This window comes from Humidesulfovibrio sp., assembly GCF_031082295.1.
GTDB lineage: Bacteria > Desulfobacterota > Desulfovibrionia > Desulfovibrionales > Desulfovibrionaceae > Humidesulfovibrio.
Genome location: NZ_JAVHLD010000008.1, coordinates 1 through 57,671 on the forward strand (window position 1 = coordinate 1; position 57,671 = coordinate 57,671).

45 protein-coding genes, 1 tRNA gene and 1 pseudogene (1 of these 47 running past the window's edge) are annotated in these 57,671 nt (G+C 63.2%); 26 read left to right on the forward strand and 21 right to left on the reverse strand.

From position 1 onward, the window contains the following. Nucleotides 1-287 precede the first annotated feature (287 nt). From RDU24_RS06310 to RDU24_RS06335, 6 genes are all read right to left on the reverse strand, one after another. Nucleotides 288-1,661: an L-serine ammonia-lyase gene (locus tag RDU24_RS06310; protein WP_308734900.1), complete on the reverse strand. Its 1,374-nt coding sequence runs from the start codon at nucleotides 1,659-1,661 to the stop codon at nucleotides 288-290. A 55-nt stretch (nucleotides 1,662-1,716) separates the two neighbouring features. Next, nucleotides 1,717-2,928 (reverse strand): aromatic amino acid transport family protein, encoded by a 1,212-nt coding sequence (locus RDU24_RS06315; RefSeq protein WP_308734901.1) that lies wholly within the window; start codon nucleotides 2,926-2,928, stop codon nucleotides 1,717-1,719. A gap of 701 nt (nucleotides 2,929-3,629) precedes the next feature. Then, entirely contained in the window at nucleotides 3,630-4,397 is a 768-nt protein-coding gene (locus RDU24_RS06320) for a formylglycine-generating enzyme family protein (protein WP_308734902.1), read from the reverse strand. Nucleotides 4,398-4,454: 57 nt separating this feature from the next. Then, nucleotides 4,455-6,167 (reverse strand): FAD-dependent oxidoreductase, encoded by a 1,713-nt coding sequence (locus RDU24_RS06325; RefSeq protein WP_308734903.1) that lies wholly within the window; start codon nucleotides 6,165-6,167, stop codon nucleotides 4,455-4,457. Between the two features lie 6 nt (nucleotides 6,168-6,173). Continuing rightward, on the reverse strand, nucleotides 6,174-7,073 hold the full coding sequence (locus RDU24_RS06330) for a universal stress protein (RefSeq protein ID WP_308734904.1): 900 nt from the start codon (nucleotides 7,071-7,073) through the stop codon (nucleotides 6,174-6,176). A gap of 28 nt (nucleotides 7,074-7,101) precedes the next feature. Next, the gene (locus RDU24_RS06335; protein ID WP_308734905.1) at nucleotides 7,102-7,302 is read right to left on the reverse strand and encodes a hypothetical protein; all 201 of its coding nucleotides are present in this window, start codon (nucleotides 7,300-7,302) and stop codon (nucleotides 7,102-7,104) included. A 197-nt stretch (nucleotides 7,303-7,499) separates the two neighbouring features. Here RDU24_RS06335 and RDU24_RS06340 point away from each other — a divergent pair, with 197 nt between their 5' ends. The 6 genes from RDU24_RS06340 (at nucleotide 7,500) to RDU24_RS06365 (ending at nucleotide 12,423) form a co-directional block, all read left to right on the forward strand. Continuing rightward, nucleotides 7,500-8,834 (forward strand): sigma-54 interaction domain-containing protein, encoded by a 1,335-nt coding sequence (locus RDU24_RS06340; protein ID WP_308734906.1) that lies wholly within the window; start codon nucleotides 7,500-7,502, stop codon nucleotides 8,832-8,834. Nucleotides 8,835-9,006: 172 nt separating this feature from the next. Beyond that, nucleotides 9,007-9,840 (forward strand): NifB/NifX family molybdenum-iron cluster-binding protein, encoded by an 834-nt coding sequence (locus RDU24_RS06345; protein WP_308734907.1) that lies wholly within the window; start codon nucleotides 9,007-9,009, stop codon nucleotides 9,838-9,840. Beyond that, nucleotides 9,837-10,721, forward strand: a complete 885-nt coding sequence (locus tag RDU24_RS06350; protein ID WP_308734908.1) for an ATP-binding protein — start codon at nucleotides 9,837-9,839, stop codon at nucleotides 10,719-10,721. The genes RDU24_RS06345 and RDU24_RS06350 overlap by 4 nt, the downstream gene beginning before the upstream one ends. Next, on the forward strand, nucleotides 10,714-11,649 hold the full coding sequence (locus tag RDU24_RS06355; RefSeq protein ID WP_308734909.1) for an ATP-binding protein: 936 nt from the start codon (nucleotides 10,714-10,716) through the stop codon (nucleotides 11,647-11,649). Before RDU24_RS06350 ends, RDU24_RS06355 begins: the two co-directional genes overlap by 8 nt. A gap of 10 nt (nucleotides 11,650-11,659) precedes the next feature. Further along, on the forward strand, nucleotides 11,660-12,037 hold the full coding sequence (locus RDU24_RS06360) for a NifB/NifX family molybdenum-iron cluster-binding protein (RefSeq protein ID WP_308734910.1): 378 nt from the start codon (nucleotides 11,660-11,662) through the stop codon (nucleotides 12,035-12,037). Nucleotides 12,038-12,060: 23 nt separating this feature from the next. Beyond that, on the forward strand, nucleotides 12,061-12,423 hold the full coding sequence (locus RDU24_RS06365) for a hypothetical protein (protein ID WP_308734911.1): 363 nt from the start codon (nucleotides 12,061-12,063) through the stop codon (nucleotides 12,421-12,423). Nucleotides 12,424-13,025: 602 nt separating this feature from the next. On the opposite strand, the gene RDU24_RS06370 is transcribed toward RDU24_RS06365, so the two are convergent. The 3 genes from RDU24_RS06370 to RDU24_RS06380 are packed head-to-tail and all read right to left on the reverse strand — an operon-like array spanning nucleotide 13,026 to nucleotide 18,219. Then, nucleotides 13,026-16,220 (reverse strand): molybdopterin-dependent oxidoreductase, encoded by a 3,195-nt coding sequence (locus tag RDU24_RS06370; RefSeq protein WP_308734912.1) that lies wholly within the window; start codon nucleotides 16,218-16,220, stop codon nucleotides 13,026-13,028. Beyond that, a complete protein-coding gene (gene nrfD / locus RDU24_RS06375; RefSeq protein WP_308734913.1) occupies nucleotides 16,213-17,454 on the reverse strand; it encodes an NrfD/PsrC family molybdoenzyme membrane anchor subunit in 1,242 nt (413 codons plus the stop codon). Before nrfD ends, RDU24_RS06370 begins: the two co-directional genes overlap by 8 nt. 9 nt (nucleotides 17,455-17,463) lie before the next feature. Continuing rightward, nucleotides 17,464-18,219 carry a 4Fe-4S dicluster domain-containing protein gene (locus RDU24_RS06380; RefSeq protein WP_308734914.1) on the reverse strand — a complete coding sequence of 252 codons (756 nt, stop codon included), beginning with the start codon at nucleotides 18,217-18,219 and terminating at the stop codon, nucleotides 17,464-17,466. 748 nt (nucleotides 18,220-18,967) lie between these two features. On the opposite strand from RDU24_RS06380, the gene RDU24_RS06385 reads away from it, so the two are divergent. The 7 genes from RDU24_RS06385 (at nucleotide 18,968) to RDU24_RS06415 (ending at nucleotide 27,081) form a co-directional block, all read left to right on the forward strand. Then, a complete protein-coding gene (locus RDU24_RS06385; RefSeq protein WP_308734915.1) occupies nucleotides 18,968-19,402 on the forward strand; it encodes an RrF2 family transcriptional regulator in 435 nt (144 codons plus the stop codon). A gap of 294 nt (nucleotides 19,403-19,696) precedes the next feature. Beyond that, on the forward strand, nucleotides 19,697-20,293 hold the full coding sequence (locus tag RDU24_RS06390; protein ID WP_308734916.1) for an RrF2 family transcriptional regulator: 597 nt from the start codon (nucleotides 19,697-19,699) through the stop codon (nucleotides 20,291-20,293). Between the two features lie 43 nt (nucleotides 20,294-20,336). After that, nucleotides 20,337-21,575, forward strand: coding sequence for a type III sulfide quinone reductase, selenoprotein subtype (sqr, locus tag RDU24_RS06395; protein WP_308734917.1), 1,239 nt, complete (start codon nucleotides 20,337-20,339; stop codon nucleotides 21,573-21,575). Nucleotides 21,576-21,590: 15 nt separating this feature from the next. Continuing rightward, a complete protein-coding gene (locus RDU24_RS06400; protein WP_308734918.1) occupies nucleotides 21,591-22,235 on the forward strand; it encodes a DUF1641 domain-containing protein in 645 nt (214 codons plus the stop codon). Nucleotides 22,236-22,363: 128 nt separating this feature from the next. Then, nucleotides 22,364-22,717 (forward strand): response regulator, encoded by a 354-nt coding sequence (locus RDU24_RS06405; protein ID WP_308734919.1) that lies wholly within the window; start codon nucleotides 22,364-22,366, stop codon nucleotides 22,715-22,717. Nucleotides 22,718-22,801: 84 nt separating this feature from the next. After that, a complete protein-coding gene (locus tag RDU24_RS06410; RefSeq protein WP_308734920.1) occupies nucleotides 22,802-24,781 on the forward strand; it encodes a response regulator in 1,980 nt (659 codons plus the stop codon). Next, on the forward strand, nucleotides 24,781-27,081 hold the full coding sequence (locus tag RDU24_RS06415; RefSeq protein WP_308734921.1) for a PAS domain S-box protein: 2,301 nt from the start codon (nucleotides 24,781-24,783) through the stop codon (nucleotides 27,079-27,081). Before RDU24_RS06410 ends, RDU24_RS06415 begins: the two co-directional genes overlap by 1 nt. Before the next feature lie 423 nt (nucleotides 27,082-27,504). Here RDU24_RS06415 and RDU24_RS06420 read toward each other — a convergent pair whose 3' ends face one another. Both RDU24_RS06420 and RDU24_RS06425 read right to left on the reverse strand, forming a co-directional pair. After that, the gene (locus tag RDU24_RS06420) at nucleotides 27,505-28,905 is read right to left on the reverse strand and encodes a sigma-54-dependent transcriptional regulator (RefSeq protein WP_308734922.1); all 1,401 of its coding nucleotides are present in this window, start codon (nucleotides 28,903-28,905) and stop codon (nucleotides 27,505-27,507) included. Next, nucleotides 28,906-31,317: a c-type heme family protein gene (locus RDU24_RS06425; protein WP_308734923.1), complete on the reverse strand. Its 2,412-nt coding sequence runs from the start codon at nucleotides 31,315-31,317 to the stop codon at nucleotides 28,906-28,908. Nucleotides 31,318-31,578: 261 nt separating this feature from the next. Here RDU24_RS06425 and RDU24_RS06430 point away from each other — a divergent pair, with 261 nt between their 5' ends. From RDU24_RS06430 to RDU24_RS06440, 3 genes are read left to right on the forward strand one after another with little or no spacing between them, the layout of a single operon-like run. Further along, nucleotides 31,579-32,706 carry a YeiH family protein gene (locus RDU24_RS06430; protein ID WP_308734924.1) on the forward strand — a complete coding sequence of 376 codons (1,128 nt, stop codon included), beginning with the start codon at nucleotides 31,579-31,581 and terminating at the stop codon, nucleotides 32,704-32,706. 11 nt (nucleotides 32,707-32,717) lie between these two features. Further along, nucleotides 32,718-33,116, forward strand: coding sequence for a biotin/lipoyl-binding protein (locus tag RDU24_RS06435; protein WP_308734925.1), 399 nt, complete (start codon nucleotides 32,718-32,720; stop codon nucleotides 33,114-33,116). Continuing rightward, nucleotides 33,116-33,556 (forward strand): universal stress protein, encoded by a 441-nt coding sequence (locus RDU24_RS06440; RefSeq protein ID WP_308734926.1) that lies wholly within the window; start codon nucleotides 33,116-33,118, stop codon nucleotides 33,554-33,556. The genes RDU24_RS06435 and RDU24_RS06440 overlap by 1 nt, the downstream gene beginning before the upstream one ends. Nucleotides 33,557-33,727: 171 nt before the next feature. Here RDU24_RS06440 and RDU24_RS06445 read toward each other — a convergent pair whose 3' ends face one another. The 6 genes from RDU24_RS06445 to htpX all read right to left on the reverse strand — a co-directional run bounded on the left by RDU24_RS06445 (nucleotide 33,728) and on the right by htpX (nucleotide 38,825). Then, nucleotides 33,728-34,054: a TFIIB-type zinc ribbon-containing protein gene (locus RDU24_RS06445; RefSeq protein WP_308734927.1), complete on the reverse strand. Its 327-nt coding sequence runs from the start codon at nucleotides 34,052-34,054 to the stop codon at nucleotides 33,728-33,730. Nucleotides 34,055-34,147: 93 nt separating this feature from the next. Continuing rightward, on the reverse strand, nucleotides 34,148-35,143 hold the full coding sequence (locus RDU24_RS06450) for a TerC family protein (RefSeq protein ID WP_308734928.1): 996 nt from the start codon (nucleotides 35,141-35,143) through the stop codon (nucleotides 34,148-34,150). Between the two features lie 118 nt (nucleotides 35,144-35,261). Further along, the gene (locus tag RDU24_RS06455) at nucleotides 35,262-36,332 is read right to left on the reverse strand and encodes an AI-2E family transporter (protein WP_308734929.1); all 1,071 of its coding nucleotides are present in this window, start codon (nucleotides 36,330-36,332) and stop codon (nucleotides 35,262-35,264) included. A 59-nt stretch (nucleotides 36,333-36,391) separates the two neighbouring features. After that, nucleotides 36,392-37,276, reverse strand: a complete 885-nt coding sequence (locus tag RDU24_RS06460; protein ID WP_308734930.1) for a Tim44 domain-containing protein — start codon at nucleotides 37,274-37,276, stop codon at nucleotides 36,392-36,394. A 45-nt stretch (nucleotides 37,277-37,321) separates the two neighbouring features. After that, the gene (locus tag RDU24_RS06465) at nucleotides 37,322-37,909 is read right to left on the reverse strand and encodes a YqaA family protein (protein WP_308734931.1); all 588 of its coding nucleotides are present in this window, start codon (nucleotides 37,907-37,909) and stop codon (nucleotides 37,322-37,324) included. A gap of 37 nt (nucleotides 37,910-37,946) precedes the next feature. Further along, nucleotides 37,947-38,825 carry a protease HtpX gene (gene htpX, locus RDU24_RS06470; RefSeq protein ID WP_308734932.1) on the reverse strand — a complete coding sequence of 293 codons (879 nt, stop codon included), beginning with the start codon at nucleotides 38,823-38,825 and terminating at the stop codon, nucleotides 37,947-37,949. A 232-nt stretch (nucleotides 38,826-39,057) separates the two neighbouring features. Between htpX and nhaR the strand changes: the two genes are divergently transcribed. The 4 genes from nhaR to RDU24_RS06490 all read left to right on the forward strand — a co-directional run bounded on the left by nhaR (nucleotide 39,058) and on the right by RDU24_RS06490 (nucleotide 45,793). Then, entirely contained in the window at nucleotides 39,058-40,002 is a 945-nt protein-coding gene (gene nhaR, locus RDU24_RS06475) for a transcriptional activator NhaR (RefSeq protein WP_308734933.1), read from the forward strand. A gap of 154 nt (nucleotides 40,003-40,156) precedes the next feature. After that, the gene (locus RDU24_RS06480) at nucleotides 40,157-41,473 is read left to right on the forward strand and encodes a hemolysin family protein (RefSeq protein WP_308734934.1); all 1,317 of its coding nucleotides are present in this window, start codon (nucleotides 40,157-40,159) and stop codon (nucleotides 41,471-41,473) included. A 57-nt stretch (nucleotides 41,474-41,530) separates the two neighbouring features. After that, nucleotides 41,531-44,236 carry a cation-transporting P-type ATPase gene (locus RDU24_RS06485; RefSeq protein ID WP_308734935.1) on the forward strand — a complete coding sequence of 902 codons (2,706 nt, stop codon included), beginning with the start codon at nucleotides 41,531-41,533 and terminating at the stop codon, nucleotides 44,234-44,236. 75 nt (nucleotides 44,237-44,311) lie between these two features. Beyond that, entirely contained in the window at nucleotides 44,312-45,793 is a 1,482-nt protein-coding gene (locus RDU24_RS06490) for a protein adenylyltransferase SelO (protein ID WP_308734936.1), read from the forward strand. A 455-nt stretch (nucleotides 45,794-46,248) separates the two neighbouring features. Here the strand turns inward: RDU24_RS06490 and RDU24_RS06495 are convergent. Further along, nucleotides 46,249-46,324, reverse strand: a tRNA-Ala gene (locus RDU24_RS06495). A 192-nt stretch (nucleotides 46,325-46,516) separates the two neighbouring features. On the opposite strand from RDU24_RS06495, the gene RDU24_RS06500 reads away from it, so the two are divergent. After that, on the forward strand, nucleotides 46,517-49,141 hold the full coding sequence (locus tag RDU24_RS06500) for a bacteriohemerythrin (protein ID WP_308734937.1): 2,625 nt from the start codon (nucleotides 46,517-46,519) through the stop codon (nucleotides 49,139-49,141). Between the two features lie 533 nt (nucleotides 49,142-49,674). Next, complete coding sequence (locus tag RDU24_RS06505) at nucleotides 49,675-50,796, forward strand: glycoside hydrolase family 5 protein (protein ID WP_308734938.1); 1,122 nt, start codon at nucleotides 49,675-49,677, stop codon at nucleotides 50,794-50,796. On the opposite strand, the gene RDU24_RS06510 is transcribed toward RDU24_RS06505, so the two are convergent. Further along, nucleotides 50,793-52,562, reverse strand: a complete 1,770-nt coding sequence (locus RDU24_RS06510) for an ABC transporter ATP-binding protein/permease (RefSeq protein WP_308734939.1) — start codon at nucleotides 52,560-52,562, stop codon at nucleotides 50,793-50,795. The two genes, RDU24_RS06505 and RDU24_RS06510, sit on opposite strands and share 4 nt — an antisense overlap. 125 nt (nucleotides 52,563-52,687) lie before the next feature. Next, nucleotides 52,688-52,867 (reverse strand): hypothetical protein, encoded by a 180-nt coding sequence (locus RDU24_RS06515; protein WP_308734940.1) that lies wholly within the window; start codon nucleotides 52,865-52,867, stop codon nucleotides 52,688-52,690. 53 nt (nucleotides 52,868-52,920) lie between these two features. Between RDU24_RS06515 and RDU24_RS15955 the strand changes: the two are divergent. Together RDU24_RS15955 and RDU24_RS06520 are read left to right on the forward strand one after the other, a co-directional pair. After that, nucleotides 52,921-53,295 (forward strand): annotated as a pseudogene (locus RDU24_RS15955) (MFS transporter); the annotation flags it as partial. Between the two features lie 68 nt (nucleotides 53,296-53,363). After that, complete coding sequence (locus tag RDU24_RS06520) at nucleotides 53,364-54,086, forward strand: hypothetical protein (RefSeq protein ID WP_308734941.1); 723 nt, start codon at nucleotides 53,364-53,366, stop codon at nucleotides 54,084-54,086. Here the strand turns inward: RDU24_RS06520 and RDU24_RS06525 are convergent. Further along, nucleotides 54,061-56,151, reverse strand: a complete 2,091-nt coding sequence (locus RDU24_RS06525; protein ID WP_308734942.1) for a molybdopterin-dependent oxidoreductase — start codon at nucleotides 56,149-56,151, stop codon at nucleotides 54,061-54,063. The genes RDU24_RS06520 and RDU24_RS06525 overlap by 26 nt on opposite strands. A gap of 298 nt (nucleotides 56,152-56,449) precedes the next feature. Here RDU24_RS06525 and RDU24_RS06530 point away from each other — a divergent pair, with 298 nt between their 5' ends. Both RDU24_RS06530 and RDU24_RS06535 read left to right on the forward strand, forming a co-directional pair. Continuing rightward, nucleotides 56,450-56,905 carry a 4Fe-4S dicluster domain-containing protein gene (locus RDU24_RS06530; RefSeq protein WP_308734943.1) on the forward strand — a complete coding sequence of 152 codons (456 nt, stop codon included), beginning with the start codon at nucleotides 56,450-56,452 and terminating at the stop codon, nucleotides 56,903-56,905. Nucleotides 56,906-56,977: 72 nt separating this feature from the next. Then, on the forward strand, nucleotides 56,978-57,671 hold the 5' portion of the coding sequence (locus RDU24_RS06535; protein ID WP_308734944.1) for a sulfite exporter TauE/SafE family protein. The gene runs 569 nt beyond the window's last position; only the first 694 of its 1,263 coding nucleotides appear in the window; the start codon lies at nucleotides 56,978-56,980; the stop codon falls past the right edge of the window.

Here is a 57,671-nt window from a genome sequence, read left to right on the forward strand (position 1 = left end):
GAAATCATTCAGAGCACTCCCACAACATGCTGTAATAATTGATACAAAATAGAGACTTAAAATCCCTCAACCTTCGGGTTATGTCGGTTCGATTCCGACCCTGGGCACCAAGGAAATACAAGGCCCCGCTGCGAACGTTGGTTTTCGCGGCGGGGCTTTTGGTCGCAGTCCCTGTTATATGCCCCCGGTCTGCAACCTTTGCCCACAAACGTCCTTACCTGCCGGGACTCTTCCGCCCACTCTATCCATGGGGGCGGCCCAACCAACGGCGTTGGTGCCCCCCAGGGTCAACAGTTCGGCACGCTGACCGCAAGACCTCCCAAGGCCGTCTCCTTGTATTTGCAGTTCATGTCCTGGCCAGTGGCCATCATGGCTGCAATGGCCTGGTCCAGGCCGACTTTGTGTTGCCCCGGCAATTCGTCCGTTGCGATGACAAAGGCCGTGAAGGCCTTGACCACGCTCATGGCGTTGCGCTCGATGCACGGGATCTGGACATATCCGGCGACAGGATCGCAGGTCATCCCCAAATGGTGTTCCAGGGCTGTCTCAGCCGCATTCTCGGTGACATGCACCCCGTAGCCTGTGGCGTGCGCCAGCATGGCTGCCGCCATGGCCGAGGCTACCCCTATCTCGGCCTGACAGCCGCCCTCGGCGCCGGCAATGGTGGCGTTGTGCTTGGCCAGAAAGCCTACAGCCGCCGCGGCAAGAAGCCCCTCTCGGATGGATTGCTCGGAAAGAGCCAAACGGGTGCGCATGATCCTGGCCATGGCCGGAATGATCCCGGCTGAACCGCAGGTCGGGGCGGTTACGATGATGTGCCCGGCGGCGTTCTCCTCCGAAGCGGCAAAGGCAAAGGCGCATAGCTGGCTGATGATGGTCTCCTGCGGATACCGTCTGCCTTGGGATCTCTTCAAAATTTGCTTGGCCTTGCGTGCCAGTCCAATGGAGCCGGGCAAAACGCCTTCTACTGAAAGCCCCGCGCTCACGGCCGTGTCCATGACCTGCAGAATGGTATCGAGCCCAGCGACTATTTCCGTCTCGGCGGCTCCGGTCACGGCCATCTCATTTTCCAGGATGAGCCGGTGCAGGCTTAGGTCGCTTTCTGCGAGCTGCTTTTTGAGCTCTTCCATAGTTCCATATGGATAGGCAGGTGCCCCGCGCGGTTTCTCCGGCTTGCCCTTGATCTGAATGAAGCCGCCACCAACCGAGGCGTACTCGCGCTCAAAGAGCGGGGCTTCTTTGGCGTCCGGGCCTGTCAGCCGGATGATCATGGTGTTGTTGAACGGGAAATTGTGCTCGATGGCGTCGAAGACGACATTGTTCGCGTTGATCATCAGGCTATGCGCGCCCAGGTCCATGGGACGTTGGGCGAGGGGCTCAGCGGCCAGTTCATCGAGGAATTCCGGGAGACAAGACTCTGGCGCATGCCCCAGCAGGCCTGCCAGGACAGCCCTATCTGTGCCGTGCCCCTTTCCCGTAGCTGAGAGGCTTCCGAAGAGATGGACCATAAGCCCAGAAGCCTTGGAAAGCGTTTCGACCGGAAGCATCCTGACGGTTTTGATAAAGTCGTAACCAGCCTTCATTGGCCCGATGGTGTGTGAACTGGACGGGCCTGGGCCGATTTTGAAGAGATCGAAAACGCTTAACTGGATGTCGGACATGGGCAACTCCATACGGCACATTGGAAACGTGTCGGGCAAACGTGTGCCGGGCAGCCTACTTCCAATACTCCGTTTCAGGAGAAATCTTCAGCAGACCGAACTCCTGCCCGGCCTCAAGGCAAAAGAATACCCCAAACAGGAGCAGCATGACGATGCCGAGGCCTTTTTCCAGCGGCGTCCTTGCTTTGCGCAGGGCGATGATGCTGGGCAGGATTCCGAACAGGGTAACGATGCCAAAGCCCCCAGCGAAATCGATCGCCTTCAGGAACACGTCCGGGTACACAAGCGCGATCACAAGCGGCGGAACAAAGGCCAGAACCCTGCTCAAAACGGGATTGACCTTGCCCAGATGCTGATTGGTCAGGTCATCCATGAAGCCGATCAAGCCCATGCCGTTGGACAGATATGCCGTGGTGATGGCCGCTATGGCAAAGCAACTGGCCAACACCAGGAATAACGGGGAGTGCATTGCCTCGGCCAGAGGAATGGTCGCAGGCAGATTCTTCTCAAAGGCGTTCACCAGTCCGATCGAACTGGTGTCGAGAGGCAGCACGCCGATGCCCACAAACAGCCATGTGGCGTTCATCAGAAAGCCCATGGCCATTCCCACAAGCATGGTGCGGCTAATGACCTTCTGGTCCCACCGCAGGCTCGTGCAGATTGCCGGGATGATGTTGTGGAAATGAAAGGCGGTCACAAGAATAGGGATGCCGTAGACAAACAGCGGCCAGTTCATGTGGCTCAGGTTCGCCGCCTGGATGTGGGTGCCAGACATGCCCGCGATGACTACGAACACCACGCACTTCGCCATGACCAGCACTGCCACGTACTTCATGATATTCTCGATGCTGGCCAGCGATATGAGCGAAGTGATCACAAAGAAGCCCAGGATTAGCCACACGGTCGGTATGGCCAAATTCAAAAGACTGTTGATGATTGCTGTAATGCCGGTGAGATAGGCGGTTAAAAGGCCGTACAGGATGATCAGGTTGGCCACAACAGCGATCCATTTGCCAATGCTCCCAAGATGTTCCTGATAGAGGCTGGGATAGTTGAAGGCGTCCTCATGCTTTTGCACAGCTTCTCTGCTGAGGATGATGGCAGAGTAGTACATAGCTCCACTCGTCAGGAACAGGCCGAACATGGACGGAATGAAACCTGCCAGCCCGGTATTGATCGGCAACGCCAAAATACCCGCGCCGATAAGGTTGCCGACAATCAAGAAGCCGATGCTGATCATCTGCACCCAGGACGTTTTTTGGGTCATGCGCCGCTCCGTTTTGGTCTTGAAGAGGATGATCTCAGGGACGGCATTCGCGGGTGCATGCCCTACTGCCCGGCAAAGACCTTCGCAGTGAGAGTATTGTAACAACACTCCTCGATTGGCGCTTATCGACGCTTCGGGCCGGGGCTGGGCCGAGACCTTTAGCGTTGTGAGAGGCAAGCGCTTTTTGCCATGTCCCAGCCTCCAACAGTCAGGAGCGCTGGCACATTAACTGAATTTGGCATGGAAGGGCAGGCCAAGCCTGTTTGCGCAACAACGCAGGGGCTTTCAGTCTTCCCAATTCATGCCTGGAGCCTAACACGCGGGCCAAATTCGGTCAAACTTAATGACATCTTTATGGGGTGATGCCGCCTCAACACTCCAGATCACCATGTGTGGTCAAAAAGCATATAATGTTATCAAGGCTGTTGGATTCGGCATGAAGTTAGCTGTTGAGCAACCCTCTAGTCTCTTTGGCGAAGGCGATCCAAACGCATTTCCAGGGCAAGTCTTGCTCTGCCCGCTAGGTCGGGCTGAGTGAAAGGCGTTGGCTTACGTGCATGTCTCGGCTGGCTGCCTCCCGCCAGTCATTTTGAGTACCCTTGATAAGCACAGCCCCACACCCTTTAAAAGCAGGATTTGTATCCCTTATAGCGTAGAAGGCTATGACTCAACTCTGACTCGCCTCTGATACTACAACGCGATCAGGGCACGCGCACCAGCCGCAGGCCGGTGCTGGCGGCCTTGCAGCGGTCGGACATGTAGCAGCGGAACGAGCAGCGCGCGCAGGACACGCCGCCGCCCCAGTACCCACCCCGCGCGACCCGTCCCCAGCCAGCGGTGTGCAGGGGGTTGTTGCGGGCGTGATGCGCGTAGGCGGTCTTCTCGAACATGTCCTCGGTCCACTGGAACACGTTGCCGCTCATGTCATACAGACCCAGGCCGTTGGGAGCCTTCATGCCCACCGGGTGCGGCCCGCCTCCGCTGTTCTCCGCATACCAGCCCAGGGGGTCCAGCTTGTTGCCGCCCGCGAACATCTCGGCCTTGCCGCCACTGCGGCAGGCGTATTCCCATTCGGCCTCGGTGGGCAGGCGGAATCGCGCATCGCCCTTGGACTGGACGTTCAGCCGGGCCACAAACGCCTTGGATTCCTGCCAGGTCACGGAGTCCACGGGGTAGTCGTCGCCCTTGGGAGTCTTTGACGGGTTGGCGCCCATGACCTGGGTCCACTGCTTCTGCGTGACGGGGAACTTGCCCAGCCAGAAACCGTCCAGGCAGACCTCGTGCACCGGCTTCTCCTCGGACTCCCGGTCGCTGAAGGTGTCGCCCATCTGGTAGCAGCCCTTTTGCACCCACACGAACTCCATGCCGGTGACAGGGTCCTTCCACTCCCTGCCCGGGATGTCGGCCAAAGCGGGGCTGCACAGGGCCAGAAACGCCACGACAAACATGGAAACTGCGATCGGCTTCATGTGAACGCCCTCCTGTTGATGTGTTGCCTGACCACGTTGCTGCAAGCACGCCTGCCGTTAGACCCTCACGCCCGCAGCCAGGACGGCGGTCATGCCGCCCTCCACGCTGACGACATCGCGGAAGCCCGCATGGGCCAACGTGACGAAAGCCTCGTAGGAACGCGCGCCGGTGTTGCAAATGAGCACGACGCCAGTGTCGCGGGGCACTTCGTCCAGCCGCCCACGCAGCTCGCCTTGCGGGATGTTGTGCCAGTGCTCCGGGTGCGCCTTGAGCAGGTCCTCAGCATTTGCGCGCTCCCGACAATCCAGAACGTATGGGCCATGCCCGTTGCGCGCGCCCCAGCGGACCGCGAACTCGTCCACCTGGATGCCCTTGTTTCGACCCTCAAGGATATTCTCCGCCGCGTTGCCCAGCACGTTCAGGATGTCCAGGGCGGCTGCGAAAGGCGGCGAGTAGGCCATCTCCAGACCTCCCAGGTCCTCCACCGTGGGAGCCGAGGGCAAGAGCGACGCCAGCACGTCCACACGCCCCACCAGGGCGTCTCCGCCCACGCCCAGGCCCTGCATGCCGAGCACCCGGCCGGTGCCGAATTCAAATACCAGGTCCAGGCTCATGATCCCCTTGTCCGGGTGGAAGTGGGCACGATCCAGCTGACTTACGTGCACGCTCTGGGCGTCGAAGCCCGCTGCGCGGGCCGCAGTGAGGGTCAGCCCCGTGCCCGCTGCGGAGATGTCGAACAGCTTGACGCACCAGGAGCCGACAGCGCCGGAGAAGCGGGCCGCGCCACCCGCCAGATTGGTGCCGATGACCCGGCCCTGGCGATTGGCCAGGGAGCCCAGCGGCAGGTAGGCCGGACTGCCGGTGATAAGGTGCTTGAGCTCCACGCAGTCTCCCCCGGCGAAGATGTTCGGGTCGCTGGTGCGCAGGTGCTCGTCCACCTGGATGCCGCCGCGTTCGGAGACGGCGAGCCCGGCTGCTCTCGCCAGCCCGGAGTTGGGGCGCACGCCCACGGCCACGATGACCAGATCGGCCTCCAGCACGGCGTCGTCCGTGACCACACGGGCCACCCGGCCACCGGCGCCTGCTTCAAAGGCGCGCACCTGTTCGCCCAGGCGAAAGGCCACGCCCTTGTCCTCCATATGCCGTTGCGCCATGCGCGCCAGATTGCCGCTGATGACGCCGGGCAGTATCTGGTCGCGAAATTCGATGACTGTGGTCTCCACGCCCCACATGTCGGCCAGGGCCACGGTCATTTCCAGGCCGATGAAGCCCGCGCCCACCACCACTGCGCGCGAAACGCCGCCGCCGGAGACCAACGCGCGGATGTGTTGGGCGGCCTCCAGTCCGTTCACGGTGTGGATGCCCCCAAGCGTTGAGCCCGGCACGGACAGCGCGCTTGGCGTGCTGCCTGTCGCCAGCACCAGCTTGTCGTAGGCCAGCACCTCCTCGCGACCCGTGGGCAGGTGGCGTACGGTCACGGTCCTGGCCTCGCGGTCTATGCCGACGGCCTCGGTCTCGGTGCGCACGTCCACGTCCTTGGTGTCGCGGAAGAAGGCCTCGTCGCGCAGCATGTGGAAAGCCGTGGTCTGGAGCTCGGAGGCGTCGCTGACATCTCCGGACACGAAGTAGGGGATGCCGCAGCCGCCGTAGGAGATGAGCTTGCCGCGGTCGATCATGGTGACGCGGCTGTCCGGCTCCAGGCGCTTGAAACGGGCTGCGGCCTTGGGGCCGAGGGCCACTGCTCCGATGATGACGACATGCTGTGGCATCGCGGATTATCCTCTTGCTTCGGCGGCAACCGCAGATTCAGGTTGGGCGGCGAGAAAGGCCGGTGCCTGCGGGCCGACAAGCAACACCGCGCAACGAGCCCCGTCCAACACCCTGCCGGGGATCAAGGAGTCCTGTCCGTAGCGGTCCGCAGCCAGCACGATCAGGTCGGCCTGGCTCTCCCGGGCGTCCTTCAGGATCTCCACCGAGGGGTCGCCCTCGCGCGCGGCCACGTCCATGTGGCTGACCAGCGGCAGGCTGCGGGCCAGGAAGGCCAGGCGGTCCCGCGACCGATCAAGTTCACGTTCGAGTCCATGTCCAGGCTGGTTCGAGGGCTGCGGGAGGGCGTGGAAGGCCCTGAGCGAAGCCCTTTCGCAAGCAGCCAGACGCGCTGCCACGCCAAGCACGGCTTCGGCGCTGAAGGAAAGGTCCGTGGCGGCAAGCACCCGCTGGAACGGGACAGAGGGCATGGGCGCGTTGGAGGGCACCACCAGCACCGGGCATGGCGCCGCGGCGGCGATGACCAGGGCGGCCTTGGTCGCCGATCCAGTGAGCTCGCGCCGGCAGCGCTCGACCTCGTCCAGCCCGCCCAGCACCAGAAGGTCCGGCCCCAGCAGGCGCGCGGTCTTGAGCACCTCCACATGCACAAAGCCTGCGGCCAGCATCACGTCCGAGGTGAGTCCGACGGGCATGGCCACGCGGCACAAGGCCTCGACCTCGGCGCGGCGTGCGGCCAGGTCGGCCTCTCCGGGCAGGCGCAGCACGCAGCCGCCTTCCTGGCTCAACGGACCGCTGACGTGTTGCACGGCAAAACCCGCGCCGTGCCGGGCGGCCAGCGAAGCCGCCAGACGCATCGCCACAACGCCCACTGTCGTATCGGCCAAGGCCAGAAGCACAAGCGTGAACATCGGCACCTCCATTCGTTGCGCGTGATGGCTACATGGCGTCGCCGGGTTTGCCCGGCTGCGCATCCTTGGGCTGCGTGCTTGAGGCTTGGCCCCGGCCCTGCCTGTTGCGGTTGCGCTGGCCTCCCTGGCCTGAGCCCTTGCCCGCGCCCTGGCCGCAAGGGCCTTGCCCGCGCCCCGATCCTTGCCCCTTGCCCTGGCCCCTAGGGCCGGTTCCGTCCTGATTCGGCATGAGAGTTGCCTCCTTCGCCGCGAGTGCGGCTCTCACCAAGTCAAAGCATCTTGCGTGCCGGGAGAAATTGTCCAGCATATCCAGAGGAGTTGACTTCCCAGGCAGTTGGCGTACATGGAAAGGAGGGCGCAAAATACGCCCACGATAATAAGACGGGCGCGTTTTGTGCCCTGTTGGCGCATGACCAGGGGGCGGGCATGAGCTTTCTGCGCGACATTTCCTGTGAACACATCATGGATAGCCTGGCCGACGGCGTCTTCACCGTTGACCTGGACTGGAACATCACCTTCTTCAACCGCTCCGCCAGCTCCATCACCGGGGTGCCGCGCGTGGAGGCTCTGGGTCGCAAGTGCTGGGAGGTGTTCCGCTCCAGCATCTGCGACGGGGCTTGCGCGCTCAAGGCCGCGCTTGAGGCGGGCGAGAGCCGCAGCAACCGTTCGCTTTTCTTCCTCAAGCCGGACGGCTCAAAGGTGCCCATCAGCATCAGCGCCGCGCCCCTGCGCGACCGGCGCGACAAAACCGTGGGCGGCGTGGAGACCTTCCGCGACCTCTCGGCCTTGCGGCTCATGCAGAAGAAGCTCGACGGCCTGTATCGTGTCGAGGACATCCTGAGCAAAAGCCCAGCGTTTCAACGCACTTTGGGCATCCTGCCGCAGATCGCGGCCAGCGGGTCCGCCGTGCTCATCACGGGCGAAAGCGGCACCGGCAAGGAGCTGGTGGCCCGGGCCATCCACAACCTGAGTCCGCGCAGCGGCAAGCCTTTCGTGGCCGTGAACTGCGGGGCGCTGCCGGAGAACCTGCTGGAGAGCGAGTTGTTCGGCCATAAGGCCGGTGCCTTCACCGACGCCAAGAAGGACAAGCCGGGCCGCTTCCAGACCGCCAACGGCGGCACGCTGTTCCTCGATGAGATCGGCGACATGCCGCTTTCGTTGCAGGTGAAGATCCTGCGCGCCGTGCAGGAGCGGATCATCGAACCACTGGGCGCGGTGGCCGGAGTGCCCGTGGACGTGCGGATCATCGCCGCCACCAACCGCGAACTGGAAGAGATGGTGGCCCGGCAGAGTTTCCGTAGCGACCTCTATTACCGGCTCAACGTTGTACGGCTGAAGCTGCCCTCCCTGCGTGAGCGGCCCGAGGACATTCCGCTGTTGGCCAAGCATTTCGTGGCCCGGCAGAACGCGCAGCACGGCAAGGACATTCAGGGCTGCTCGCGCGAGGTGCTGCAACGGCTCATGCGCCACAGCTTTCCCGGCAACGTTCGCGAGCTTGAGAACATCATCGAATACGCTTTCATCCTCTGCCCCGGCGGGTTGATCCAGCCGGAACACCTGCCTGAGAACCTGGCCCCGCGGACGGACGGCACGCAGGCCGCGCCCCTCTTCGGCACTCTGGACGAGATCAAGTGCCGGGCCGCTGCGGAGGCCCTGTCCCGCAACGACGGACGCGTCATGGCGGCCTGCCGCGATCTTGGCGTTTCCAAGGATACCCTGCGCCGCATCCTGAACAAGGGCGGAGCTGGATCGCGCGACTAACCACTCCCCTGTGACCGGGCGCAAAACGCGCCCATCCGCTCTCGGTGCATGCGCTGCACCAACGCAACACGCTGATATAATTGTACGTCAAGTCATGGCACGCTTCCTGCGAATTGCGGCGCAGGGGGCGTGCTGTTGCGTGTCCCTTGGCAACCGTCGGAGGACTGTACCCATGCTCGTCTGTGTTGCCTGCTTTGGCGACCGCGTGGCGGCCCTATTGGAAACCGCCACCGAACTGCGCTTCTACTCGCAGTCGTCGCTTGAGCCGGTTCGTGGCCAAGGCTACGCCGCCCTGCCCGTCGCAGTCCAATGCGGGTCTGTCGCGTTGCCCGCTCCGGTGCAGCGGCTGGGCATGACCGGGCTCATCGGCTTGCTGGAGGCCTCCGGGGCGGCGGTGCTCTTATGCGGCGGGCTGACCTGCTGCGCGCTGGAGGCCCTGCGAAATTCCGGGGTGCATGTGGTGCCGTGGATCGGCGGTACCCCTGGCAAGGTGGCCCATGCATGGTGGACGGACAACATCATCGCCATGAAGATGCCCGGCTGTGTAGGCTGTGGGCAGGCCCGACGTTGGCGCAAGCGCGGCGGGCGTCATAACCTGAAGGAGAAGAATACTATGAATGCAGGCGTCATCGCGGTTACCAGCGAGGGACCGGGCCTTGAGAACATGGTGGACCCGCGTTTTGGCCGGGCCGCAGGGTTCGTGGTGGTGGACCTGGCCAGCATGGCCGTCAGCTACGTCGACAACGGGGGCTCCCAGGTCATGGCCCAGGGCGCGGGCATCCAGGCGGCGGAGAACGTCGCCCGCGCTGGCGCCGGCGTGGTTCTGAGCGGCTTTGTCGGACCGAAGGCTTTTCTGGCGCTCCAGTCCGGGGGCATCCGGGTCGTTCAGAACGTGGAGGGCATGACCGTGGGCCAGGCCGTGGACAAATTCCGGCAGGGCCTGCTCAAAGCTGCCAAGGCTCCCAACGCGCCTGCGGGCGGACACAAGAGCAAGGGGCAGGCGTGATCTACGCCATCGCCAGCGGCAAGGGCGGTACGGGTAAGACCACCGTGACGGCCTCCCTGGCCGCGCTGTGGGACCGGCCTGTCACCGCAGTCGATCTCGACGTGGAGGAGCCGAACCTGCACCTGTTCCTGAACCCGGAGCTGACGGGCGAGGTTCAGGCGCTCATGGAAGTTCCGGTTGTGGACCCCGCGCGCTGCCTCCTTTGTGGCCAGTGCGCGGCCTTTTGCCAGTTCAAGGCGCTCTCGGTCATGGGCAAGACATTGCTCATCTTTCCGGAGATGTGCCACGGCTGCGGCGGTTGCCTCCTCCTGTGCCCGGAAAAGGCCCTCAACCCTGGCGGGCGCGAACTTGGGCAGATCGTCTCCGGCAGTTTCCGAGCGGGACGTGCAGAAACCTCGCCGTTTCTCATGGGACGCCTGCGCGTGGGCGAGGCCATGAGCCCGCCGCTCATGCGCCAAGTCAAGGCCCGGCTGCCCGAGTTCGGCGCGGCCGACATCCTCATCGACTCCCCGCCGGGGGTGAGCTGCCCGGCGGTGAACGCGGTCATGGACGCCGATTGTATCGTGCTCGTCACGGAGCCCACGCCCTTCGGCCTGCACGATTTCAGGCTTGCGGTGGAGGCATTCCGGCCCCTGGGGAAACCTCTCGGGGCAGTGATCAACCGGGCGGGCATGGGGGATGGATGCGTGCAGGACTTCTGCCGCGCCGAGGCCATCCCGGTCTGGGCGGAAATTCCCTTCAGCCGCGCCGCAGCCGAGGCCTATTCGCATGGCGAAGTGGTGGCCCGCGCCGTGCCGCAGGTGCGCGATACGATCCTGGCGCTCATGGAACGCATGCAGGCCGCTGCCGCAGCCGATTCCCGCGAGGCATGTCATGCATGAGGTCGTCGTCATCAGCGGCAAGGGCGGCACCGGAAAGACCAGCATAACCGCCGCGTTCGCGCATCTCGCCAGCATGCGGGGCGGGGCCATGCTCTGCGACCTGGACGTGGACGCCCCGGACCTGCACCTGCTGCTCGGTCCTGATCGTCAGGAGGAGCACGACTTCCACTCCGGTTTCGAGGCCGTCATCGACCGGGAAAAATGCGTGGCCTGCGGAACCTGCGTCGATCTTTGCCGCTTCGGCGCCGTGCGCAAGCCCTCCGGAGAGGACTTTGCGGGCTACTGCATCGATCCCCTGCGCTGCGAGGGCTGCAAGGTTTGCGCGCAGTTCTGCCCGGCGGAAGCCATAGACTTCAAGGAGAAGCACTGCGGGGAATGGTACGCCTCCGGCACGCGCTTCGGCCCCATGATCCACGCCCAGCTCTATCCCGGCCAGGAGAACTCCGGGCGGCTGGTGGCCCTGCTCAAAAAGGAGGCGCGCAACCGGGCCGAGAGACTCGGCCTGTCGCTCATGCTTTGCGACGGCGCGCCGGGCATCGGTTGTCCGGTCATCAGCTCGCTTTCCGGGGCAAGCCAGGCTGTCATCGTCACCGAGCCCACGCCCTCCGGCCTGCACGACCTCTTGCGCGTGGCAGAGTTGTGCGGCCACTTCCGCATCCCCGCCGGCGTCGTCATCAACAAGTTCGACCTGAACCTCCAAAACAGCATGGACATTGAAAACTTCTGCCGCGAGCGGGAACTCGCCGTGCTGGGGCTTCTGCCCCACGACGAGGTTGTGGTGCGGGCCATGGTCCAGGCCAAGTGCGTCACCGAACTGCCTGCCACTCCATTTTCCGAAGCCCTGCGCACCATATGGGGCCAGATCGTCGACTTTGAGCCCAGGGCCGCTGCGCGGCCTGCGCTCTTCCAACCAACACCCAACATTTAGGAGACAGAGAATGGAAAGCCTCATCATCGCCATCCCTTCCGAGAATCCCGGCGGCCTTGACGCGGCCTTGGGCCAGCACTTTGGCCACTGCGACATATACACCATCGTGGAGGCCAGAGACGGCAAGATCCTGGACGTGCGCACCCTGCCCAACGTGCCGCACCAGCAGGGCGGCTGCATGGCGCCGGTGAACCATCTGGCGGGCAACGGCGTCAAGGTGCTCATCGCCGGAGGCATGGGCATGCGCCCGCTCATGGGTTTCCAGCAGGTGGGCGTGCAGGTTTATCATGGCTCGAACGCGCCCAGCGTTGGTCATGCGGTGCGGGCCTTCCTCATGGGCTCGCTACCGGCCTTCAGCACCGAGTTCACCTGTGGCGGCGGGCATTAGCCCCAGTCGGTACGGAGGGCTCGATGCACATTCTCATCGTCACTCGGCGCGCACTTGAGCTTGCACCTTTTGCCGATGCCCTGGCGCAGGACACCGGCTTGGCGCTGCGCTTCACCGACGGCTGGGTCAACGCCCAGGCCACGCTGAAGACGCTGCCCCCGGCCTTCATGGTCCTGGACGAAGGACTTCGGGGCGGTCCACCGCTCAAGCTGGTCAAGGAGCTCATCCAGGTCAATGCCATGGTCAACATCGTCGTGGTTAGCGACCAGACCCCTGAGGCCTTTCACGATGCCAGCGAAGGCCTGGGCATCCTGGCCCAGGTGCCCGTGCAGCCGACGGTGGAAGACGGCGCGGCCCTGGCGGAGTTGTTCAGGCGGTTCATGTAGTTTCTGATCCAACAGCCCGGCCAGATCCCACACTTACGTTTGGTGTACTCAGCGGAGCAGGGTTAGTATGGCAGATCCGCTCAAGATTCCATGAGGGCGGGTTGGGCAGGAATTGAGACATGGATGAACTGGACCGAAGACTTGCTCCAATTTTGCTCCACCGCGAGTGCAAACGAGTGATCATTCGTGAATGCGCATGCGTACGCAACCACCAGAAATCATTCAAGGCATTCCCACAAAATGCTGTAATAATTAGCACAAAATAGAGACCCAAATATCCTCGACCTTCGGGTTATGTCGGTTCGATTCCGACCCTGGGCACCAAGCAAACACAAGGCCCCGCTACGAACGTGGATGTTCGCGGCGGGGCTTTTTCGTTCTGATGTGTATTGTGCAATCCCTGAACAGCCTTTGCCCATGACAGGCCATGAGGCAACGAGAGTGCGCATCATTTCCGCCTCGTTACTCCCAGGAGGGACGCATCGAAATGCAATCGAGTATACCGGCGGGGAAGGAGACGACGTCGAATGACACGTTCCTCCCCACACGCAAAAAGCGGGCGGAAGCATGTGCCTCCGCCCGCGCTGTGAGTGGCTATAGGACTAGACCTTCACCAGCTTGACCTGGCTCTGGTAGAACACGGCGCTGCCGCCCACGGGGTCAACCAGGCCTGTGTTCTTCAGCACCGGGTCCACGCGCATGGCCGCGTTGGCGTGCACACCGCCCGCGCGGCGCTTGTCGCCGGGGATGGTGACGCCGTCGATGGTCTGCGCCCCGGAGCCGTTGGCCCAGTGGCCGAAGCCCAGGGCAAAGGCGATGTGGCCGGGCCGGATGCCCTCCATGACCTTGACCTTGCCCACCATGGGCTTCTTCGAGTTCGGCCCAAGATTCCAGACCCCGTCTGGGTTGCTGGGCGAGGTGACCCTCACCAGGTCGCCGGTCTTGAGGCCCAGGCGCTGGGCGTCCATGGTGTTGATCTCGATGGCGTTCTCCGGCAGCGGTCCCAGGGTCCAATAATTGCCGCTGGTGCGGCTCTTGGTCTGGGTCACGGCCTTGTAAGTCAGCAGGGTCAGGTCATAGCCCTGCTTCTCGTCGTCAAGAGGCTTGCCGGTGCAGTCAAACGGCCCGGGCACGTAGTCCGCGTAATGCAGGTACGGCTTGCCGGTCATGGAGTTCTTGGTCTTGAGCTGGTTTTCCAGGTAGATGCCCAGCAGCTTGCCGTACTTGTTGGCCAGCAGGCCGTCCTTGTAGGCCTTCTCGAAGTCCTGGAAGCGGCCGCCCCGGCCCAGCACCGTGACCACGTGGGGCCACAGCTCCTCGCCCACCACTGCCTTCCAGCGCGCCAGGTCGAAAACCGTGGCGGGCAGGTGGCGGCGGCTTTTGGCAAAGAGTTCCAGTTCCTCCTTGGAGGCCGCAGGCACCTTGTCCGCGCCCTCCTCCTTCTCACCGTAGGCAACGTTGGCCACCATGCGCAGGTACAGGTCCTCCTCGCGCTTCAGGTGAAGGCCTGGGCCGAAGGCGTTCTCGCCAAAGCCCGGCAGTTTCATTTTCTCGGCCAGACCCAGGAACATGCTCTCCATGCTGATGGGCATTTTCTCGCCAAAGACCGTGACAATCTCGGGCAGCGGCTCCACCACGGGTTGGCGGATGGGGAAGACCTTGAACGGCACCGAGGGGTGCGAACCGGAGAACTCCCAGCGCTCCAGGTAGGTCAGGTCCGGGAAGATGTAGTCCGAGTACATGCTTGTTTCGCCAACGGTGATATCCGAGGTGATGAACAGCGGCAGCTTCTTGGTGTCCGAGAGGATGCTGATGAGCTCATGCCCTGCGGGCAGCGAGTAAACCGGGGTGCCCATGTACAGCATGAGCGCCTTGACCGGGTAGGGGTAGGCATCGCCGATGCTGGGGATGACCTCTTGGTAGACGTCGGAGCAGAAGGGATACCAGACGCGCTTGGCGGGGAACTTGTCGAACAGGGTCGTCTTGTCAAAGGCATTGCCGCCCCGGATGATGTTGATGCCGTATGACTTGGTCGCCTTGACCTTGCCCACCTCAAACGGCTGGCCCGGTTTCTTGCCCGAGGCATCGTAGGTGGTGGCCTTGCACAGGCCGCCCATGTGGTCGTGGTTGCCGATGAGAATATTCACCATGAACCAGGCCAGAACGTTGTAGAAGCCTGAGGTGTGTTGCGATACGCCCCGGTGGATGTCGGCCACGGCCTTCTTGCCATGGCTGGTGAACTCGCGCGCCAGGTCCGCAATGTCCGAAGCGTTGAGTCCAGCGATCTCGGCCCACTGGTCCATGGTCTTGACCAAGGCTACTTCCTTGTAGACCTGGAGCACGGTCTTGACCTTCATCCCGTTGACCTCGGTGTCCACCAGCAGGTCGCCCACGGCGGCGGCATCCTCATGATTGGGATCGAAGGCCAGGGGCTTGCCATCGGAGAGGACCACGAAGGAATCATACTCGTATTCCTTGTCCTCCTTGTTCTTTCGGACCTCCTTCTTCATCCCCAGGTCCGACCCGCGCAGGTATGCGCCGGGCTTGCCGTCCTCGCCCACCTTCACCAGCCAGGCGGCCTGGGTCCAGGTTGGTTCGCCCGCGGCCTTGGCAGCGGCCTTGTTGGCGCAAGACAGGTAGCGGGCGTCGAAGCGGTTGTGCTCGATGATCCACTGGATCATGGCCATGGCCACGGCACCCACTCCGCTCGACTTCACCGGCAACCATTTCCAGGCACGCGAGGCGGTCTTGGAGCAGCGGGGGTCGATGACTGCGAAGCGGAAACTGCCATCGGCAATGCCGTCCGTCATCTTGGGGATGCGCCAGGGCGGGCCGTAGTTGGCCTCGTAGGGGTTGGCCCCCACGAAGATGGCGAACTCGGAGTTGGCTAGGTCGGCCTGCCAGTAGAACTTGCTGCCGGCCGTCCACTTGCCGTCCTGGTACTGGTCGCTCATGGCCTTGCAGGTGAAGTACAGCGACCCCTGGCACACGGTGGTGTGCCCGTGGCGGTTGTTGGTGCCGAGCGCTCCGCAGAAGCGCTGCACGAAGTCGCTGCGTCCGCCCTTGAGCCGTCCCCAGTTGAACACGAACTGGTTGTTCTTCGGCCCCAGGTCCGGGTGGTCGGGGTCAATGAGGTACTTGAGGTTGTCCGCGTGCTTGGCCTTGAACTCGTCCAGGGTCATTTTGCCCTTGACCACCGCGTCGGTGTCCTCTGCCAGGGCCTTGGAGACGTCCACGTCCTTGAGCACGCAGATATCCTTGAGACCTTCCACCTTGCCCTCGCCGAACAGGTCGCCGCCGTCCACGATCTCGGCAACGGCCTGCTCGAAGGGGATGGACTTCCACTTGCCCTCGCCACGCTTGCCCGCGCGCTTGAGCACCTTGACGATGCGGTAGGGATCGTACTGAGTCTGGATGCCTGCCTGGCCCTTGGGGCACAGCGCTCCCTCAACAGTTGCGGCCTGGGCCAACGGGGTCTTGTAGGGCAGCTGCGGGGCCATGGTCCAGGGGCTGAAGGGGTTGCCGTCGATCTTGGCGGCCTTGCCATCCACGATCTTGACCTTGATGCCGCAGTTGGTGTTGCACTGCTGGCACACGGAGTAGACTTGGTTTTCCGGGTCCGCGTGGGTGTAAGCCCCGCCCTCGGCGGCCAGGGCGTCTCCGCTGAAGGCCTGGTGCAGGGCCAGGGCGCCGGAGGCGGCCAGCCCCCCCGCCAGGGCCGTGCACTTGATGAACTCGCGACGGTCCATTTCATGGGAGTGAGGGCCGGCGTCGTTGAATTTGGTGCGCTTAGGCATGGAATTCACCTCCGTTGAGCGGTCCGACCACGGGCAGGAAGCGAGTCCCCAGGACAAAGGCCAGCAGGCCGGTGGACACAACCCAGAGGCTCACCAGCCATTCATTGAGGTTGGGAACGTAGTCCGCAGACAGCCGGAAGTGGACGTAGGACGCCTCAAGCCCTTCCAGTCTCGTCACGGCCAGGTCGGCAACGACAAAGTTGAAGCGGAAGGCGACAAAGGTCACCACGATGAGGGCGCAGGCCCAGATCACGGCTTTTGGGCTGGAAGCGCCGCCCCGCAGCAGGACCAGGGGGAGCAGGCTGCCAATGCACAGATGCACGACCCCGAAGAGAAGACCACCCCCGGAGGTGATGATGCGCTCCAGGGCAAAGGCCGCATCGGGCCGGTTAGAAGTCGATGCGATGAATAGCTGGGTTAGTTCCAGAAGCAGAAACGCCAGCAGCAGATAATATACTGCCCTGCCGAGGCCAAGGCCGACCTCGCGGCCTTCGGCGTCGTCGCCGCGCAAGGTCAACATGAGGAAGGCAATGAGCGCCCCGCCAGAGAGCAGGGCCGCCACCACAAACATAACAGGGGTCAAGGCGCTGTTCCACAAAGGTCGCCCCGGCACCACGGCGAAGAATGCGCCGTTGACCCAATAGAAGAGCAAGCCCACGGGCAGGCTCACCCAGGAGAGTTTACGCACAAGGCGTTGGTCCGCCACGCGGATTGACTCGTCGTATGCAGTCTGGCCAAAAGCGAGGAATCGATAGAGGCCCCGGTAGCAGCATGTCCTGTCAGCGGCCAAGGCCACGACGGCACCACGTATGAGGACGCAGGTTTTCGTCAGGTAGAGGCCCAGCATGGCGATGAAAAGAACCATCATCCAGAACATGAGCGAGGAGAAGTTGGGGGACAGGAAGAACTGGTAGAAGGCGCGGTGCATGGTTCCCAAGTCGAGGAGGATGAACTGGACCTCGCAGAGCAGGGCCACCAGCACAGTGAAAGCCGCCAGGGGTGCTGCCGCCTCAAATTTTTTGAGGCCGAAGACATAGGCCAGAATGGTCACCAAAAAAGCACCCGCCGAGAGACCCAGGAAAAACAGGTAAAAGGCCACCCACAGGCCCCAGGGGATGACCGAGCCAAAGGCAACAGGATTGAGACCGTGCAGGAGACGGTCCACAAGGCCCCAGCCTCCCACCACCAGACCCGCCACAGCCAGCACTATGAGCTTATTGGATTTATTGTCCATTGCTTCCCCCTAGACCAGATAGTAGACAGCCGGCTTGGTTCCCATCTCTTCCTTGAGCCGCATGACTCGGGGCGAGCCGATCAACTCCCGCACCAGGGCCTTGGGATCGTTGCGGTCGCCGAAGTAGGTTGCCCTGCCGACACAGGTGGTCACACAGGCGGGCAGCATGCCCACGGCCAGACGGTGCAGGCAGAAATGGCATTTGCGGGCGTTGCCCACGGGCGAGTTGCGGTCGCTGCGCGGGTCCCAGGTCTTGCTGTATTCCGCTGCGGGCTTCTCCTCATATCCGGCAGCGGCCCAGTCGCCGCCAGCGGTGACGCTCCTGAGCGTAGGGACCCCTTTGGCGTGCCACTCGGCAAAGTCCGAGGTGCGCGCCCCGTAGGGACAGGCTGCCAGGCAGTAGCGGCAGCCGATGCAGCGGGCATAGTCGATGACCGTGACGCCCTGGGCGTTCTTATAGGTGGCCGTCACAGGGCAGACAGTGACGCAGGGCGGGTTGTCGCACTGCATGCAGGGCCGTGGCTGGAAGCTGCGCCGGACGTTGGGGAACTGTCCGAACTCATGTTCGGTAACAGGGCGGTAGATGACGCCTGGCGGCAGCTTGTTCTCGGCGGCGCAGGCCACTGTGCAGGCATGGCAGCCTGCGCATTTGGCCTGGTCGATGACCATGATCCAGCGGACCGTCTTCTGGTCTTTCTCCTTGGCCCGTTTCAACTCCTTCTGCATTCGGAGCAGGGAGTCTTCTTTCGCCGGTTGTCTCGCCATGCTGCCCTCCTGAGGTTACGCGACGCGGATGGGGATCGGTCAGGACCATTTTGGACTTGAAAGGTATGAGAATGAACTATTATGATTTGCATATCCGATTGATGTGATTGGGTCAATGGGGGGGGGGAATTTTTTTTGAAGTCGTTATGCGTGCAGACAGCAAGCGCCCAAGAAGGAATCCGCTTGAGGCAGGATCCGGAGAAATCCCAAACTTCAAAGCATAGGGCTATTCGCCGGAAAAGCTGCTCCAATTTTGCTCCACTGCGACGGCAAACCAGTGATCATTTGTGAATGCGCATGCGTACGCAACCACCAGAAACCATTCGAGACATTGCTGCAACATACTGTAATAATGAGAACAAAACAGAGACTAAAATCCCTCGACCTTCGGGTTATGTCGGTTCGATTCCGACCCTGGGCACCAACTGCATCAATTAGCTATGTTTAAAGAGTATGTTACGCTGTTATAGTCATATAGCGTTCGCTCCAATTCTACTCCACTCGCCTCACCAAATGGGACAGGAGAGTGCCAGGCCCATTCTGCGCACCATTGGAATAGCAATCTCCACACGTAAATCAGTTGTTAACAGCAGATCATCTTCGACTCCAGTGGCAGCAGCGCATACGCATGTGAACAGAATCACAATGTGAGATTTTGCGTTGCCAATTCCTCCTCTGTGGTGCATAGGGCAATAAATTCTGCCCGATGATCCACGCCATCGGGAAACGCAAACAACCATCGAGTGCCATGAAACTTTCCGCCAAGGCGCGCTACGCCGTGCGCATCCTACTTGATCTTGCCACCTACCAGGGCCAAGGCCCAGTGCGCACGTCCGACATATCCGAGCATACCGGCGTGTCGGTGCGCTTTATTGAGCAGATCCTTAAACCTCTCAAAAAGGCCAAGCTGGTGGAGAGCACCCGCGGCGCCTCCGGCGGTTACGTGCTTTCGGCCAAGCCAGAGGACATCACCCTGGCGGCCATTATCCGCATCATCGAGGGCAGCCTCTGCCTGACCCACTGTTGTGAGGATCCGAATACCTGCCACCGCTCGCCAACCTGCCGCAGCCACCGGGCTTGGGTGCGCGTCACCCAGGTCATGGAGGCCGAACTTGAGGACATCAGCATCAGGGACCTGCAGGATGACGTGATCCTGGGCACCCCCCACGGCTGCGACTGCTGACCAATTCCCTCCGCACCACGCCCATTCCATAGTCCCTTCGCCTATTCCCCAGTGTCACGGGAGTATCTGCCCATCCCCGCGATTCCGTGGGGGTAAGGTAATGCATTGGTTTAAAAGGCAATAAAATTTAATTGCTCTTTTATTCACAAATCCCCTTGACGCCGTAGGTTTTTTTTATAAAAACACGACTCATTCAATCGAGATTAAGTTTATCGCACTTAGGCTTATCGCGATTGAATGAATACCGTTTGTCTTGATCGAACTCAAGCTGCACCGACAAACAACGGGACAGGCATGAAACCAACCGCAAGAACCTGCCACGCGACCAGAATCCTGCTTGAACTCGCGCATCACGGGGACAGTCCCCCCATGCGCGCCTCGGAACTCTCCGTCATCATCGGCATTTCCGGGAAGCTCCTAGAGAAGATCGTCCGTCCGCTCAAGACCGCAGGCATGCTCAAGAGCCTGCGCGGAGCCACTGGCGGCTACATTCTTGGCCGCACCCCGCAGACAATCACCCTGGCCGATATTCTGACCACCATGGAGGGTGCGGTCTTCAAGCCCCAGTGCTGCGAGGCCGACATCGACTGCCTGCTCATCGATGGCTGCCCCACCGGCAACATCTGGAGCGGTATCGCGCGACAGATGGAGCAGCGCTTCCAGGCCATCACCCTGGCCGACCTCATGGTCGACTCACGCGAAGCCTGCCCGTCCCGGGCGGCCCGTATGGCCCGGGCGGCCCACGCCTCCAGAGCCGCGTGCGAAGCACACAGCCCAAAGCCCTGGCGCGACGTGAGCGTCGCCACGGGCAGAAGCAGACTCTCCCGCAGGAGGAAACCGGGGAGCGGGCAGACAGCCCCGCGCCAGCCAGGGCGCCCCCGCCTTATTTGATGAAGGCCGGCTCAGATTTCATGCACCATTAAAGGAGAAGATCATGAAAAAATTGCTCATTCTCGGTTCTGGAGCAGGCGGCACCATCGTCGCCGCAAAAATGGCCAAATCTCTTGGCGACGACTGGAAGATCACGGTCATCGACCGCGACTGGAAACATCACTATCAGGCCGGCTGGCTCTTTGTCCCCTTCGGCGTCTACTCCCTGGCCGATTGCATGAAGCCCAAGAGTGACTTCATCCCCGAAGGCGTGACCTTTGTTCAGGACACCATCGTCAACATCAATCCTGAAAAGAAACAGGTCAAGACCGAGAAAGGCGAGTATGATTACGACTGGCTGGTCATCGGCACCGGATGCCGCATCATGCCCGACGAGATCGAAGGAATGATGGACGACTGGCACGGCAATATCCACGACTTCTACACTCCCACCGGCGCTCAGGCCCTCTACAAGAAACTCAAGTACTACAAGAAAGGCAAGGTGGTGCTGAACATCGCCGAAATGCCCATCAAATGCCCGGTTGCCCCGCTGGAGTTCGTCTATCTGGCCGACTGGTTCTTCACCATCAACGGAGTTCGCAAGGACATCGAGATCGAGCTCGTGACTCCGCTCACCGGCGCCTTCACCAAGCCCGTGGCCGCTGGCGTTCTGGGCAAGGTCTGCGAAGAGAAGAACATCAAGATCGTCCCCAACTTCGAGATCGCCGGCGTCAACGTGGGCGAGAAGACCATCGAGAGCGTCAAGGGCGAAAAGGTCGACTACGACCTGCTCGTGTCCATTCCGCCCAACTTCGGTTCCCAGATCATCATGGACTCCGGACTGGGCGACGCCATGGGCTACGTGGACACCGACAAGCACACTCTCAAGGCCAAGAACATCCCCAACTGCTACGTCATCGGCGACGCCACCAACTGCCCCACCTCCAAGGCCGGCAGCGTGGCTCACTACCAGGCCGACATCGTCTGCGACAACCTGCTGCGCGAGATCGACGGCGAGGAGCCCCGGCCCGAGTTCGACGGCCACTCCACCTGCTTCATCGTCTCCGGCTACGAGCAGGCCTACCTCATCGACTTCAACTACAAAGTCGAACCCCTGCAGGGCAAATACCCCTTCCCCGGCGTTGGCCCCTTCGCGCTTCTTGGCGAAAGCCACTTCAACTACTGGGGCAAGATGATGTTCAAGTGGGTCTATTTCAACCTGATGCTCAAGGGCCACGAACTGCCGCTGGAATCCCAGATGTTCATGGCCGGCAAGATGCGCCACCACTTGGTCGGCGCCTAGCGCAGGGGGAACGTAATGGAAGAACAGGTTCTCAAACGCATTGAGGGGATGGAGCAGCAGCTCAAGTACCTGGTCGACGCCTCCAAGGGCTGGCAGGAACTGAAGCATGACCTGACTCCCATCATGCACGACGCTTTCAAGACCCTGATGAAGGAGTTCGGCGAGGTAGAGGCGGGCTTCCAGCTCGAGGACATCTTCGCCCTGCTCAAGCGCCTGCTGCGCAGCATCAAGAACCTCACCTACCTGCTGGAGCAGATGGAAAACATCATCGACCTCTGGCAGACCATCGAGCCGCTCCTGCACTCCGCCGTGCCCAAGGGCATCGAGTTCCTCGACGAGATGGACCAGAAGGGCGTGTTCCGCATGTACAAGGCCATGGTCGAGGTCCGCGGCAAGATGGCCCGTGCTTACTCGCCCGAGGACATCGAGGTCATGGGCGATGGCTTTGTCTCCATGCTCGGCCTGATCAAGAAGATCAGCACCCCGCAGGCACGCGAGATGCTGGAGAAGATGGCCGACCTCATGACCACCATGGACCTCAAGGAATGCAAGGAATGCGGTCCGCTGGGCCTGGTGACCGGCATGAGCAGCAAGGAAGCCCGCAAGGGTCTTGGCGTCATGCTTGAACTGACCAAGAATCTGGGCAAGCTGTCCGGCTAAAAGCTAACGACGGGGCGACCGACACCGCCCCGCAGAAAGCGCCCACGCGCGGCCCGGCGGTTAGAGCCAACGCCGACCGGGCCGCGCCACAAAAAATACCCGCCGCAGGCAGCGGCAGGAGGACTCACATGAGCAAGAAAATCCTGATCGTGGACGACGACCCCGCAGTGGTTGACTTTCTGGAAGAGGTCCTGACCGACAACGGCTACCTCACCGCCAGGGCCTATAACGGTATCGAAGGGCTGGAGCAGGTGAAGGCCTTTTCCCCTGACCTCATCACCCTGGACATGGACATGCCCGAGAAGGGCGGCACAATGTTCTACATCGGCCTGCGCAAGGACGAGGCACTGAAGGGGACGCCGATCATCGTCATCAGCGGTGTTGGCCCCCGCCCCGCTGTATTGACCAAGGACATTCCCACGCTGACCAAGCCGGTAGAACCGGCTGTGCTGCTGGACCTGATCGCCAAGACCCTGGCCTAATCGCACAGCGCGCTGGCGCGGCGGGAAATGTGCGCCCGCCCGCCGCGCCGGGGGCGCGCTACCCGAGACCACAGAGGCATTCTGATGCACCCAGCCCACCCAGAGCCAGACCCTACGCCGAGCGCCAGGACCACCGTCCTGCTTGTGGACGACGAGCAGGACATCCGCGAGCTTTTGGCCATGCTTCTCACCGACCTCGGTTTCTCCGTGCTCACCGCGGCGGACGGCGACCACGGTTTGGCCCTGTTCAAGACGGCGCGCCCACCCATCGTGCTCACCGACATCAAGATGCCAGGCCTGGACGGCATCGGCCTGCTCAAAGCCATCAAGGCATTGAGCCCGGACACCGAGGTCATCATGATCTCAGGTCACGGGGACATGGAATTGGCCATAGCAAGCCTCAAGTTCGGCGCGGCCGACTTCATCACCAAGCCCATCGACGACAACCTGTTGGAGCACGGCCTGAAAAAGGCCCAAGAGCGCATCGCCATGCGCGAGCTAGTGCGCGACTACACCGAAAATCTGGAACGCATGGTGGCGGAGAAGAGCGCCCGGCTGGTGGAACTGGAGCGCAGGCTCGCGGCCAAGCAGATCGTAGAGGGCCTGTCCTCGGCCATGCGCTTCGTCAAAAGCGGCGAAGGCGAGGCAGGCACTCTGGGCGAGCTGCCCTGCTTCGTGTCCATCCACAACCGTGAGCAGCGCATCATCTCGGCGAACACCCTGTACTGCGAGCGCCTGGGCGAGCCCGATGGCCGTGAGTCCTGGGCGGTTTACGGCTCGGCCTACCCCGGGGGCCGGGGCTGCCCGGTGGACGAGGCCCTGAAGAGCGGCCTCGCCGGCTCAAGCCACGAGACACTGCAAGGCGTGGACGGCACCTGTTTCCACGCACTGGTTTCGACCACGCCCATTACCGGCGACGGCGGCGATGTCAGCATGGTTCTTGAGATCGCCGTGGACCTGACAGAGGTGGAGCGCCTGCACAGCGAGCTGGTGTCCAGCCAGCGCCGCTTCCGCGACCTCTTCGATGCTGTGCCTTGCGCCATCACCGTGCAGGACCGCTCGCTCCATGTGGTGGAGGCCAACAAGACTTTCCTGCGCGATTTCGGAGCCACCCTCGGCACGGCCTGCTATGCGGCCTACAAGCACCGGGCTGAGCCTTGTCCGGAGTGCCCCATCCTCACAACCTTTGAAGACGGAACCCGCCACCAAGCGGAAACAGTGGTCACTGACCGCTTCGGCGAGCCCCGAAACATCCTCATCTGGACCGCTCCGCTTTTCGATGCAGCGGGCCGCGTGGAAAAAGTCATGGAGGTGTCCACGGACATCACACAGATCCGCCAGTTGCAAGACCACCTCAGCTCTCTCGGCATGATGCTCGGCAGCATGTCCCACGGGGTCAAGGGCCTACTCATGGGCCTGGACGGCGGCATGTACCGGGTTGAATCCGGCCTTAGGAAATGTGACCTGGAAAAGATCCAGAGCGGCTGGGACACTGTGCGCCACCGCATCCAGCACATCCGCAAGATGGTGCTCGACATCCTATACTACGCCAAGAGCCGCGACCTGGAGTATGCAGAACTCGACCTGCAGGCCTTTGCCAAGGACTTGGCCAACCTCGTGGAGAGTAAAGCCGCCCACGCGGGCATCGCCCTCACCTGCGACTTCGACGGCTCACAGGGACATTTCGAGGCCGACTACACGGCACTGTCCTCGGCCATGGTGAACTTTTTGGAAAACGCCATCGACGCTTGCCTCTCCGAAACCACGGGCAGGCCTCGCAAGATGGGTTTTCGCGTGGCTGCAGAGGGCGACAAGGCCGTGTTTACCATCACCGACACCGGTGTTGGAATGGACCGCGAAGCCCGCGAAAAGATGTTCACGCTGTTCTTCTCCTCCAAGGGCAGCAAGGGCACGGGCATCGGCTTGTTCATCTCAAATCGCATCATCGAACAGCACCACGGCGGTATCGAGGTAGACTCCAGCCTGGGCGAGGGAACGCGCATCACCGTCTGGCTACCGCTCACCCAGCCTGAAAGGGGCAAGGGACACACGGAAGGCCAGTGATGATCACACGGCTGTACCGCCTGCGCCCCAGCCTGCCCCTGGCCGCCAAGATCATGGGCTGTCTTGTTGTCCTCGTTCTGGGGTTGGCTGTCTTCCTGTACAAGTTCAACACGCGCAGCTTCAGCGAACTGGCGGAAAAGAACGCCTACCTCATAGCCGACCGCATTTGTGAGACCATCAAGTCCGGCGCCTCCAGCTCCATGATGCGCAACGAACGTGGCGAACTGCAGAAGATTGTGGCCCGCACCGGGCGCATGGAAGGCATTTCCGGGGTGCGCATCCTAAACAAGGAAGGGCTGGTCATGTTTGCCAGCCGAGAGGAGGAGGTTGGCCAGCGCTGGCCAGCGGGTGGCTTTCAGTGCGCCTCCTGCCATGAGCGCAAGCCCGTCCCTGCTTCCCTGGACATGGAGGAGCGCACCCGCATCAAGGATGGCCCGGACGGCGAGCGCCATCTAACCATTTTCAGCCCCATCACCAATGACGAGGGCTGCGCCACGGCCTCCTGCCACTTCCACCGTCTGGAGGAGAAGGTACTGGGGGTGCTTGTCCTCGACATGACCCTGCGCAAGCAACAGGAGACCCTCCAGGCCCTGTTGGAATCCAACACCCTTTCCCTTTGCATCTTCCTCTCCGGGGTCTTTGCCGTTCTCTACGCTGTCATCTACCTCCTCATCCAGCGGCCAATCCGGGCCATGATCAGCGTCACCCGCCGAATCGCCGACGGGGAGATGGACTGTGCGCTCAACATCCCCCAGCGTGACGAATTGGGGGAGTTGGCCGACGCCATCGGGCTGATGTGTCGGGAGATCAGCAGCAAGCATGGGGAAATTATCAAGCAGCGCCAGCTCTATCAGAAACTCTTCGAGGGTGTGCCCTGCATCATCACGGTGCAGGACCGTAATTTTCGTCTGCTGCGCTACAACCAGACCTTTTCCGACCTGTTCCAAGTGAACAAGGGCGGATACTGCTATGAGGCCTACAAAGGCCGCACTGAAAAGTGCCCACAATGCCCCGTTGAAAAGACCTTTCAGGACGGCCAACCGCATTTCACCGAGGAAACGGGCGTCTATAAGGACGGCACCTCCGCCCACTGGATCGTCAAGACCTCACCTCTGTACGACGAGGAGGGGAACATCACCGCAGCCATGGAAATGTGTCTGGACATCACCCCTCGCAAGCGCCTGGAGGAGGAACTGCGCAAAAGCGATCGAAAATACCAGGACATCTTCAACAACATACCCAACGCCTTGTTTGTCCTCGACGCCAACGACATGACCATCCTTGACGTGAACCGCAGCACCGCCATGCTCTATGGGTATCGCCGAGGAGAACTCATTGGGCAGAATGTCCGGCTTATCTTCCATCCTGAGGAGGCCGAGACCGGCGCCACCAACCTAGGGCTAGGGCAGGCCATGTACCGTGTGCGAAATCAAGCCAAGGATGGCAGGTTGTTTTATGTGAATATCATCACCGCCATCTCCGAGTCCGATGACCGCAAGGTCGTATTGGCCACTGCCACGGATGTCACCGAGCGCATCCGTGCCGAGCGCCAGATGGTGCAAGCCTCCAAGATGGCTACGTTAGGCGAGATGGCCACAGGCGTTGCCCACGAGCTGAACCAACCCTTGGCCGTCATGCAAATGGTTGCCAACCTGTTCGTGCGCAAGCTTGAGCTCGGCCAGGCGCCTGACGAGGCCACCCTGCGCGAGATGGCCGACAAGCTCCGCAACAACGTGGAGCGCAGCACGCGCATCATCAACCACATGCGCGAGTTCGGCCGCAAGCCAGCAACGCAGGACGCACAACCCGTGGACCTGAACCATGTGGTGCAGCGTGCGTTCGACTTTTTCAGTCAGCAGCTCAAGGTGCGCGGCATTGAGGTGGTCTTCGACTTGGCCGAGGGGCTACCCCTCATCATGGCAGACCCGAACCGCCTGGAACAGGTGTTCATGAACCTCTTACTCAATGCCCGCGATGCCATTGAGGACAAGTGCGCAGGCGTCACTTGCGGTCCGCGCGACCGGCGCATCACTCTTCGCACACGCGCCCGCAGACGCACGGTCATGGCCGAGGTGGCCGACACCGGCGTGGGCATACCGCGCGACTTAGGCAGCCGTATCTTCGAGCCCTTTTTCACTACCAAGCAGGTGGGCAAAGGGACGGGGCTCGGCCTGTCCATCAGCTACGGCATCGTACAGGATTATGGTGGCACCATTCACGCCCGGCCGCGCTCCGGCCAGGGAGCACGCTTCATCCTGATGTTCCCGCGCATTAGCAACAACAGCAAGAACAACACTTGAGGACGACATTCAGGATCGAAACAGCCACGCCATAACCAATGCACACAGGGGGCACTACCTTGCTCCAATTTTGCTCCACTGCGAGTGCAAACCAGTGATCATTCGTGAATGCGCAAGCGTACGCAAACACCAGAAACTATTCGTGGTCTGCATGCAACACTGTAATAATCAACGCAAAGTAGAGACTTAAAATTCCTCAACATTCGGGTTATGCCGGTTCTGATCCGACCCTGGGCACCAAGCATATCAGCACTGTATAAGGACGCGACCTCTCGCGTCCTTGCTATTTGGCTTTACAACAGTGAGAGGGTCTCGGCTGGGCGCCCTGGCGCAGTCTGGAAACGCATCAAGACACCGCCTGGCGTGGAGGACATAGCTCCCGCATCCGGGCCTCAGGCTTGGCCCCGGGCACCGGACGGACGGCTACTCGCGAGGCCCGCCGGTCGACTTCGTCCCCATGCGCTTCATGATCTTCTGCAGGCTGACGCGCTCAATGCCGGAAATGCGCGCGGCCTCGCTCACGTTGCCGCCTGTCTTCTCCAACACTTGGTTCAGATAGCTCCTGGTGAATTCATCCAACACATGGGCCTTGGCTTGCTTGTAGGGAGCCAGGACCGCTGCCTGCCGCGGCGCGCACTCCTCCATCCGTCCGCCCTCGGCCTGGCGCAGGTGCGCCATCCCCACCTGCTCCACCGGGCAGAACACTGTCAGACGGCGCACAAAGCTCTGAAGCTCGCGCACGTTGCCCGGCCAGGGCCGCGCAGACAGGCAGGCCATGGCCTCCGGGCCGAGGGATTTCGGCGGCAGCCCCATCTCGCGACAGGCCTGCTCCAGGAAATACACCGCCAGCAGGGGGATGTCCTCGCGCCGGTCGCGCAGGGGCGGTGTCGCCACCGTAAGCACGTTCAAGCGATAGAACAGGTCCTCCCGGAACTGGCCCGACTGAATGCGCGCCTCCAAATCCTGATTGGTGGAGGCCAGGATGCGCACGTCGACCTTTACTGTTTCGCTGGAGCCCACCGGCCGGACCTCGCGCTCCTGGAGCACGCGCAAAAGCTTGGTCTGCACACTCATGGGCACATCGCCGATCTCGTCGAGCAGGATGGTGCCGCCCCGGGCCGCCACGAACAGGCCTCGGCGGGCCTTGTCAGCCCCGGTAAAGGCACCCTTGACGTGCCCGAAGAGCTCGCTTTCCAGCAGGTGCTCGGGGATGGCCGGGCAGTTTACGGTGACGAAGGGACGCTGGCCGCGCGAACTCAGGCGGTGGATGCTGGCGGCGACCAGTTCCTTGCCGGTTCCGGACTCCCCTCGAACGAGCACCGTGTAGTCCGAGGCCGCCACCGCGGCGATGGCCTCCTTCATGCGCAGCATGGGCGGGCTTGAGCCCACGAGGCTGCGGTCCAGCTCCGGCCGCCGGGCAAGTTCCCGCAAGGAGCGGTTCTCGCCCAGCAGTTTCGCTCGGTCCAGGCCTTTGGCCACGGCCCGCAGCAGGTCGTCGCGGTTCACGGGCTTGGTCAGGAAGTCGTAGGCCCCGGCCTTGAGCGCAGCCACGGCGGCCTCGACGCTGCCGTGCCCGGTAAGCATGATGACGGTGAGCTGGGGGTCGGCCTCCAGGGTCTGGCGCAGCAGTTCCTGCCCGTCCAGGCCGGGCATGCGCAGATCCGTAAGCATGAGCTCCGTTTCCCCGGCCTCAAGCAGAGCCAGAGCTTCTGCCCCGCTTGCTGCCAGAACGCATTCGGCATCGGGGAAGCCGGCCTGGATGTGCCGGGCCAGCCCCTGGGCGAAGTCGCGCTCGTCGTCCACGATGAGAATCCGCTGGGCCATCTATTTTTCCTCCCCTCTGTCCTGGGCCTCCGACCCGTCCGCAGGCAGGCGCACGGTGAAAACGGCGCCGCCTTCAGGTGTGTTCTCAACTGCCAGGGTTCCGCCAAGCTCGCGCACCAGCCCATAGACCACGGCCAGGCCCAGCCCCGTGCCCTTGCCCACCTCCTTGGTGGTGAAGAAGGGGTCGAACACGCGGTCCAAGTGCTCCTCCGCAATGCCCGGCCCGTTATCGGCCACGTTCAACTGCACGAAACGGCCATCCGGCTCGGCGGCCAGGTCTACGCGCACCCGGCCCGAGCCTTCTGGCACAACATCCAGGGCGTTCAACAGCAGGTTCGACAGAATGTGCTCCAGGGCGTCGGCCCCGGCGCGCACCCGCGGCAGATCAGGCGCCGCGGCCAGCACCACCTCGATCTTGGCGGCCTTGGCTCTTGGCCGCAGCACCTCGATGATGGAGGCGGCCACGTCGGCGGCCGAGCTGGGGCCTGTGGAGGCAGGCCGGGGCCGCGCGAAGTCGAGCAGGTCGCGCACCACCCGCTGGGCCTGGCCCGTGTGGCGCAGGATGACGTCCAGGTCGGCCTGCGGTCCTGGCTCGGACATGGCCGGGCGCAACAACTCGGCATAGCAGAGGATGACGCCGAGGGGGTTGTTGATCTCGTGCGCCAACCCCGCGGCAAGCTGGCCAACGGCCACCAGGCGCTCGTTCTGGCGCATGCGGCCCTCCATGCGGCGCTGGGCCGTGACCTCGCGCAGGTAGGCCACGCTGCGCCTGCCGCCAGGGCTTTCAAGCTGGTACAGGCTGGCCTCGAAGATGCGCCCGTCCGGAAGCTCGAACTCGCCGGAGCCTCCCTCGGCCGTGGCCGTGGCGATGAGCGCGGGAAGCGTCGACGCCCCCCCGGCGTCGACCTCCGCGGCCAGGCGCTTTGCCGTTGTGTTGGCCAGCAGCACCGAGGCGCTGGCGTCGAGAAGCAGGAGCGGGTCGGCGATGCCCTCGAAGATGGAGGACAGGGTCTCGTTCTGGCGCAGCAGGCCGTCCAGGGCGTCCAGGTTCTCCATGGCGATGCCGAGTTGTTGGCCTATGGCCAGGGCCAGGTCGGCCTGGCGACCGCTCGACTCCTGTTCGGCGTCCCAAAACAGGCAAAGGATGCCCCGGCTGGTGCCCGTGGTCTGCACGGGAATGTACCAGGCCAGAGGTGTGAAGCGCGGTCTCTCGGCAGAAACCAGTTCGTGCCAGTCCGCGGGCAGCTCTGGCCTGGCTTTGGGGTCCGGCCAGGCGGCGAAGTCCGTTGCCGAGAGAACGCAGACGTAGGCTGCCCTGGCGGCCTTGAAGCGACCGGCCACAAGGGCCAGGGCGGCGGCCAAGAGCTGAGGCTTGGCCTGGCTCTCGTTCAGGCTGTTGAGGAGCGAGACGAACAGGGCTACGTCGGCGCGGCGCTCCTCGGCCTGCCTGGTCAGCTCCACGGTGCGGTCGGCCACCTTGTCTTCCAAGGTCGCGGCATAGTCCTTGAGATCCTGCCTGGCCTGACGCAGATGTTCCGCAAACGCTTCGAAACCGTGCAGGATGTCCTCGATCTCGTCCTCACGCGCATGAAGGCTGGCAGGTGGCGCGCCGACGGGAGGCCCCTCCATCGGAGCCTCCTCAGGGAAGATGCGGTGCATCACGCCCGTAACGCGCCGCAGGCTCTGCACCACCAGGCGGTGGAAAAAGCCCTGAATGACCAGGAACAACACCAGAATGCCCACGGCGAAGAACGTTGCGAAGGAAAGGGTGGCGTCGCGGATGCCGCCCACGTCGCGCTCCACCTTGAGGCGCACCAGGTCGATGCCCGCCAACTCGCCCACCTTGCGGCCAAAGCCTCGCACGGCCCCATAGCGTTCGATGAGTTCCTTCGGGGCCAGCTTCGGGTCGCCGTGGCAATGCAGACAGGAGGCCTCAAAACGCTGGGGCCGGGCAGTGACGAAATGCCGTTCGCCATCGAGCTTGACGAACTCCTCCACACGCACAAGGGAGCGGTCCGCCTCGAAACGATGGATGATCCCCTGCTCCAGGGGGTTGGCCTCATAGTCCGGGTTGCGCGCGCCTATGCCCACCCGCCTGTAGGTGAAGGAATCCTTGGCCAGATTCAGATCGCTCATCACCGAACGGGTGACGTAGGAAGTGCTCATGGCCTCCAGGACGAACTGGCTCTCGGGCAGCACACGGTACATGGCGGGCCTGAGCTGGGTGCGCACGAAACGCTGAACGGCCTCCACCTGCGAGAGGATGAGCGCGGCCTTCTCGCGCGCCTCGCTCTCCATGAGCCGCCCCAGGTGCATGTTCAAGGTGAGGGCGAAGAAGGCCACCATGGCGGCCATGACCAAGCCAAGCCCGGCCAGGAACTTGCTCTGCAGGGAATGTGGTTTCAGGCGCATCGGCATAGCCCCTTTTGCGGTCACCATAAGCACAGTCGCCACACCTGGCAACTTTCGTTTGCAGCGATGCTTCCTTCCATTTGCAAGGTGCAAACTCAAGTTAGCACTAGAGTCCACTCACGCCCAATAATTGGCACATGATTTCAGACTATTACAAACGATCCGAGCCCTGGCACCGTCCTTGCTCAAGGCCGGCAACATCGTAACGCGAGCCGCCATGGGTGGTGGTTCCAGCAAGACCGAGATACCTGGAGGAGTCACATGGAAGAAAGAAAAGGCATGGCGCACATCCTGGCCATCATCCCCGGCCTGGCCGTCATGATCGGCACGCTGTACCTGCTGCGCACCTTTGTCGAGCCCTGGATGAAGGAGGCCGTTGTCTTTGGGCAGAAGGGCTGGCTCGTTCAGGTTCTAAGCCTGAACTACATCCTGTTGTCCATCATCGCGGGCATCATCTACCGCAACGTCTTTTTCGGAGGCAAAATCCCTGACTGGGCCGAGGCGGGCTTCCGCACCACACGCCTGTTCATCAAGTCAGGCGTCATCATGCTGGGCAGCCTCTACACCCTGCAGAAGCTGGCCAAGGTGGGCAGCATCGCCATCCTGCTGATCTCAAGCTTCGTGTTCGGCACGGTGTTCTTCGTCCTCTGGTACGGCAAGCGCGTCGGCATGGACCGTTCCATGATCGGCGTCATGGGCGCCTCCTGCGGCGTGTGCGGCGTCTCGGCGGCGGTGGCCACCTCCCCCGGCGTCAACGCCAAGCCCTCTGAAGTGGCCCTTGCCATCGCCACCATCCTCGGCTTCGGCATCATGACCATGTTCATCAGCCCCTTCATCGGCAAGGCGCTGGCCCTGAGCGACTACCAGTTCGGCGCCTGGGTGGGCACGGGCATCCTCAACTCCGGCCAGGTGCTGGCCACCTGCCTGGCCTTCAATCCCACCTTCGCCCCCGGCACCGCCGTTGCCTATGGCGAGATATGGAACGTGGTCCGCGTCATCTCAATTCCCTTCGTGGTCTTCATCATTACCACCTGGGCCTGCAAGGCCGAGGCTGCCGAGTCCTGCTCCACCGCCGGTGCGCAGATGAAGCTGAGCAAGGTGTTCATGGACCGCTTCCCCATTTTCGTGCTGGGCTTCTTCGGCATGACCGCCATGTCCTCCCTGGGCTGGCTGGGCGCAGAGGGCTCCAACACCCTGCACCTGCTGCGCGATGTCATGAGCTGGATCTTCGGCATCGGCCTGGTGGGACAAGGCGCTTACATCGACATTCGCGAGCTGAAGAGGGCGGGCGGCAAGCCGTTGCGCGTCGGCCTGGTGGCAGGCACCCTCAAGTACGTCGTGGCTCTCGTCGTCATCATGCTCTTCGTGTCCAAGGACGCGAGCTTCTAACGGAGGAACATATGTCTGAGAAAGCCAAAGGGAAAATGACCGTATTCAAGACCGACCGCCATGAAGATGCCGCGGCCATGGTCTTCGTCAGCCTCGTGGTGGCCGCCGTCCTGGTCTACATGGCCTATGTGGTGCCCACGGTCACCATCAAGCCCAACCAGGACGGCAAGGTCGTGGCCATCAAGGTCCAGCAGGACCAGGAGATCAAGAAGGGCGACCTGATCTACACCTTCGAATACAAGGACAAGAAGTTCGTCAACGGCGAGCTTCAGGAAAAGCTGGCAACAAAGGATGTGCTCGCCTCCACCAACGGCAAGGTGCTCACCGTGGGCGTGAAGGAAGGCGATATGCTGAAAAAAGGCAAGACGAGCATCATCGTCATGGACCACGAAAAGGGAACCCTGCCCTAATGAAGATTCTCCTGGCTCTGGATGATACGGCCCGGGCCGTGGACGAGGCCCTCAGGCTTGCCTCCGAAAAGGGGGCGAGCCTGACAGCCCTGTTCGTCTTGGACACCGGGTGGAGCGTGTACATCGGGTCGGATTTCTTGCTGGGAAGCACAGCCCGCAGCAAGTTTCTGGAATACACGCGCGACGACGAACTGAGCCAGGAGCAGGCGTCATTGGCGGCTTTCCGTCGACAAGCAGAGGCCGCCGGCGTGGCCTTTGACATCAAAACCGCCAGCGGCGGCCGCATCGCAAAGGAAATAATAATGGAAGCGGCCCAGGGCTATGACCTCCTCGTCATGGCCGCACCCTTCCGCCGCGGCCTTGAGGTCATGCGCGACGCCCCCTCCGCCATCCTCAAGGCCGCGACTTGCGATGTGCTCTTCGTGCGTGGCGGTGAGTAGAAACCGAGCGCCCTCTTGGCCAAGGCGGTCAATGGCGTTTCAAGAACGCGCCAGCATGTGCTTGGCCAGGGTGGGACCTCGCAGGGGGCAAGGCGCTCCGCTGCCGGAGGCGTTTGTGGTTGGAGTTCCGGGTGGCCAGGTCCCGGCCTTGGCCACCCGGATGGCCCCGGGCTAAAAATCGAACAGTTCTCCGAGGATGGATTTCTTTTTATGGTAGCTGTGCCCCTGCTTGTGCTTGTAGTGGCTGTCGTGCTGGCCGCCATGCCCGCCGAACTGGGGCGGCACTGGCTGCTGCTGGTAGTGGGAGGGCTGATACTGTGGCGGCACTGGCGCAGCATGCTGGACAGGGGCAGAGGGCTGCGAAGCCGCAGACCTCTCGATGATCTTGTCGAGTTCGCCGCGGTCAAGCCACACGCCCCGGCACTGGGGACAATAGTCAATCTCGATGCCGCTGCGTTCCGTCATGACCAGGGATATGTTGCATTGCGGGCAATTCATGAATACCTCCGTGTCTTTCGCGTGTTTCGGTAAAGCCTGTTTGACTGGGTACTGACCCTTTAGTCTTTTCAATCCAGGCTGGCTGCGCCGTTTCTAGTCCTCTTCCCCCTTCTCCTTCGCCGGGCTGCCAGGCACCCAGCCTCGGAAGGCGTCCTCCGCCACGGCTTGTGGCGGGAGTGTGCGCGTACGGTGCAGCGAGAGCGCCACAGACCCGCCAAGGATGCCCAGAGTCAACAGCAGCGCCCACTCCGTGGGGATGACCGGCCCGAAGTAGCCGTTGACGACCATCTTGAGCCCCACCACCACAAGCACGATGGACAGGCCGTACTTTAGGTAGTGGAATCTGTGGATGATGCCCGTGAGGGCGAAGAACAACGCGCGCAGGCCCAGGATGGCGAAGACATTGGACGTGTAAACCAGGAACGGGTCCTTGGTTATGGCGAAGATGGCTGGGATGGAATCCAGCGCGAAGACCAAGTCCGAGAACTCCACCAGCACCAGCACGATGAGGAGCGGAGTGATGAAGCGCACGCTGTTCTGGCGCACCATGAAGCGCTCGCCCACATAGTCCGCCGTGACGCGGAAGTGCTTGCGCATGAATTTGGTCACGCGGTTGCCGGAAAGGTCGGGCTCGTCGTTGATGGTCATGAGCATCTTGACGCCGGTGACGATGAGAAAGGCGCCGAAGACGTAGATGACCCAGTGGAAGGCGGTGAGAATGGCCGAGCCCGCCAGGATGAGCGCCGCACGCATGGCAAGGGCGCCCAGCACACCCCAAAACAGCACCGTGTGCTGCGACTGTTTCGGTACCTGGAAATGCGTGAAAATGAGCACGAACACGAAGATATTGTCGATGCTCAGGCTTTTTTCGATGAGGTAGCCGGTGAGGAACTCAAATCCCGCTTGGCGACCCTCGAAATGGAAGATGACGCCGGAGAAGCACAGGGCCAGCACGAAATAGCCCAGGCTAAGCCACAGGGATTCCTTGACGCTGATCTCGCGGTGCCTGCGGTGCAGCACGCCAAGGTCGAAGGCCAGGAAGACAAGAACCAGGAGATTGAAGCCCACCCAGTGCCACCATGTCGTCATGCGCTGCTCCTTGCACAAGAAAGGATTTCTGCGGCTGTGGCCATGTGCCAGGCGTGCTGGGGGCGCTCCAGTCTTTCGGCGTCAAACGCAGGCACCGTTCTGGGCTGGCGAGGGGAGTTCACAACCCGGCTCCCTCTGCGTCCGCTTCATCCAGATGCTCCACCCATTCGCACCAAACCGCCCAGGCGATGGCCAGGACGATGGGCCCGGTGAGCAGCCCCACCAGGCCAAAGGCGATGGTGCCACCCAACACGCCGAACAGCACCAGCAAAAAGGGAATCGTTCCGGCGCTGCTGATGAACAAGGGGCGCAGGAAATTGTCCAGCTGGCTCACCACCGCCGCACCCCAGATCCAGATGCCGATGGCCGCCCCAAGTTCGCCCTGGAACAACAGCCAAGCCCCGGCGCCGCCCCAGGCCAGGGGGGTGGCAAAGGGGATTAGGGCCACCAGTGCGGTGAGCGCGCCAAGCGTCACCGGTGAGCCGAGCCCGGCAACCCAGTACCCCAGCCCGGCAACTATGCCCTGTGCCAGCGCGGTGAGCAGGATGCCGTAGACCACGGCGCGCGTGGTGCCGCCTGCGGCGGAAAGATATCCGTTTGCCCGGGGTCCGATGAAGCGGACCAGGACGTGGCGCAGTTCGTCGACAATGCGCGGGCCGTTGCGGTAGAAAAAGAACACAATAACCAGCGTAAGCACCAGCTTGACAACATTTCGCCCCACTCCTCCGGCCAGCCCCGCCATGGCCCCGGCATGGGCGCCGAGCCAGGCTTGAAAGGTCTCCGTCATCCCTTGGGGATCGGACAAGAGCAGCGCCCGCTGCTCGTTCAGCCATTCGCCGAGCCAGGGGGCGCTGCGCACAGATTCCGGCAGCTCCGGTGGGGCGTGCAGGAAGGCGAGCACCGCAGGGTAGAGGCGGCCCAGCTCCTGCTGCCCGAGCCAGAGCAGCCACAGCAGGGGCGCGCAAAGGATAAAAGTCACCATAGCTGTGGCCAGGCTGGCGGCCAGGGTTTCGCGTCCGCCGCAGCGCTTCCGCAGCCAGGGCATCATGGGCCAGGAGACGTAGGCCAGCACCCCGGCCCAGGCCAGCGGAGCCAGAAAGGGCGCCAGGATCAGTGCGACCAGCAAGACCAGGCTGGCCAAAGCCAGGAACGGTGCCAGACGGCGACTGAAGGAAGAATCGTATGTCATATGAGCCACCCCATGAGATGTTCTCTGTGAACTCGGCCTCACGGGGCGGCCCACAGACGCTAATCCTGCTGAATACCGGCAATGCGCCAGGTCTGGCCAGCGCCCAGCCCGCTGGTCATGTGCCAGACCTCTCTGAACGCCTCGGCGGGGGCGCCCGCCTCCTCGCGGATCTGGCCCGAGAAGCGCACGCTGGCGAGCATCCGGCCCGCCTCCGTGCTGACGTCAAGCAACTCGGCGTTTAACTGCACAACGTCTGTCTGCTGGGTCTGCCGGTTTCTTTCCTGATACTGCATTTGGACCTCGGCCGCCAGTTCCGGGCTGCAGAAAAGACGGATGTCCTCCATGTCGCCGCGGTCGTTGGCGGCCTGCAAGCGGATGAAGTTAAGCTTGGACTGGCGCAGGAAGCCCTCCACGTCGAAATCGGGCGGAACATTGGCCGCAGAGGCGGTTCCAGGCGCTGCCGCGCCCATGCCGCCAAAGGTGTTCGGCGGGAAGTTCCCCTGCTGCGGCTGATGCGGCATGCCGCCCATAGACCCGGCATATTGCATGGCCGGCTGCATTCCCCTGGCTGGCTGACGCCTGCGCATCAGCCAGCGCACCGCGAACACCACGCCCGCCACCACCGCCAGGATGAGCAGCATGTTGCCCATGCCCGCGCCCATGCCGAAGTGCGAGAACAGCGCGGCGATGCCGAGGCCTGCGGCGATGCCTGCCAGCGGCCCCATCCAGCGGCTCATGCCTGACTGCGGCGCGGCTGCCCCCGGTGCGGCAGTTTGCGCTGGCCCGGCGGCGGGCTTGGAAGTGATGCCCTGGCGGTTCATGACGCCGGAGTCCCGGCTGAAGCCCGTGGATCTGCCCCCGCCCAAGCGTTTGGCCTCGGCGTCCTGAACCAGCGCGCCAAAGCCCATCATCACGGCGAGCAAGGCGATTGCAATGAGTTTCATGGCTCTCTCCTGTATTGTTATTCTACGTTGAATGGCCCATGGCCGTCATGCGTCCAGCGCCCGCAAGATCGCGACGCCCAGGAGGACAAGGGCCACGATGGCCCAGCCCAGGCGGTCGATATGGCGATGGAGCTTCTCCTCCATGCGCTTCCCGCCCCAGGCCATCAGGCCCGCCACGAGAAAAAAGCGCGCACCCCGACCGATGAACGAGGCCAGGATAAACGGCAGAAAGGCCATGGAAAGCGCGCCCGCCGCAATGGTGAAAACCTTGTACGGTATGGGCGAGAACCCGGCGATGAACACCGCCCAGAAGCCCCAGCGGCCGAAAAGCTCCACCGCCAGCAGGTAGGACGGCCAGTACCGGCTCGCCAAAAGCCAGGGCTGCAGGGCGTCCATGGCGAACAGCCCGATGGCGTAGCCGAAAGCGCCGCCCGCCACGGAGGTCAACGTCGTCAACAGGGCCAACCGCCACGCCTTCTCCGGTGCGGCAAGGCTCATGGGCGCGAGCATGACGTCGGGCGGGATCGGAAAGAACGAGGACTCGGTGAAGCTGAGCGCGCCCAGAAACCAGGGCGCTCGCGGATGCCGCGACCAGGCCAGCGCCCTGCGGTAAAGCGGAGAGAAAATCTTCATGCCTTCTGGCCTCCGTTCCGCATGTTTGCCGAGCCCATCATCCCCGGTCCGCCTGAAGCGCGGCGATGCGCTCATCCAGCGGCGGGTGGGTCATGAACAGGCGCTTCCAGCCCTGGCCGCCTCCGCCTGAAATGCCGAAGGCGGCCATGTTGTCCGGCAGGGCCTCGCCCCGGCCCGCCTTGAGGCGTTCAAGGGCGCGTATCATGGCCTGTCGCCCCGCCAGCGAAGCCCCGCCCGCATCGGCGCGAAACTCGCGCCTGCGCGAGAACCACATCACCACCATGGAGGCCACCACCCCGAGCACCAGCTCGGCCACGATCATGGTGACGTAGAAGGCCGGGCCGTGGCCACGCTCGGTCTTGAACACCATCTTGTCCACCAGCGAGCCCACGACCCGCGACAGGAACATGACGAAGGTGTTCACCACGCCCTGGATCAGGGCCAGGGTCACCATGTCGCCGTTGGCTATGTGGGCCACCTCGTGCCCGAGCACGGCCTCGGCCTCTTCGCGGGTCATCTGCTGCAAGAGGCCGGTGGACACGGCCACCAGGGAATTGTTCCGGCTCATGCCGGTGGCGAAGGCGTTGGCGTCCGGGGCGTGAAACACGCCAACCTCGGGCATGCCGATGCCCGCCTGGGCCGCCTGCCTGCGGACGGTGTCCACCAGCCAGAACTCCGCCGAGTTCGAGGGGGTCTCAATGACCACCACGCCCATGCTGCGCTTGGCCATCCACTTGGACAGGGCCAGGGACAGGAAGGAACCGCCAAAGCCCATCACCGCCGCAAAGATGAGCAGCGACGAGAGATTGAGGCCGTTGGCGTTCAGGTATGGCTCCACCCCGAGCAGGCGCAGGCTCACCGACAACACCAGCATGATGCCCAGGTTGGTCAGAAGAAAGAGCAGTACGCGTTTCATCCCTTGGTCTCCCTTGCTAGTTCTCGCCTTGTGGCTGCCAGGCGCATGCGGGCAAGGCCCTTGTGGACAAGTTCCGCGCCGACGCCTTCGCATCAGGCTCTTCGTCCATGATGGGGGCATGCTACTGCCACCCCAAACCATAGACAAGTCGGATGTTACGATATAAATAATCGGAAAACACGATGTGTCCACCGGGCTGCGGACCCCGGCGGCGTGGGACAGGAGAAATGCCGTGCAGACTTTGAACTACCATCATTTAAGGTATTTCTGGGCGGTGGCCAAGGCCGGTGGCATCGCCCGCGCGGCCCAGCAGCTGCACGTCACGCCGCATACCATCAGCGGCCAGCTCGGCGAGTTCCAGGAGGCCCTGGGCGTCGAACTGTTCCGTCGCGCCGGGCGCGGCCTGGAGCTGACGGACGCCGGGCGGCGCATTCTGGGCTACGCCGAAGACATCTTCGCCATGGGCGACGAGTTGCTGGAGGCCCTGGGGGACGACACGGCCAAGAGGATCCTGCCTTTCCGGGTCGGCATCGCCGACAGTGTGTCCAAGTCCGTGGCCTACCAGCTGGTGGAGCCCGCGTTGCGGCTCCAGGCGCCGCTGCGGCTGGTGTGCAGGGAAGGCAGGCTGACGAGCCTGTTGGCCGAACTGGCAATACACCGCCTCGACATGATCATTGCCGACAGGCCCATGCCTGCGAACCTGAATGTGCGCGGCTACAGCCACCTGCTGGGCGAGAGCGGGCTGACGGTGTTCGGCGCTGGCGCTCTGGTCCAGGGCTTGGCAGGAGCATTCCCGGCCAGCATCGACAACACCCCGTTCCTTCTTCCAGGGGAGGACGTGGCCATCCGCCACAAGCTCATCCAGTGGATGGAGGCAAAGGGGCTGCGCCTGCGCATCGTGGGGGAGTTCGACGACAGCGCCCTGGTGAAGTCCTTCGGCCAGGCCGGGGCCGGGCTGTTCGTGGCGCCCACGGCCATCGCCGGGCACGTGTGCGAGCAATACAAGGTCGTGGAGGTCGGCCGTATCGACGCGGTGGTGGAGCAGGTATACGCCATCACCACCGAGCGGCGCATCACGCACCCCGCTGTGGTGGCCATCAGCAAGGCCGCCCGGCAGAACGTGTTCAAGGTTGCTGGCGCTCCGTCCCGGCGGAGGGGAGCGGAAAAGGATTTCTGACACTTTCAGCAGACCTGCCAAGATGGGCGGCAGCGGGGCTGACGGCCCTGGCGCCCCTGCTGGCGGCATCGCGACGGTTGTCTTTCCCCTGTCCCCCCGGTATCATCTAAGTGCCCCGATCCGGGAAGCGCCCTCACAACATACTGGAAACGCCATGTCTGCCAATGTGTACTGGGAAGTCGTCGTCATCCTGCTGCTGATTCTGCTGAACGGTTTCTTTTCCCTTGCCGAAATGTCCCTGGTGGCCGCCAAGAAGGTGCGGCTTTCCGCCGCCGCCAAGCAGGGCGACAAGCGCTCCGCCCTGGCCCTGTCGCTTCTGGAGGAGCCGGACCGGCTCTTTTCCACGGTCCAGATCGGCATCACCCTCATCGGCATCCTCACAGGCGCCTTCGGCGGGGCCACCCTTGGGGAGCAGCTCGGGCGCTGGCTGTCCGGACACGACGCCTTCAAGCCCTTCGCCGACGCTCTGGGTTTTGGCCTCGTCATCCTGGCTACAACCTACCTGACCCTGGTTTTTGGCGAGCTTATCCCCAAGAAGATGGCCTTTTCCGACCCGGAGCGCTTCGCCCGCCTGGCCTCGCCCTTCATGCTCCTGCTGCGCAAGGTGGCCCATCCCGCTGTTGCGGTCCTGAGTTCCTCCTCCCGTCTGGCGTCCAGGCTGATGGGTATGAACCAGGAGGCGCAGCAGATCACCGAGGAAGACATCAAGGGCTTCATCAACGAGGGCGTGCGCGCGGGATTTGTCCAGAGTTCGGAAAAAGACATGCTGGAGCGGGTCTTCCGCCTGGGCGACCGCCGGGTGTCGAGCCTCATGCGGCACCGCTCCAAGGTGGTCTGGCTTGACGTCAACGACTCCGACAAGGATATCCTGGCCCAAATGGCCGAGAGCCCCTATTCGCGCTACCCCGTGTGCGATGGCGACCTCCATGCCGTTCTTGGGGTGGTGAAGGCGCGCGAGTTCCTGGCGGCGCGGGTGGCTGACCCCGCAGCCAGGCTCGACAAGCATCTGCACGCGCCGGTGTTCATCCAGGACACGGCCCGAGCCACCGCTCTGCTGGAGGCGTTTCAGGGGCGCAGCCGGATGCGCTTCGCCATGGTGGTGGACGAGTACGGCGACATCATGGGCATCGCTACCTTGTACGACATCCTGGAGGCCCTTGTGGGCGACCTGCCGGACCACAAGGCCGGGGAGGAGCCGGAGGCAGTGAAGCGGGCCGACGGCTCCTGGCTTCTCGACGGACTCATCCCCATGGAGGACGCCTGCCAGGTCGCGGGCATCTGCAGGGACCAAGACACCTTGGAGCCTTATGAAACCCTGGCGGGCTTCATCCTGCACCACCTTCAGAGGATACCAGATGTTGGCGATGTCGTCGAAGGGGAAGGGTTCCGCTTCGAGATCGTGGACATGGACGGTCGGCGCATTGATCGCGTGCTGGTGACGAAGCAACCCGTAGGCCAGAGCCAAGGCTGAAAACGCCAAGAGCTGGCGAGCCGGGCCTGACGCGCAAACCTGAAAGGAGGCGTACGCATGGCCATCCTGCACGAAAGACCTTGGCACCAGATGTCCCCGGAGGACGTGGCGGTCCTGCTTGAGACCTCGTCCGATAAGGGGCTGGAACACGCCGAGGCAGAGGCCCGCCTGCGCCGCCTGGGGCCCAACAGCCTGCCCGCCCGGCGCCAGAAATCGGCCCTTAAGCGCTTTCTGCTCCAGTTCCACCAACCTCTGATCTACATCCTGCTGGCCTCAGGGGTGGTCACGGCCCTCTTGGGCGAGGCCGTGGACTCCAGCGTCATCTTCGGCGTGGTGCTGGTCAACGCCGTGCTCGGTTATTTGCAGGAGAGCAAGGCCGTATCGGCCCTGTCGGCCCTGTCCGCGACCATGACCAACGAGGCCACCCTGGTGCGCGGGGGCCTTTCGTCGCGCCAGGACGCCGCCGTGCTGGTTCCCGGCGACCTGGTCCTGCTCAACTCCGGCGACAAGGTGCCTGCCGACCTGCGCATTCTGCTGAGCCGGGAGCTGCGTATTGACGAGTCCATGCTCACAGGGGAGTCCTTGCCCGTCGAGAAATCTCCGGTTGCCGTGGCTCTGGAGACCTCCCTGGCCGAGCGCACGGGCATGGCCTACGCAGGCACCTTGGCGGCCTATGGACAGGCGCGCTGTATCGTCGTGGCCACAGGCCTGGACACGGAGTTGGGCCGCATCTCCGCGCTCATGGACTCAGCCGACGAGCTGCAAACGCCACTCACGCGCAAGATCAGCCGCTTCAGCCACATAATCCTGGCCGCAATCCTGGGCCTGGCGGCGCTGAACTTTGGACTGGGGTACTGGCGCGGCGCGCGCGCGGCGGACATGTTCATGGCCTCGGTGGCGCTGGCCGTGGGCGCCATTCCAGAGGGCCTGCCCGCGGCCGTCACCATCATCCTGGCCATCGGCGTGTCGCGCATGGCGAAGCGCCGGGCGGTCATCCGCCGCCTGCCTGCGGTGGAGACCCTGGGCAGCGTCACGGTGATCTGCACTGACAAGACCGGAACCCTGACCGAAAACCAGATGACCGTGCGTCGCCTGTGGGCCGGGGGGGCAGGGGCGGAAATCACTGGCACCGGCTACGCGCCCGCCGGAACGGTGGTGCCGGACGGGGGCCAGGGCCTGAACGCGGTCCAGCGCGAGTGCCTGCGGTCGGGCCTTTTGTGCAACGACGCCATCTTGCGCGCTCCGGAGCCGGGCGGGGTTTGGCGCGTGGAAGGCGACCCCTCGGAGGCTGCCCTTCTGGTCAGCGCGGAAAAGGCCGGGCTGGACCGCGCGGCGGAGCAGGCCGAGCGCCCGCGCCTGGACGGGCTGGCCTTCGAGTCCGAGCGGCAGTACATGGCCACCCTGCACCGCCAGGGCCAGGGAGCCGTGGCCTACGTCAAGGGCTCTGCGGAGCGCGTTCTGGAGCGCTGCGCGAGCACCCTTGGCCCGGACGGAAATCCTGCGGCCCTTGACGCCGGGGCCGTGCACCGCGAAATGGAGACCATGGCCGCCCAGGGCCTGCGCGTGCTTGCCTTCGCGCGGGGGGAGCACCCCCCAGGCAAAAACGGCCTGGACCATGCTGACATCGGAGGAGGGCTCGTCTTCCTGGGGCTCCAAGGCATGATCGACCCGCCCAGGGCCGAGGCGGTCAGCGCCGTGGCTGCCTGCCGCAAGGCGGGCATCATGGTCAAGATGATTACTGGCGACCATCTAGGGACAGCCGTGGCCATTGGCCGAATGATCGGCCTGGGCAGCGCCGAGTGCGTGCCCCAGGGCGTGTGCCTGGGCCTCACGGGCCGCCAGCTGGAGGCCCTGACGGACGCCGAGCTGGCCCAGACGGTGCGCGAGACTGCGGTGTTCGCGCGCGTTTCGCCGGAGCAAAAGCTCCGGCTGGTGCGGGCTCTGCAAGCATCGGGCGACATCGTGGCCATGACCGGGGACGGTGTCAACGACGCGCCTGCCCTCAAACAGGCCAACATCGGGGTGGCCATGGGCCTGGCCGGCAGCGACGCCGCCAAGGAGGCGGCAGACATGGTGCTGACGGACGACAACTTCGCCAGCATCGCAGACGCAGTGGAGGAGGGCCGCGGCGTGTTCGACAACCTCATTAATTTCATCGCCTGGACCCTGCCCACCAACATCGGCGAGGGCATGGTCATCCTCACGGCCTTCCTCTTCGGCATCACCCTGCCCATCCTTCCCGTGCAGATACTCTGGATCAACATGACCACCGCTGGCTGCCTGGGCCTCATGCTGGCCTTTGAGCCGCGCGAGCCCGACCTGATGGAGCGCCCCCCGCGCGACCCGGACCGGCCAATCCTCGACAGGGCCATCACCCGCCGAATCGTTCTGGTGGGCCTCTTGCTGCTCGTCTGCGCCTTCGGGCTCTTCGAACTGGAGCTCACACGCGGCGCCAGCGTCGAGCAGGCGCGCACCGTGGCCGTCAACGTCTTCGTGCTGGTGGAGATGGCCTATCTGTTCAACTCCCGCTCCTTGACCCGCTCGCCCTTCACCATGGGCCTGTTCTCCAACCCCTGGGTGAACAGCGGCGTGGCCTTCATGCTCGCCCTTCAGATGCTCTTGACCTATGCGCCCTTCATGAACACCCTCTTCTCCACAGCGCCTATCGGGCTGCGGGAGTGGGGCCTGATCCTGGCCTCGGCCCTGCTTGTGTTCTTGCTGGTGGAAACGGAGAAGAGGCTGCGACGCAAGGCCAATGCTTAAGGAACTTGGCAGCGCCCAGCGGCCCATACGGACCAGAGATTCGCTCCTGGCGTAACCTGAACAGGGGAAGTGTGCATGCCCTCCCAAAGCAGCGCGGAAGGTTCCGGAGCGGGCTGGAACTTTGATAACAGCTATGCCAGCTTGCCCGACGCCTTGTATGTTCGGATGGATCCCGTTCCGGTGCGAGCGCCGCGCCTGGTCTTGTTCAACAGAGAGCTCTGTGAGTCACTTGGCCTGGACGCCAGGACACTGGACACAGACGTCGGAGCCTCCATCTTTTCCGGCAACCTGCTCCCCAAAGGGGCCCAGCCCATGGCCCAGGCCTACGCCGGGCACCAGTTCGGGTCTTTCACCATGCTCGGCGACGGGCGGGCCATCCTGCTGGGCGAGCAGATAACACCCCAGGGCGAACGCTTTGACATCCAGCTCAAAGGCTCGGGCCAGACCCCTTTCTCTCGCCGTGGGGACGGGCGCGCGGCCTTGGGTCCCATGCTGCGTGAATACCTCATCAGCGAGGCCATGCACGGGCTTGGCATCCCCACGACCCGCAGCCTCGCAGTTGTGGCCACTGGGGAGATGGTGCAGCGCGAGACCACCCTGCCTGGGGCAATTCTGACTCGCGTGGCTGCCAGCCACATCCGCGTCGGCACCTTTGAATACCTCTCGGCCCGGGGTGACCACGAGGGGCTGCTGGCCCTGGCCGACCACGTCCTGGCCCGACATTTCCCCGCACTCAAGGACTACGCCCACCCGTACCTCGGACTCCTCCAAGCGGTCATGCAGCGGCAGGCCTCACTGGTTGCCAAGTGGCTGCAGGTGGGCTTCATTCACGGGGTCATGAACACCGACAACATGTCGCTGTGCGGGGAAACCATCGATTATGGCCCCTGCGCCTTCATGGACGCCTATGATCCGGACACGGTATTCAGCTCCATCGACCAGGGCGGGCGCTACGCCTATGGCAACCAGCCGCAGATGGCCCAGTGGAACTTGGCGCGCTTTGGCGAAGCGCTTCTGCCGCTGCTGCACGAGGACCCGCGCAAGGCCATTGAGCTGGCGCAGGAGGCCATCCAGGCCTTTCCGGTGTTGTTCCGCAGTGCCTGGCTCGACGGGATGCGGGCCAAGCTGGGGCTGTTCACGCGGGAGCCTGAGGACCTCTCTCTGGTCAAGGAACTGCTGGCGGCCATGCAGGAGGGCCAGGCGGACTACACCAACACCTTGCGCGCCCTTGCCTCGCCCGCAGTGGCGCAGGCCCCAGAGTTTCAGGCCCAGGGCTTGGCGGAATGGCTAAACCGCTGGCAGGTTCGTCTGACGCGTCAGCCGGAATCTCTGGACATGGGCCGCAGCCTGATACGCGCGCAGAGCCCTGCGCTCATTCCACGCAACCACCTCGTGGAGGAGGTGCTGGAAGCGGCCACAAGGCACGGCGACTATGCTCCGCTGGAGCGTCTGCTTACTGTCTTGTCCAGGCCATATGAGGAACGGCCGGAAGACGCCCCCTACCGCCAGCCCCCCGGCCCGTCAGTGCAGCCCTACCAGACCTTCTGTGGCACCTGAGGGGCCGCTTGCGACGTGCGATGCGTAGGGCTCGGGCTTGGACGATTTGAGCAGCGGCCAGGACCTTGGGATGATCCGCAAGGCAAATGCTCCTGGGGCTCATATCCGCCACAGGGGGGGAGGCATTACAGGTGGACCTGTCGCCTGAGGAGCGCCAGCGTCAGCGTTCCCTGGTGGTAGCCCTGGTCGGCGTCAACTGACACTTTGGCCGAGGAACCCTGTGCTCCGCCATCGCCTATTTGGCAGGTACGGCCCCAGGATGATCATCAAGAACTGCTACGAGCCGCACTCCGAGGAGACGGCGAAGGCGGCCGAGCTGCTGCCGAAGCTCGGGATGGTGAGAGAAGCATCATTGCGGTTGGTATAACCGGTGCAGGTGGCGTGAAATGTAGTGCAATGATTTTTGCGGCAACGAAAAAGGGCTTGCGAAGCGATTCGCAAGCCCTTGATCTTTCTGGTGGAGCTGGAGGGAATTGAACCCACGGCCTCTTGAATGCCATTCAAGCGCTCTCCCAACTGAGCTACAGCCCCACGGCGTTGGGAAGGCATTACTATCCGCTGGTGACAGGCTGTGTCAAGAAATATGCTGGCAAGAATTACGATAGTGAAACCCTGAGCTTGCAGCCTGGGCCATGAGCGGGTAATCTTTGGCAGTGGCGCCCTGGCGCCTGGAAGCCCCCCTCCGCTTAGACTGAAGCGTTCTGAAGGATTTGGAGCATTCACATGACCATGATCATCAAGTCGCACGTGAGCGAAGGGCTCTTCTATGTGGAGATTCCGGAGGCCAAGCTGTTCATCCTGTGCGGATGTCCGGCGGACAGCGTCAAGCACCTGCTCAAGCGCGGTTTCATCCGCACGGTGGAGGAGAACGGCGCCACCTTCGAAATCGGCCCCAACGCCATCCTGCTCTCGGATGTTCCCATCCAGAACGGCCGTTTCTCCAACCTCTCCGAATTCCCGGTGCTCCAGATGTTCTACCGCCAGGGCATGCTGATCCCCGGGCACCCGAAGAACACCGGCGAACGGTCCCTGCTCATCGGCTCAAGCAAGCAGGTCGCGGCGCAGCTGGAGTACATCTACCGGGGCAACTATGGCCTGATCTCCGAAGAGGAACTGCGCGAGGCAGGCCTCGGCGACGAGCAGGCCCGTGAACTGATGCGCCTCAAGCTCAAGTTCGCCTTCGGCAACATCCGGGGCATGGATGATCTCCTGGGCCAGGTGCTCGTGGAGACCGAGCCGGTGGAGATCAAGAACGGGGCCTTGATCCGCAGGCTCCGGCTCAACGTGTTCGAAATCAGCTACGCCGGGGAGAGCGTGCAGGTGGACCTGAACCTCGCGCCCGGAGCAGAGTACCAGCCCACCTACCCCCTGGGCCATCACCTCATCAAGCGCGAATACTTCAGCGTCGTCTACTCCGGGGAGGGAGACGGCTGGGACATCAACCGCCCGTCCATGGGGGGCATGGTCATCTTCCAAGGCAAGGTCTTCCTGGTGGACGCAGGCCCGAACATCTTCCACAGCCTCAAGGCACTGGGCATCGGCGTCAACGAGATCGAGGGGATCTTCCACACCCACGCCCACGACGACCACTTCTGCGGCCTCACGGTCCTGATGCGGGCCGACCATCGCATCAAGTACTACGCCACGCCCGAAGTCCGCGCGTCCGTGCTCAAGAAGCTTGCGGCCCTGCTCATCCGCGACGAGGAGGAGATCGCGCACTACTTCGAGTACAACGACCTGAAGCTCGGCCAGTGGAACGACATCGAGTCCCTGGAGGTCATGCCGGTGTTCTCGCCGCATCCGGTGGAGTGCACGGTGATGGTGTTCCGCACCCAGGACAGCGGCGGCTACAAGACCTACGCCCACTTCGCGGACATCGTGAGCCTTTCCGTGCTGGAGCGCATGGTCACGGAGGAACCCTCCAAGCCGGGCCTCACTCGGGAGCTTTTCGACACCGTGCGCGCCAGCTACCTCGCGCCCGCGGACATCAAGAAGCTCGACATCGGGGGCGGCATGATTCACGGCGACGCCGAAGACTTCGTGGCGGACCGCTCCGGCAAGATCGTGCTCGCGCATACGGCGAACCCGCTCACCAACCGCCAGAAGGCCATCGGTTCGAGCGCGTCCTTCGGCCTCACCGACGTGCTCATCGCCGCGCACCAGGACTACGTGCGCGCCCAGGCCTTCCAACTCCTCAAGGCCTATTTCCCCGGCGTGCCCGAGCACCGGCTGCACCTGCTGCTGAACACCCCCCTTGTCTGTTTCAACCCGGAGTCCATCATCCTGAAGGCCGGGAGCCTCGCCGAGGACGTGCATCTCGTCCTGACGGGCCAGGTGGAGCGACTCAACGCCCACAGCGAGATCTCGAGCACGATCTCCGCGGGCGGCATGATCGGCGAGGGCACGGCGCTGGGCGGACAGCCTTCCCGGGCGACCTGCCGCGCGGCCAACCATGTGCAGGCCCTGCGCATCCCCCTCGGCGTCTACAGGCGGTTCATCAGGGACAACGGGCTGTCCGAAGAGCGCACCGCCCTCCAGGACGTTCACGAGTTCCTCTTCTCCACATCGCTGCTTGGCGGCGTGACCACCTACCCCATCCAGGCCCGCGTGGCCGCGGCCGCGACCCTGACCACGCTGGAGGCCGGGCGGCTCCTCGGCCCGGACTGCGGCCTCGCCGTGCATCTCGTCAAGTCCGGCCGGGTGGCCCTTGAAATGGACGGCGCAGTGGTGGAGGAAATCACAGTTGGCCAGTGCTTTGGCGAAAGTTCCGTCCTGGTGGGCATGCCGTGCTTCATCAGCGCCCATGCCCTGACCGACGTGGAACTCTATCAAATCCCGAGCGATGTCCTGGCGGATATCCCCATCGTGCGCTGGATGCTTCTTGAGTTGTTCGAACGTCGCCTGGAGCGCTGCCTGGCGCTGGAGACAAGCGAAGGACAACGGTTCGGCTGGCGCGAGGCGTATGCCATCCAGGTGCCGGAGATGGATATCCAGCACCAGAAGTTCTTCCAACTCGCCCAGGATTTCCACAAGGCCTCGAGAGCGGACCGAGACCGGGACACCTTGATTGGCATCCTGGCCGACTTCGCGCAACACGCGGCCAGACATTTCGAGGATGAGGAGAAGCTCATGGAGGCTGCAGGGTATCCCGGGCTGGCGGGCCAGCGCGCGAAGCACCGGAAGCTCCTGTCAGGCGTGGCGGAATTCCAGGCTGCCTTCGCCAGCGGAGACCCGCGCAGACGCGGTGATTTCGGGGCCTTTCTCGTGAACTGGATAACGGACCACATCCTGACGGAAGACAGGCGCTACGGCCCCTTCCTGAACAAGTCCGGGTTATCCGGCCGATAGCCTCCGCCGACGCTGTCCCGCCCCTATCGCCGGGGTGGATATGAAACACCTAGGTCACCGTTGGAAGTCATCGCGCCCGTGGTGTGCAAGACGCCGATGCAGGTGGCCGCATCGCCTCTCCGGCTATTGTCCCTCGGGAACTGGCAGGAGCACCGCCACTACCGTCTCGTTGTCCTCGTCCGAGGTGCTCATACGGATGTCCCCGCCCTGAGCCTTGACCATGAGCCTGGCTGAGTAGGTGCCAAGGCCTGTGCCGCGCTCCTCGCCACACACACTTCAAGCAATTGCGCCAGATCCACTCCATTGTGCGCCGCAAGAAGTCTTTCTCAGACACGCCCCGGTTTGGGACCGTACCCCAATCAACATCATGACGGACAGACACTCCTGGCCCTACCTTCACAAGGCCCTGGCTCTTGCGCCAACCAGGCAAATTGCCTAATATAATAGTCGTACAAACCCTGGCGTAGGTCTTTAGCCATCGACGGGACCTGCGGGCACTTCCAACCATGCCGATGGATCTGCGAGGACGCGCCATGACGGACACCTCCACACAGCCCACCAGCCCTCTCCACCTGCGCGGCGTCAATCTCGGCGGCTGGCTGGTGCTCGAAAAGTGGATGGCCCCGAGCCTGTTTGAAGGCTTGGCCGCAACAGACGAAACCACTTGGTGCGCGGAGCTTGGTCCGCTGGCATCCGAGAGGTTGCGCGCCCACTGGGACACCTTCATCACGCGGGAGGACTTCGCCTGGCTGGCCGGGGTCGGCATCAATGCCGTGCGCATTCCTGTCGGGCACTGGATCTTCGGCCCGCCCTACCCTTACCACCCCAAGTACGGCGCCAATCCGCACCTCTTTGTCGAGGGCGGCCTGGACGTGCTGGACCGAGCGTTCGCATGGGCCTCGGAGTTCGGCCTGCGCGTGCTGCTTGACCTGCACGCCGCGCCCGGCTGCCAGAACGGCTTCGACAACGGCGGCATCATGGACGTGGTGGAATGGCACACCAAGGAAGAATATCTCGCCCATTCCGTGCTGGTGCTGGGGCGCCTTGCCGAGCGCTACGGGCCGCAGCCCGCGCTCTACGGCATCGAGGTGCTGAACGAGCCGCGCTGGGACGTGCCCACCGACCTGCTTCAAGGCTACTACCTGCGGGCCTACGATGCCATCCGCGCCCATTGCCCGCAGGAGCGCGTTGCCGTCGTGTTCCACGACGGGTTCCGCTCGCACCGCGAGTACCTGGGCTTCATGCAGCCGCCGCAACACCAGAACGTGCTGTTCGACATCCACCGCTACCAGTGCTTCAGCCGGGAGGACCTGGACATGGACATCCACGGCCACCTGCGCAAGGCAGGGGTCGAGTGGGGGCAGGAGGCCCAAGATATCGGGCGCGAGCTCAAGCTGCCCACCATCGTGGGCGAGTGGAGCCTGGGACTGAACCTGGAGGTTGTGTCGCTCTGGGCCGAGGGGCCGTACGACTACGCGCTGACCAACATGGGCGAATTTCAGCGCAACGCCGCATACCGCGCCTACGGAGCCGCGCAGCTGCTGACCTATGAACAGTATCGGGGCTGGTTCTTCTGGAGCTACCGCACAGAAACCACGCCGGAATGGTGCTTCCGCGAATGTGTCGAGAGGGGCTGGCTGCCGTCCCGGTTTTAGTGGAAACCGTTTGACTCGCGCCGCACGCCGAACAGGATCTTTGTTTCGGCGATGCGGTTCAGGGTCAGGGTGCGGGTGTGCAGTTCCTTCAGGCCGGGATGAAAGCTGATGTTCAGCAGGGAGGTGTTCGGCAGCTCGCGGCAGAGCATCTCGAAGATGTGCTGCTCGCCTTCAGGATCAAAGGCGTCGGTGGCTTCCTCCATGAAGACCCAGGCCGGCTGCTGGAGCACGACGCGCGCAAAGCCGAGCTGCTGCTGGGCGCGCGGCGGCAATGCCTGCTCCCAGTTGTCCTCTTCGTCCAGGCGCTGGGCCAGCCGCTCCAGGCCCACGCATTCCAGCGCGTGCAGGAGGGCCGCGTCGTCAAAGGTGTCGGGAGGGAGCGGATATGATACCGCCGCGCGCAGGGTGCCCTCCGGCAGGAAACAGTGCTGGGCGATGAAGAGCATCTCCCCGTCGCCCGGCAGCCTGACACGCCCGCTGCCCCAGGGCCAAAGGCCGCCAATCACCTTGAACAGGCTCCCTGTCACCGCCGGATCGCCCGCGATGAGCACCTTTTCCCCGCGGGGAATGTCGACGCTCAAATTCTCGATCAGAATGCGCCCCGAAGGCTCGGCGATGCAAAGGTCCTCGATGACCAGCCGGGGCAGTTCCGATTGCTCCAAAATGATCTTCTTGCGATCCGCCACCTGCCCGTTTGCATCCAGTTGCTGCATGTCCTCGTAGAGTGAAAGGACGCGATCAGCCGAAGCGCGGCAGCGGGCGATCTCGCCTATGCTGTCCACTGGCCAGGACAGCGAGGAGGTCAACTGTTGGAACGCCTGCGCGGATTGCATGAGCGCGCCGAGCGACATGGCGCCGAGAATGTACTGCGGCGCGGCGATCAGGATCGGCAGCACCGGCAAGAGTCCGCCGTACACAGTGCCGAAGGAGATCAGGCCCATGTAGGCCAGCGACTGCCTGTTCCAGTCGTGGATGACCTGGCGGAACCGCAGCGTCGACCCGGCGCGTTCCCGGGGTTCGCCGCGCAAGAGCGCGATGGACTCGGTGTGCTCACGCGCGCGTGACAGGCCGAAGCGGAAGGTGGCCTCGGCGGTCTGCAAGGCGTTTGTGGTCTTCACCAGCGGTCGGCCGAACACCCAGCCAAACGCGCTGCCCAGGGTCGCGTACAGGAAGGCCAGCGGGACCATGTAGCCGGGAATGTGGAGCGAGGTGCCGGGCACGTCGATGGAGCCCGAGATGGACCAGAGGATGTCGATGAACAGGCCCAAGGTCAGCAGGCTGAAGGTCAGCGAGTGCCCCAGGCCGATGGCGCTTTCCGTGGCGATGCGGATGTCTTCGGCGATGCGCTGGTCGGGGTTGTCGTGCTCGCCCTCGGCAAAGAGAAGCCGGTAGTGGCGGGCCTCGCCCATCCAACTGCCGACCAACTGCTCGGTCAGCCAGGCGCGCCAGTCGATCTGCAGCCAGCGTTTGACCATCAGGTGCGCTGCGGTCACCACCAGCGAGGAGGCCAGGATCACGGCGAACACCGCGACCTGAATAAGCACTCCGCGCACGGAGTGCTGCTCGAGGGCGTCGTACAGCGCCCTGTTCCAGTAGTTTCCCCAAACGCTTAAAGCCACCTGGGCCATGGTAAGCAGCAAAAGCAGCAGGGTTGCGCCGCGCACTTTCACGCGCCGTTCGCAATGCCAGTACGGCCCGGCAAGGCGAAGCACCTGCCCGACAAAACGTTTTTTCCGGCCGGGCTTGCTGACAGGCAGAGCCGCCATGGGCGCATCTGACGAGGAATCAGGCATAGGAGTAAGGACGAAGGGTGCTTCTGCGGAAGAATGCTGCGGAGAATCGGGCTTCCACGGAATGTTGGGGGGCTCTTTGCAACATGGTTCATTCTACTTCAACTGAGGCGGCAAGTAAAGAAGGCAACCCCATACGGTTGACGCGGAGCCAAGATGCGGTCCGACAGCTTCATGAGCCGCTGCAGGTTCTTGAGCAGCTTCTTGCACTGCTTCAGAAACTCCGCGTAGTGCTTGACGGCCTCAGGATCGGCAAAGGCTCCCTGTTCCAGCAGCGCCACTGCCCTGGGCGGCCTGGCCGATCACTTCGGCAGGAAGAGGATGTTCATTCGAGATGGTCCTGTTCGCGCTTTGCCTCGCAGCGCTGGCCCTGAGCCAGGGTGTGGCCTGGATGCTGCTGTCGCTCTTCGGCGTGGGCGTGGCCCTTGGCTGCGACTACCCGACGGCGCACATGATCATCTCCGAAAACATCCCGAGCAGGAACCGCGGAAGGATGGTGCTGTCCGCCTTCGGCTTCCTGGCGCTGGGGGCCTTGGCCGGCACGGCGGCGGGCTACCGCATCATGTTTGAAAACCCTGAGCTCTCGGCCTGGCGCGACATGTACGCGACGGCCATCGTCCCGGCGGTGCTCGTGACCCTCGGCCGCTTCACCATACCCGACAGCGGCCTCTGGCTCGTCTCGCGCGGGCGCATCAGGGAGTCCGAACGCGAGACCATGCGACTCTTGCAACGCACCCGCCCTACCCCAGCTGGATCACGCTGGCCGTCCCGGCCGCCGTGGCGGCCCAGGCCGAACCATGCCCGGCGCCGAGGCCAGGCGCCTACTCGAGCCTCTTTGCGCCGAAGCACCGCCGCGCCACCATCCTGGCCTCCGTCCCCTGGTTCACCCAGGACATGGGAACCTACGGCATCGGCATCTTCACCCCAACCATCCTGGCCGCCGTCATCGGGGCAAGCGCCGTGACGGACACGAACGCCGCGAGGAACGTCGCAGACCTCACCCACAACAACAGGCTGGCCACCAAGGGCGCGGCCTTCCTCGACCTGCTGCTCGTCTTCGGCATGGGCATGGCCATCCTCCTGGTCGACAAGATCGGGCGCATCCGCATGCAGGTGTTCGGATTTTTGGGGTGCGCCGCAGGGCTGGCCACGGTCGCAGCGTCTCTTGACGCCGTGGGCCAGAGCAAGACCCTGCTGCTCTTTTCCGGCTTCATGATCTTCAACTTCATGAACAATCTCGGCCCATACTCCATGACCTACCTCCCAGCTCGGAGCGGTGGTCACCTGGGTGTTCCGCATCGAGACCAGGGGCGTCAACCTGGAGCGCCTTGGCGAGGAATAGCCCCGAGCCAGCTGCCGCAGACAATGCAGCGGACGGCAAAAGGCCCCTTCCGGCGATTTCGCACCGAAAGAGGCCCCTGTTGTGTCGGTTCCCCCGAGGGCTGCCCCCGGGTTGCCGCGATGGTTCTTCCGTCTAGCCCTCGACGCGGCGCACGCTGACGAAGTGCTCCTGCATGGAGATGCCGCCGCCGGCCTTGTCGTAGCAGTCCAAGCCGCCGGGCATGAGGTCGTTGTCAGAGACGCCACGGCCCTTGGCGCGGCTCTCCACCGGCAGGGTGTGGCCGAAACCGTGGACCATGAACACCGCTTCGGGGTGGATGAACTCCGTGACGAAGGCGCGCAGCTGGCCGCCCTCGCCCCTGCTCGAAGTCACCTCCACCATGTCCATGTGCTCGATGCCGAGGTCCTTGGCGCGGGCCTTGTTCAGCCAGAGCACGTTCTCGGGCATGAGCTCGAACAGCAGCGGGTTGTTCACCGTGTGGCCCTGGGTGTGCAGCCCGCAACGGCCGAAGGTGACGCGGAACTTGTCCTTGGGCGTCTTCTCGGGCGCGGTGTAAGGCGGCAGGGACGGCAGGTTGACCTTGTCGAGCTTTTCGGCCAGCAGCTCAATCTTTCCCGAGGCGGTCTTGAAGGACACGGGCTTGTAGGTGGGCTTGTCAGCCAGCTCCACAAACCCCTTGGCCGCGAAATCCTCCACGCTGACGCCGGTGCCTTCCAACTGCTTGGCCCAAAGCTCCTCCGGCTTGTCCACCGCCAGGGGCTCCATGCCAAGGCGCTTGGCCAGCCCGGCGATGATCTCCCAGTCGGCCTTGGTGTCGAAACGGGGCTCCACGACGCGCTTGCGCAGGAAGAACTGGGGCTTCAGGCCGCCCTTGCTGGCCACAAGGCTTTCGCGCTCGAGGTAGGTGCTCATGGGCAGCACCACGTCCGCATTCCAGGCCGTGTCGGACCAGGTGAAGGTGATGGCCACGAAAAGCTCCAGCTTCTCCCACATCTTTTTCACGGCTTCCGGGTCGGGGAAGCCCATGAGCGGGTCGTGCCGGTGGGCGATGTAGGCGCGGATGGGATATGGCTTGTCCGTGACGATGGCATCATAGGAGAGGTTCACCAGGCCCGGACCGGCGTCGAAGTGGGTGCGGCCCTCGGCCCAGCCAGCGCCGTCGACGCGCTTCTTTTCCGGCTTGGGAAAGAGCTCCACCAGCTGCTTCAGGCCCTTGCGGCCCACGTCGCCGGCCTTGCAGGACAGCGGCAGGCCGCCCTTGGCCCCGATGGCGCCCATGAGGGAGTTGATGATGTAGGCCGTGCGGCAGACGTGGAAGCTGTCGCCGTAGCGCGCCACCATCCAACCCGGATGCCAGATGACAGACGGAGCGGCCTTGGCGAACTGGCGCACGAACTCGCGGATGGCGTCGGCCTTGGCCCCGGTTTCCTTCTCGGCGAACTCCGGGGTGTAGGGCTCGATGAATTCCTTCAGCAGGTCGAAGTCCTTGACCCATTCCTTCACGAACTTGCGGTTGTACAGCTTCTCTTTGATGATGACGTTGATCACCGCAAGGTTGAAGGCGTAGTCCGTGCCGGGGCGAATGAGGAAGAAGTTGTCGGCCTTGGCGCCGGGAATGTTGGCGCGGATGTCGATGACCGTGAGCTTGCACCCGGCGTCGCGCGCGTCGAGCAGGTCGTTGACCTCCTTGACGTTGATGCCTTCCAGGATGTTTCTGGTCTGGAGCACCACGTGCCGGGCGTTCTTCAGGTCGTAGACCAGCTCCTTGCGTCCGCAGCCGAAGATGGACAGGGCCGCGTGCTGCACGTTGCGGGCGCAGGAGGTGTCGTGGTTGCAGTAGTTGGGCGAGCCGAAGCCGCGCACAAAAGCCTTGGACAAGTCCATGTACGGGCCGCCACGGTCGGACCACAGAAGCGCTTCCGGCCCGTATTTGGCCTTGATGTCCTTCAGCTTGTCGGCCACGTAATCGAAGGCCTCGTCCCAGGTGGCGACGCGCCATTTGCCTTCGCCCCGCGCACCCGCGCGGATCAGCGGCGTCTGCGGACGCTCGTCGTCGTAAAGCAGCGCCGGGCCTGCCGCGCCGCGCGCGCACAGGGATCCCTTGACTCCGGGGGCGTGGGGGTTGCCAAAAACGCTGACCACGCGTCCATCTTCCACGTCGGCGGCGATGGGACACCGGACGCTGCACATGCCGCACACGCTGAAGACTTGTTTCCTATCCATAACGACCTCCTAGAGAAAATCGTAATACACAAAATTTGCACATACCCCCCTTTACAATAATTCATCGAAAATGGCTAGTGGCTGTGCGCTAAAGCAACAATATCTCAGAGCATACAGCAAAATTTTCATATCTAATTGTTTCGGTAGACAATTCTGGTTCATGAGAAAAAAAGAACGAGCGATGCCGCCCTATTGACAGCAGGCCTTGCTTTGTGGTTTATACTTGACATAGGATTATACCGCCAAGGGGTATGTGCGGCCGGGCAATCCCGTGCCAGACTAAAGCCAGGAGACGAGCATGAGCCTTTACCGCATCGCGCTGAACCCCAACCGTTGCATCGGCTGCAAGGCCTGCTTGGTGCACTGCACTGTCAAAAACAAGCTGCCTGCTGGCATCTCGTTGAACCGCATCAAGGCCCTTGGGCCTTTCAGCGGACCTGAAGGCAGCCCGCGGATGGAGTTCGTCTACCAGAACTGCCTGCAGTGCGACGAACCGTTCTGCGTCAAGGTGTGCCCGTCCGGTGCTCTGGTGAAGCGCCCCGAGGACGGCTTGATAACCCTGGACATGGAAACCTGCATCGGCTGCCACCGTTGCGAAAAGGCCTGCCCCTGGGATGTTCCTGTATTTCTTGAAAGCACCGGCAAGACCACCAAGTGCGATTTCTGCCTTGATCGCCTGGAGAGGGGACTTGATCCGGCCTGCGTCACCGGCTGCACGGCCAAGGCCCTGACCTTCGTGCGTCCGGCCAAATAGCACAGCCTCCCGCATTGCACGTTCGGGAAGCACAATATCTAACCCCCCTAACCGTAAGGAGGAACACCGCACATGAACAGACGTTCCCTCATCGCCTGCGCCATCGCAGCACTTTCGCTCTGCCTGTGGCTTGGTGTGGCCGTGGCCCAGCAGGCCCCCGCGGCCCCCGCGGCGGATGCCGCCAAAGCCGTTGAAGCGGCAGCCGGAAACGCGGCCAAAGCCGTGGAAGGAGCCGCCAAGGCTGTGGAAGGCGAGCCCATGAGCAAACTCGCCGCCGCCCTTGAAAAAGCCCCGCGTGGCACCGAAAAGGGCATGATCGACGAGTCCAAGCCGGCCGGCTTCCTCGGCATTCCCGGCGCGCCCACCGTCAACCCGATCCTGGCGTTTGCCTGGGCCGTGTGGGTAGGCTGGATATTCTCCACAGTTGGCGCCTTCGGCGGCGTCATGGCAGGCGTCGGCCACATGAGCGTGTTCGGCTTCGGCTCCTACGCTGGCGGACTCAAGAAGACCGCCCCGGACCTGGGCAAGATCGTCACCGACTCCATCAAGGCGTCCAACCAGTTCCTGGTGGGTACCTCCGCCGCCATCAGCTCCTTCAACTACCTTAAGATGGGCCGCCTGGTGCTGCCCCTGGCCATCAGCCTTGGCCTGGGCTCGCTGATCGGCGCGTACGGCGCGGCCGCCCTGTCCGCTGGCAAGCTCGATTTCAAGTCCTACCAGGGCTACTTCGGCCTCTTCGTCCTGGTCCTGGGCTGCTACCTGCTTT

Excerpts from the sequence above, each read along its gene's own strand:
- RDU24_RS06310 (WP_308734900.1), bottom strand. The coding sequence starts at position 1,661 with ATGTCCGACATCCAGTTAAGCGTTTTCGATCTCTTCAAAATCGGCCCA.
- RDU24_RS06315 (WP_308734901.1), bottom strand. The coding sequence starts at position 2,928 with ATGACCCAAAAAACGTCCTGGGTGCAGATGATCAGCATCGGCTTCTTG.
- RDU24_RS06320 (WP_308734902.1), bottom strand. The coding sequence starts at position 4,397 with ATGAAGCCGATCGCAGTTTCCATGTTTGTCGTGGCGTTTCTGGCCCTG.
- RDU24_RS06325 (WP_308734903.1), bottom strand. The coding sequence starts at position 6,167 with ATGCCACAGCATGTCGTCATCATCGGAGCAGTGGCCCTCGGCCCCAAG.
- RDU24_RS06330 (WP_308734904.1), bottom strand. The coding sequence starts at position 7,073 with ATGTTCACGCTTGTGCTTCTGGCCTTGGCCGATACGACAGTGGGCGTT.
- RDU24_RS06335 (WP_308734905.1), bottom strand. The coding sequence starts at position 7,302 with ATGCCGAATCAGGACGGAACCGGCCCTAGGGGCCAGGGCAAGGGGCAA.
- RDU24_RS06340 (WP_308734906.1), top strand. The coding sequence starts at position 7,500 with ATGAGCTTTCTGCGCGACATTTCCTGTGAACACATCATGGATAGCCTG.
- RDU24_RS06345 (WP_308734907.1), top strand. The coding sequence starts at position 9,007 with ATGCTCGTCTGTGTTGCCTGCTTTGGCGACCGCGTGGCGGCCCTATTG.
- RDU24_RS06355 (WP_308734909.1), top strand. The coding sequence starts at position 10,714 with ATGCATGAGGTCGTCGTCATCAGCGGCAAGGGCGGCACCGGAAAGACC.
- RDU24_RS06360 (WP_308734910.1), top strand. The coding sequence starts at position 11,660 with ATGGAAAGCCTCATCATCGCCATCCCTTCCGAGAATCCCGGCGGCCTT.
- RDU24_RS06365 (WP_308734911.1), top strand. The coding sequence starts at position 12,061 with ATGCACATTCTCATCGTCACTCGGCGCGCACTTGAGCTTGCACCTTTT.
- RDU24_RS06370 (WP_308734912.1), bottom strand. The coding sequence starts at position 16,220 with ATGCCTAAGCGCACCAAATTCAACGACGCCGGCCCTCACTCCCATGAA.
- nrfD (WP_308734913.1), bottom strand. The coding sequence starts at position 17,454 with ATGGACAATAAATCCAATAAGCTCATAGTGCTGGCTGTGGCGGGTCTG.
- RDU24_RS06380 (WP_308734914.1), bottom strand. The coding sequence starts at position 18,219 with ATGGCGAGACAACCGGCGAAAGAAGACTCCCTGCTCCGAATGCAGAAG.
- RDU24_RS06385 (WP_308734915.1), top strand. The coding sequence starts at position 18,968 with ATGAAACTTTCCGCCAAGGCGCGCTACGCCGTGCGCATCCTACTTGAT.
- RDU24_RS06390 (WP_308734916.1), top strand. The coding sequence starts at position 19,697 with ATGAAACCAACCGCAAGAACCTGCCACGCGACCAGAATCCTGCTTGAA.
- sqr (WP_308734917.1), top strand. The coding sequence starts at position 20,337 with ATGAAAAAATTGCTCATTCTCGGTTCTGGAGCAGGCGGCACCATCGTC.
- RDU24_RS06400 (WP_308734918.1), top strand. The coding sequence starts at position 21,591 with ATGGAAGAACAGGTTCTCAAACGCATTGAGGGGATGGAGCAGCAGCTC.
- RDU24_RS06405 (WP_308734919.1), top strand. The coding sequence starts at position 22,364 with ATGAGCAAGAAAATCCTGATCGTGGACGACGACCCCGCAGTGGTTGAC.
- RDU24_RS06410 (WP_308734920.1), top strand. The coding sequence starts at position 22,802 with ATGCACCCAGCCCACCCAGAGCCAGACCCTACGCCGAGCGCCAGGACC.
- RDU24_RS06415 (WP_308734921.1), top strand. The coding sequence starts at position 24,781 with ATGATCACACGGCTGTACCGCCTGCGCCCCAGCCTGCCCCTGGCCGCC.
- RDU24_RS06420 (WP_308734922.1), bottom strand. The coding sequence starts at position 28,905 with ATGGCCCAGCGGATTCTCATCGTGGACGACGAGCGCGACTTCGCCCAG.
- RDU24_RS06425 (WP_308734923.1), bottom strand. The coding sequence starts at position 31,317 with ATGCGCCTGAAACCACATTCCCTGCAGAGCAAGTTCCTGGCCGGGCTT.
- RDU24_RS06430 (WP_308734924.1), top strand. The coding sequence starts at position 31,579 with ATGGAAGAAAGAAAAGGCATGGCGCACATCCTGGCCATCATCCCCGGC.
- RDU24_RS06435 (WP_308734925.1), top strand. The coding sequence starts at position 32,718 with ATGTCTGAGAAAGCCAAAGGGAAAATGACCGTATTCAAGACCGACCGC.
- RDU24_RS06440 (WP_308734926.1), top strand. The coding sequence starts at position 33,116 with ATGAAGATTCTCCTGGCTCTGGATGATACGGCCCGGGCCGTGGACGAG.
- RDU24_RS06445 (WP_308734927.1), bottom strand. The coding sequence starts at position 34,054 with ATGAATTGCCCGCAATGCAACATATCCCTGGTCATGACGGAACGCAGC.
- RDU24_RS06450 (WP_308734928.1), bottom strand. The coding sequence starts at position 35,143 with ATGACGACATGGTGGCACTGGGTGGGCTTCAATCTCCTGGTTCTTGTC.
- RDU24_RS06455 (WP_308734929.1), bottom strand. The coding sequence starts at position 36,332 with ATGACATACGATTCTTCCTTCAGTCGCCGTCTGGCACCGTTCCTGGCT.
- RDU24_RS06460 (WP_308734930.1), bottom strand. The coding sequence starts at position 37,276 with ATGAAACTCATTGCAATCGCCTTGCTCGCCGTGATGATGGGCTTTGGC.
- RDU24_RS06465 (WP_308734931.1), bottom strand. The coding sequence starts at position 37,909 with ATGAAGATTTTCTCTCCGCTTTACCGCAGGGCGCTGGCCTGGTCGCGG.
- htpX (WP_308734932.1), bottom strand. The coding sequence starts at position 38,825 with ATGAAACGCGTACTGCTCTTTCTTCTGACCAACCTGGGCATCATGCTG.
- RDU24_RS06480 (WP_308734934.1), top strand. The coding sequence starts at position 40,157 with ATGTCTGCCAATGTGTACTGGGAAGTCGTCGTCATCCTGCTGCTGATT.
- RDU24_RS06485 (WP_308734935.1), top strand. The coding sequence starts at position 41,531 with ATGGCCATCCTGCACGAAAGACCTTGGCACCAGATGTCCCCGGAGGAC.
- RDU24_RS06490 (WP_308734936.1), top strand. The coding sequence starts at position 44,312 with ATGCCCTCCCAAAGCAGCGCGGAAGGTTCCGGAGCGGGCTGGAACTTT.
- RDU24_RS06500 (WP_308734937.1), top strand. The coding sequence starts at position 46,517 with ATGACCATGATCATCAAGTCGCACGTGAGCGAAGGGCTCTTCTATGTG.
- RDU24_RS06505 (WP_308734938.1), top strand. The coding sequence starts at position 49,675 with ATGACGGACACCTCCACACAGCCCACCAGCCCTCTCCACCTGCGCGGC.
- RDU24_RS06510 (WP_308734939.1), bottom strand. The coding sequence starts at position 52,562 with ATGGCGGCTCTGCCTGTCAGCAAGCCCGGCCGGAAAAAACGTTTTGTC.
- RDU24_RS06525 (WP_308734942.1), bottom strand. The coding sequence starts at position 56,151 with ATGGATAGGAAACAAGTCTTCAGCGTGTGCGGCATGTGCAGCGTCCGG.
- RDU24_RS06530 (WP_308734943.1), top strand. The coding sequence starts at position 56,450 with ATGAGCCTTTACCGCATCGCGCTGAACCCCAACCGTTGCATCGGCTGC.